The 57,173-nt window shown below is 68.8% G+C and carries 49 protein-coding genes and 1 tRNA gene (1 of these 50 running past the window's edge); 14 read left to right on the top strand and 36 right to left on the bottom strand.

The window, feature by feature from the left end; translation table 11 throughout:
• From N4R40_RS02960 to N4R40_RS02900, 13 genes are all read right to left on the bottom strand, one after another.
• Positions 1 to 1,451, bottom strand: the 5' portion of a protein-coding gene (locus N4R40_RS02960; RefSeq protein WP_261606202.1) for an NAD(P)/FAD-dependent oxidoreductase. It extends 73 nt beyond the left edge of the window; the window shows 1,451 of its 1,524 coding nt (coding positions 1-1,451); the start codon lies at positions 1,449 to 1,451; the stop codon falls past the left edge of the window.
• 44 nt (positions 1,452 to 1,495) lie between these two features.
• Positions 1,496 to 2,824, bottom strand: coding sequence for a S8 family serine peptidase (locus tag N4R40_RS02955; RefSeq protein WP_407665821.1), 1,329 nt, complete (start codon positions 2,822 to 2,824; stop codon positions 1,496 to 1,498).
• Positions 2,821 to 3,300, bottom strand: coding sequence for a DUF501 domain-containing protein (locus N4R40_RS02950; RefSeq protein ID WP_261606200.1), 480 nt, complete (start codon positions 3,298 to 3,300; stop codon positions 2,821 to 2,823). Before N4R40_RS02950 ends, N4R40_RS02955 begins: the two co-directional genes overlap by 4 nt.
• A 95-nt stretch (positions 3,301 to 3,395) precedes the next feature.
• Positions 3,396 to 3,881, bottom strand: coding sequence for an FtsB family cell division protein (locus N4R40_RS02945; protein WP_261605879.1), 486 nt, complete (start codon positions 3,879 to 3,881; stop codon positions 3,396 to 3,398).
• A 33-nt stretch (positions 3,882 to 3,914) separates the two neighbouring features.
• The gene (gene eno, locus N4R40_RS02940; protein WP_261605878.1) at positions 3,915 to 5,195 is read right to left on the bottom strand and encodes a phosphopyruvate hydratase; all 1,281 of its coding nucleotides are present in this window, start codon (positions 5,193 to 5,195) and stop codon (positions 3,915 to 3,917) included.
• Between the two features lie 98 nt (positions 5,196 to 5,293).
• A complete protein-coding gene (locus N4R40_RS02935; protein WP_261605877.1) occupies positions 5,294 to 5,467 on the bottom strand; it encodes an O-methyltransferase in 174 nt (57 codons plus the stop codon).
• A 167-nt stretch (positions 5,468 to 5,634) separates the two neighbouring features.
• A complete protein-coding gene (locus N4R40_RS02930; RefSeq protein ID WP_261605876.1) occupies positions 5,635 to 6,627 on the bottom strand; it encodes a DUF1648 domain-containing protein in 993 nt (330 codons plus the stop codon).
• Positions 6,617 to 6,985 carry a GntR family transcriptional regulator gene (locus tag N4R40_RS02925; protein WP_261605875.1) on the bottom strand — a complete coding sequence of 123 codons (369 nt, stop codon included), beginning with the start codon at positions 6,983 to 6,985 and terminating at the stop codon, positions 6,617 to 6,619. Before N4R40_RS02925 ends, N4R40_RS02930 begins: the two co-directional genes overlap by 11 nt.
• Before the next feature lie 42 nt (positions 6,986 to 7,027).
• Complete coding sequence (locus N4R40_RS02920; RefSeq protein WP_261605874.1) at positions 7,028 to 7,579, bottom strand: hypothetical protein; 552 nt, start codon at positions 7,577 to 7,579, stop codon at positions 7,028 to 7,030.
• Positions 7,576 to 7,833, bottom strand: a complete 258-nt coding sequence (locus N4R40_RS02915) for a hypothetical protein (RefSeq protein WP_261605873.1) — start codon at positions 7,831 to 7,833, stop codon at positions 7,576 to 7,578. The genes N4R40_RS02920 and N4R40_RS02915 overlap by 4 nt, the downstream gene beginning before the upstream one ends.
• A gap of 48 nt (positions 7,834 to 7,881) precedes the next feature.
• Positions 7,882 to 9,150, bottom strand: coding sequence for a histidine--tRNA ligase (locus tag N4R40_RS02910; RefSeq protein WP_261606199.1), 1,269 nt, complete (start codon positions 9,148 to 9,150; stop codon positions 7,882 to 7,884).
• 193 nt (positions 9,151 to 9,343) lie between these two features.
• Entirely contained in the window at positions 9,344 to 10,105 is a 762-nt protein-coding gene (locus N4R40_RS02905) for a MazG nucleotide pyrophosphohydrolase domain-containing protein (RefSeq protein ID WP_261605872.1), read from the bottom strand.
• The gene (locus N4R40_RS02900) at positions 10,072 to 11,220 is read right to left on the bottom strand and encodes a Na+/H+ antiporter NhaA (RefSeq protein WP_261605871.1); all 1,149 of its coding nucleotides are present in this window, start codon (positions 11,218 to 11,220) and stop codon (positions 10,072 to 10,074) included. Before N4R40_RS02900 ends, N4R40_RS02905 begins: the two co-directional genes overlap by 34 nt.
• Positions 11,221 to 11,327: 107 nt before the next feature.
• On the opposite strand from N4R40_RS02900, the gene N4R40_RS02895 reads away from it, so the two are divergent.
• Positions 11,328 to 14,000, top strand: coding sequence for a phosphoenolpyruvate carboxylase (locus N4R40_RS02895; protein WP_261605870.1), 2,673 nt, complete (start codon positions 11,328 to 11,330; stop codon positions 13,998 to 14,000).
• A 43-nt stretch (positions 14,001 to 14,043) separates the two neighbouring features.
• Here the strand turns inward: N4R40_RS02895 and N4R40_RS02890 are convergent, their stop codons facing one another.
• Positions 14,044 to 14,643, bottom strand: a complete 600-nt coding sequence (locus tag N4R40_RS02890) for a gamma carbonic anhydrase family protein (RefSeq protein WP_261605869.1) — start codon at positions 14,641 to 14,643, stop codon at positions 14,044 to 14,046.
• Between the two features lie 125 nt (positions 14,644 to 14,768).
• Between N4R40_RS02890 and gdhA the strand changes: the two genes are divergently transcribed.
• Both gdhA and N4R40_RS02880 read left to right on the top strand, forming a co-directional pair.
• Complete coding sequence (gdhA, locus tag N4R40_RS02885) at positions 14,769 to 16,127, top strand: NADP-specific glutamate dehydrogenase (RefSeq protein WP_261605868.1); 1,359 nt, start codon at positions 14,769 to 14,771, stop codon at positions 16,125 to 16,127.
• A 24-nt stretch (positions 16,128 to 16,151) separates the two neighbouring features.
• A complete protein-coding gene (locus N4R40_RS02880; protein ID WP_261605867.1) occupies positions 16,152 to 17,579 on the top strand; it encodes a basic amino acid/polyamine antiporter in 1,428 nt (475 codons plus the stop codon).
• On the opposite strand, the gene mfd is transcribed toward N4R40_RS02880, so the two are convergent.
• On the bottom strand, positions 17,580 to 21,170 hold the full coding sequence (gene mfd / locus N4R40_RS02875; protein ID WP_261605866.1) for a transcription-repair coupling factor: 3,591 nt from the start codon (positions 21,168 to 21,170) through the stop codon (positions 17,580 to 17,582).
• A 68-nt stretch (positions 21,171 to 21,238) separates the two neighbouring features.
• Between mfd and N4R40_RS02870 the strand changes: the two genes are divergently transcribed.
• The gene (locus N4R40_RS02870) at positions 21,239 to 21,721 is read left to right on the top strand and encodes a hypothetical protein (RefSeq protein ID WP_261605865.1); all 483 of its coding nucleotides are present in this window, start codon (positions 21,239 to 21,241) and stop codon (positions 21,719 to 21,721) included.
• 4 nt (positions 21,722 to 21,725) lie between these two features.
• Here N4R40_RS02870 and pth read toward each other — a convergent pair whose 3' ends face one another.
• On the bottom strand, positions 21,726 to 22,310 hold the full coding sequence (gene pth, locus N4R40_RS02865) for an aminoacyl-tRNA hydrolase (protein WP_261605864.1): 585 nt from the start codon (positions 22,308 to 22,310) through the stop codon (positions 21,726 to 21,728).
• A gap of 70 nt (positions 22,311 to 22,380) precedes the next feature.
• Entirely contained in the window at positions 22,381 to 23,010 is a 630-nt protein-coding gene (locus tag N4R40_RS02860; protein ID WP_261605863.1) for a 50S ribosomal protein L25/general stress protein Ctc, read from the bottom strand.
• Positions 23,011 to 23,229: 219 nt separating this feature from the next.
• Between N4R40_RS02860 and N4R40_RS02855 the strand changes: the two genes are divergently transcribed.
• The gene (locus tag N4R40_RS02855) at positions 23,230 to 23,352 is read left to right on the top strand and encodes a hypothetical protein (RefSeq protein ID WP_261605862.1); all 123 of its coding nucleotides are present in this window, start codon (positions 23,230 to 23,232) and stop codon (positions 23,350 to 23,352) included.
• A gap of 11 nt (positions 23,353 to 23,363) precedes the next feature.
• Here the strand turns inward: N4R40_RS02855 and N4R40_RS02850 are convergent, their stop codons facing one another.
• Entirely contained in the window at positions 23,364 to 23,879 is a 516-nt protein-coding gene (locus tag N4R40_RS02850; RefSeq protein ID WP_261605861.1) for a gluconokinase, read from the bottom strand.
• Between the two features lie 184 nt (positions 23,880 to 24,063).
• Here N4R40_RS02850 and gndA point away from each other — a divergent pair, with 184 nt between their 5' ends.
• A complete protein-coding gene (gene gndA / locus N4R40_RS02845; protein ID WP_261605860.1) occupies positions 24,064 to 25,536 on the top strand; it encodes an NADP-dependent phosphogluconate dehydrogenase in 1,473 nt (490 codons plus the stop codon).
• 36 nt (positions 25,537 to 25,572) lie between these two features.
• Here the strand turns inward: gndA and N4R40_RS02840 are convergent, their stop codons facing one another.
• From N4R40_RS02840 to N4R40_RS02830, 3 genes are read right to left on the bottom strand one after another with little or no spacing between them, the layout of a single operon-like run.
• The gene (locus tag N4R40_RS02840) at positions 25,573 to 26,586 is read right to left on the bottom strand and encodes a magnesium and cobalt transport protein CorA (protein ID WP_261605859.1); all 1,014 of its coding nucleotides are present in this window, start codon (positions 26,584 to 26,586) and stop codon (positions 25,573 to 25,575) included.
• A 33-nt stretch (positions 26,587 to 26,619) separates the two neighbouring features.
• Entirely contained in the window at positions 26,620 to 27,345 is a 726-nt protein-coding gene (locus tag N4R40_RS02835) for an ABC transporter ATP-binding protein (RefSeq protein WP_261605858.1), read from the bottom strand.
• 24 nt (positions 27,346 to 27,369) lie between these two features.
• Positions 27,370 to 28,824: an ABC transporter permease gene (locus N4R40_RS02830; protein ID WP_261605857.1), complete on the bottom strand. Its 1,455-nt coding sequence runs from the start codon at positions 28,822 to 28,824 to the stop codon at positions 27,370 to 27,372.
• Positions 28,825 to 29,019: 195 nt separating this feature from the next.
• Between N4R40_RS02830 and N4R40_RS02825 the strand changes: the two genes are divergently transcribed.
• From N4R40_RS02825 to N4R40_RS02815, 3 genes are all read left to right on the top strand, one after another.
• Positions 29,020 to 29,754 (top strand): response regulator transcription factor, encoded by a 735-nt coding sequence (locus N4R40_RS02825; RefSeq protein WP_315902484.1) that lies wholly within the window; start codon positions 29,020 to 29,022, stop codon positions 29,752 to 29,754.
• Positions 29,755 to 29,876: 122 nt separating this feature from the next.
• Positions 29,877 to 31,238, top strand: coding sequence for a sensor histidine kinase (locus N4R40_RS02820; RefSeq protein ID WP_261606197.1), 1,362 nt, complete (start codon positions 29,877 to 29,879; stop codon positions 31,236 to 31,238).
• Positions 31,239 to 31,423: 185 nt separating this feature from the next.
• A complete protein-coding gene (locus N4R40_RS02815) occupies positions 31,424 to 32,401 on the top strand; it encodes an endonuclease domain-containing protein (RefSeq protein WP_261605856.1) in 978 nt (325 codons plus the stop codon).
• Positions 32,402 to 32,564: 163 nt separating this feature from the next.
• Here the strand turns inward: N4R40_RS02815 and N4R40_RS02810 are convergent, their stop codons facing one another.
• From N4R40_RS02810 to N4R40_RS02780, 7 genes are all read right to left on the bottom strand, one after another.
• Positions 32,565 to 34,127 (bottom strand): flavodoxin reductase, encoded by a 1,563-nt coding sequence (locus N4R40_RS02810; RefSeq protein WP_261605855.1) that lies wholly within the window; start codon positions 34,125 to 34,127, stop codon positions 32,565 to 32,567.
• 11 nt (positions 34,128 to 34,138) lie between these two features.
• Positions 34,139 to 34,996, bottom strand: a complete 858-nt coding sequence (locus N4R40_RS02805) for an FAD:protein FMN transferase (RefSeq protein ID WP_261605854.1) — start codon at positions 34,994 to 34,996, stop codon at positions 34,139 to 34,141.
• Entirely contained in the window at positions 34,993 to 35,472 is a 480-nt protein-coding gene (locus N4R40_RS02800; protein ID WP_261605853.1) for a hypothetical protein, read from the bottom strand. The genes N4R40_RS02805 and N4R40_RS02800 overlap by 4 nt, the downstream gene beginning before the upstream one ends.
• Positions 35,473 to 35,592: 120 nt before the next feature.
• Positions 35,593 to 38,292, bottom strand: coding sequence for an HAD-IC family P-type ATPase (locus N4R40_RS02795; protein WP_261605852.1), 2,700 nt, complete (start codon positions 38,290 to 38,292; stop codon positions 35,593 to 35,595).
• 43 nt (positions 38,293 to 38,335) lie between these two features.
• Positions 38,336 to 39,370: a ribose-phosphate diphosphokinase gene (locus tag N4R40_RS02790; protein ID WP_261605851.1), complete on the bottom strand. Its 1,035-nt coding sequence runs from the start codon at positions 39,368 to 39,370 to the stop codon at positions 38,336 to 38,338.
• Positions 39,345 to 40,817: a bifunctional UDP-N-acetylglucosamine diphosphorylase/glucosamine-1-phosphate N-acetyltransferase GlmU gene (gene glmU, locus N4R40_RS02785; protein ID WP_261605850.1), complete on the bottom strand. Its 1,473-nt coding sequence runs from the start codon at positions 40,815 to 40,817 to the stop codon at positions 39,345 to 39,347. The genes N4R40_RS02790 and glmU overlap by 26 nt, the downstream gene beginning before the upstream one ends.
• Position 40,818: 1 nt before the next feature.
• Positions 40,819 to 40,890, bottom strand: a tRNA-Gln gene (locus tag N4R40_RS02780).
• Between the two features lie 94 nt (positions 40,891 to 40,984).
• Between N4R40_RS02780 and N4R40_RS02775 the strand changes: the two genes are divergently transcribed.
• Positions 40,985 to 41,482, top strand: a complete 498-nt coding sequence (locus N4R40_RS02775; RefSeq protein ID WP_261605849.1) for a MarR family winged helix-turn-helix transcriptional regulator — start codon at positions 40,985 to 40,987, stop codon at positions 41,480 to 41,482.
• Positions 41,483 to 41,497: 15 nt separating this feature from the next.
• On the opposite strand, the gene N4R40_RS02770 is transcribed toward N4R40_RS02775, so the two are convergent.
• The 6 genes from N4R40_RS02770 to N4R40_RS02745 all read right to left on the bottom strand — a co-directional run bounded on the left by N4R40_RS02770 (position 41,498) and on the right by N4R40_RS02745 (position 49,089).
• Positions 41,498 to 41,776 (bottom strand): metal-sensitive transcriptional regulator, encoded by a 279-nt coding sequence (locus tag N4R40_RS02770; RefSeq protein WP_261605848.1) that lies wholly within the window; start codon positions 41,774 to 41,776, stop codon positions 41,498 to 41,500.
• A gap of 202 nt (positions 41,777 to 41,978) precedes the next feature.
• Positions 41,979 to 43,652: an FAD-dependent oxidoreductase gene (locus N4R40_RS02765; RefSeq protein ID WP_261605847.1), complete on the bottom strand. Its 1,674-nt coding sequence runs from the start codon at positions 43,650 to 43,652 to the stop codon at positions 41,979 to 41,981.
• A 98-nt stretch (positions 43,653 to 43,750) separates the two neighbouring features.
• Positions 43,751 to 45,541, bottom strand: a complete 1,791-nt coding sequence (locus N4R40_RS02760; protein ID WP_261605846.1) for an ABC-F family ATP-binding cassette domain-containing protein — start codon at positions 45,539 to 45,541, stop codon at positions 43,751 to 43,753.
• A 201-nt stretch (positions 45,542 to 45,742) separates the two neighbouring features.
• The gene (locus N4R40_RS02755) at positions 45,743 to 47,056 is read right to left on the bottom strand and encodes a GNAT family N-acetyltransferase (RefSeq protein ID WP_261605845.1); all 1,314 of its coding nucleotides are present in this window, start codon (positions 47,054 to 47,056) and stop codon (positions 45,743 to 45,745) included.
• Between the two features lie 36 nt (positions 47,057 to 47,092).
• Positions 47,093 to 48,019 carry a 4-(cytidine 5'-diphospho)-2-C-methyl-D-erythritol kinase gene (locus tag N4R40_RS02750; RefSeq protein ID WP_261605844.1) on the bottom strand — a complete coding sequence of 309 codons (927 nt, stop codon included), beginning with the start codon at positions 48,017 to 48,019 and terminating at the stop codon, positions 47,093 to 47,095.
• Positions 48,016 to 49,089, bottom strand: a complete 1,074-nt coding sequence (locus N4R40_RS02745; RefSeq protein WP_315902482.1) for an aldo/keto reductase — start codon at positions 49,087 to 49,089, stop codon at positions 48,016 to 48,018. The genes N4R40_RS02750 and N4R40_RS02745 overlap by 4 nt, the downstream gene beginning before the upstream one ends.
• A 105-nt stretch (positions 49,090 to 49,194) precedes the next feature.
• Here N4R40_RS02745 and N4R40_RS02740 point away from each other — a divergent pair, with 105 nt between their 5' ends.
• Positions 49,195 to 50,787, top strand: a complete 1,593-nt coding sequence (locus tag N4R40_RS02740; RefSeq protein WP_261605843.1) for a stealth family protein — start codon at positions 49,195 to 49,197, stop codon at positions 50,785 to 50,787.
• Here the strand turns inward: N4R40_RS02740 and N4R40_RS02735 are convergent.
• Positions 50,732 to 51,655 carry a phosphodiesterase gene (locus tag N4R40_RS02735; RefSeq protein WP_261605842.1) on the bottom strand — a complete coding sequence of 308 codons (924 nt, stop codon included), beginning with the start codon at positions 51,653 to 51,655 and terminating at the stop codon, positions 50,732 to 50,734. The two genes, N4R40_RS02740 and N4R40_RS02735, sit on opposite strands and share 56 nt — an antisense overlap.
• Positions 51,656 to 51,732: 77 nt before the next feature.
• Positions 51,733 to 52,578, bottom strand: a complete 846-nt coding sequence (gene rsmA / locus N4R40_RS02730; protein ID WP_261605841.1) for a 16S rRNA (adenine(1518)-N(6)/adenine(1519)-N(6))-dimethyltransferase RsmA — start codon at positions 52,576 to 52,578, stop codon at positions 51,733 to 51,735.
• Positions 52,579 to 52,725: 147 nt separating this feature from the next.
• Here rsmA and N4R40_RS02725 point away from each other — a divergent pair, with 147 nt between their 5' ends.
• Genes N4R40_RS02725 through N4R40_RS02715 form a run of 3 tightly spaced genes read left to right on the top strand, consistent with a single transcriptional unit; the run spans position 52,726 to position 57,127 of the window.
• A complete protein-coding gene (locus tag N4R40_RS02725; protein ID WP_261605840.1) occupies positions 52,726 to 54,417 on the top strand; it encodes a glycosyltransferase in 1,692 nt (563 codons plus the stop codon).
• On the top strand, positions 54,414 to 55,145 hold the full coding sequence (locus N4R40_RS02720) for an HlyD family efflux transporter periplasmic adaptor subunit (RefSeq protein ID WP_261605839.1): 732 nt from the start codon (positions 54,414 to 54,416) through the stop codon (positions 55,143 to 55,145). The genes N4R40_RS02725 and N4R40_RS02720 overlap by 4 nt, the downstream gene beginning before the upstream one ends.
• On the top strand, positions 55,142 to 57,127 hold the full coding sequence (locus tag N4R40_RS02715) for a glycosyl hydrolase (protein ID WP_261605838.1): 1,986 nt from the start codon (positions 55,142 to 55,144) through the stop codon (positions 57,125 to 57,127). The genes N4R40_RS02720 and N4R40_RS02715 overlap by 4 nt, the downstream gene beginning before the upstream one ends.
• The last annotated feature ends 46 nt before the right edge of the window (positions 57,128 to 57,173 follow it).

Genomic DNA, 57,173 nt, shown 5'->3' with positions numbered 1-57,173 from the left:
TCCGCGACGGGCGTCTCCGCGACAGGCGCGGCCTCGGCCGGCTTCTCGGTGGACGGCGTCGTGCCCGACTTCTCCGCAGCGACCGACTTCGGGTCGATTGCGGGGGCCGCGGGCTCGGCGGCGGGAGCAGCCGGACGCGGGCGTGCGGCGAACTCCTCGAAGACGTAGCGCGGGTTCTGCACGGTCTGCAGCGACACGTTGTCGCGCGTCAACCAGAAGTTGTGCCACCAGTCGCCGATGACGCGCCACTTGCGCTCCCACGACGGCATCGCCAGGCCGTGGTAGCCGCGGTGCGCGACCCAGGCGACGAAGCCCTTCAGCGCGATCTTGTTGGACTGGAAGACACCGTTGTAGAGACCGAGACCGGCAACGGCACCCAGGTTGTGGTGGATGTACTCGCGCGGAACCTCATCGCGGAGAACCGCGACCAGGTTCTTCGCGAGCAGCTTCGCCTGGCGCACGGCGTGCTGTGCGTTCGGCACGCAGTAGCCGCCGACGCCCTTGCCGGTGAGGTCGGGCACGGCCGAGACATCGCCGGCCGCCCAGGCGCCCTCGATGATCTCGTCCTCGCTGCCGACGCGCAGATCTGCGCGGGTGCGGATGCGGCCACGTTCTTCAACGGGCAGGTCGCTGCCACGGACGACGGTCGGGTTCGCCATGACACCGGCGGTCCAGATGATGAGGTCCGTGGGGATCGTCTCACCGGTGGACAACTCGACGTTCCCGTCGACCGCGCTCTGCAACTGTGTGTCAAGGTGCACGTTCGCGCCGCGCTGGGCGAGGCTCTTCAGCACCCATTCGCTCGTCTTCAGCGACACCTCGGGCATGATGCGCCCCATCGCCTCAATCAGGTGGAAGTGAGTGTCTTCGAAGGTCAGCTGCGGGTAGTCCTTCAGCAGCGACGAAGCGAATGCGCGCGTCTCGGCGAACACTTCGATGCCCGCAAAGCCACCGCCGACGACGACGACGGTCAGCAGGCGATCACGCTCGGGACCGGCGGGCAGGTTGGCCGCCCGGTCGAAGTTCGTGAGGATGCGGTCACGAATCGCCACCGCCTCTTCGATCGTCTTGAGACCGATCGCGTTGTCGGCGATACCGGGGATCGGGAAGGTGCGCGAGACGGCGCCCGCCGTGACGACGATCTGGTCGTACGACTCCTGCCACGGCTCGCCCTGGGCGGGCGTGATCGTTGCGGTGCGCGTCGCGTGGTCGATGCCCGTGACCTTCGCCGTGATGACCTTGGTCTTCTTCAGGTGACGACGCAGACCCACGATGACGTGGCGCGCTTCGATCTCACCGGCAGCGACCTCAGGAAGGAACGGCTGGTAGGTCATGTAGGGAAGCGGGTCGACGATCGTGACCTCGGCCTCGCCCTTGCGCAGGTGCTTCTCGAGCTTCCACGCCGTGTAGAAGCCGGCGTAACCGCCTCCGACGACGAGGATCTTGGGCACAGTGCGGGTGGCGGTGCTGTTCACAGGTGGAAGGACTCCTTGAATCAACGGCTCGGACTACGCGGAGCGCGCGCCGATCGAATGCGCCGGGCAGCAGCGGTGACACCGAGCGCCACCAGTATAGCGGCCAGGGTACCGGCCACGAGCGGCACGGTGCCGTACCGCAGGGTCTCGGCGCTCGGAAGCAGGGGGGTGACACGCGTGGGCGGGTCGGCTTCCGGCAGCTGCGGAATGTCGACGGCGACGGTGGTCTCGTTCGGCGCGGGCGACACTTCCGCGCGTCGGTACAGCCGAATCCACTCGGCCAGATCGCCCATCGGGTTGACCGCAACGGACGGGAGGGATGCCGTGACCGCAGCCGCGGCATCCACCAACCCGTACCCGTACAGGGCGCGGTAGAGCGCGGTGGACAAACCTGCACCGCCCGCCGCCGGGCGCGCCGTCCGGATGATGTGGTTGATGACGTTGGCGGCATCCATCTCGGGGTGCGCGGCACGCACGAGCGCGGCGATGCCCGCGACGAGGGGCGCGGCGCCGCTCGTGCCGTTCCACTCGACGATCGTGCCGTCGGCGGAGACACCGAGCAGCTTCTCGCTCGGTGCGGAGATGCCGATCGTGATCCCCTGCGTCGACGCTTCCTTGCTGGCAACGCCCGCCCGGTCGACCCCACCCACCGTCAAGACACCCGGGATCGTCGCGGGCGCACCGACCTGGTCTGTTCCCGTGCCCTTGTTGCCCGCTGCGACGACGATGACGACGTCGTTCTGGAACGCGTAGAGGAACGCGTCATCCCACGCGCGATCCCAGGTCAGGGTGTTCGTCGTGAACGACAGGTTGATGACATCGGCGCCGTTGTCGACGGCCCAGCGTATGGCGCTCGCGACCTGCTCGACGAACGGCACGCTCGACGCGGACCCGAACCCGACCGAGATCGCCAGCAACTCGGCTTCCGGGGCGACACCGATCATTCCGGTGTCGGGTCCGGTTCCGCGGGCGGCGGCGAGGGACGCGACCCAGCTTCCGTGACTCGAATCGACGGCGCCCACCGGGGTGCGACCGTCGCTCGCCCCCACTCCGGAGAAGTCGGCGCCCCCCGCGACGGCTCCGGAGAACTCGACCGGACCGCGCCCGATGCCGGTGTCGATGATAGCGATCCGCGTGCCCTTGCCCTTCGTCGTCTTCCACGCCTCACGGATGCCGTACTCGTCCAGCCAGTACTGAGCGCTGCGCACGGGATCGACGGCCATCGTCGGGGCCACCTGTTCGGGCAGCAACTCCCCCGGGTCGACCTGCGGAGGGACGGCTGCGGCCCCGGTCGCGCAGACGACGATCAGGACGAACGCACCCCACGCCCGGATGACCCGGCCGATCATGCGACTCCGGGCAGGGCACCGGGGTTCACGCACGTGCAGCGCGTCGGCGACCAGTCACCCCGCGCGAGCGCGAGGTCGCCGATCGGATTGACACCGGGTCCCGCCGCCAGGGCATGCCCGGCGAGAGCGTGCAGGCATTTGACGCGTGTGGGCATGCCACCCGCGGAGATTCCCTCGATCTCGGACACCTCGCCGTACACCGCGCGGTCACCGAGGTACGCCGCGTGAGCGGCACTGTACGCCGCAGCGACGTCCTCATCGTCTGCGAGGAGGTCGGAGAACTCCTTCATGACCTGATCGGCTTCGAGCGCCGACATCGCGGCCGTCGCGCCCGGATGTGTCAGGTAGTAGAACGTCGGGAACGGGGTGCCGTCCGCAAGGCGGGGTTCGGTCGCGACGACGGTCGGGTTGCCGCACACGCATCGCGCCGCGATTCCGACGACGCCGCGCATCGGGCGCCCCAGCTGTTCACGCATGACCTCGAGGTCGGCATCGGTGGCAGGGCTGAGCGTCGGATGGGGCACAGGTCCAGGCTACCGGGAGGTCCTGAGGAGGCGCTGGAACGCGCGTGTCAGTCGGTGGGCCCGGTCACGGTCTCCGCCAGGCCGGCGCCGGTGACAGAGCGGACGAACTGAGCCATCCAGTCGTTCTTCGTCTCTTCGACCTCGTCGCTGACCGCCGCCTGCTCCTGCGGGATCGCGGTGTCGGGCAGGTCATTGTCGACGAGATAGACGACCTCGCCCGGCTTCTTGTAGTACAGGCGCGAGCGTGCCTGCGATGTCACGTACGCCGTGTCGGCCCAGCGCTCGCTCTCAGCCTCGAGCGCCGCGACCTCGTCAGTGCTGACCTCGACCGAGCGCTCGAGCGCCGCGATCTGTTGACGCTGGTCGATGTAGGTGCCGACGGTGGGAACGAGCGTGAACACGGCGAGGACGACGAGCCCCAGCATGATGCCGGTGAAAGCCGAGAACCGGATGCCGCCGACCCAGTCGCGCACGTCGACCGGCGCACGACGGTCGCCAGGGGAACGAGAAGGGGGAGCCGTCGTCTTCGCCACGGCTCCCCCTCTCGTCAGTGTCTCAGTCGTGCATCAGCCCTTGTAGCGGGGGAACGCGCGACGGCCGATGAATTCGGCGGCGTCACCCAGTTCTTCTTCGATGCGCAGAAGCTGATTGTACTTCGCGACGCGCTCGCTACGAGCGGGCGCGCCGCTCTTGATCTGACCCGAGTTGACCGCGACCACGAGGTCGGCGATCGTGGTGTCTTCGGTCTCACCGGAACGGTGCGAGAACATCGTCGTGTAGCCCGAGCGGTGCGCAAGGTCCACGGCATCCAACGTCTCGGAGAGCGTGCCGATCTGGTTCACCTTCACGAGCAGCGAGTTCGCGACACCGAGCTCGATGCCCTTGGCGAGGCGCTCCGGGTTGGTGACGAACAGGTCGTCGCCGACGAGCTGGATCTTCTTCCCCAGCTTCTCGGTCAGGGCGCCCCAGGCATCCCAGGAGTCCTCATCGAGAGCGTCCTCGATCGTGACGATCGGGTAGGCATCCGCGAGCTCGACGTAGTAGTCGGTGAGCTGCTCGGCCGACCAGTCCTTGCCCTCGAAGCGGTACACGCCGTCGTTGTAGAACTCGGTCGCCGCAACGTCCATACCGAGCGCGATGTCGGTGCCGACGGCGAAGCCGGCCTTCTCGATCGCCTTGACGAGGAAGTCGAGACCCTCGCGGTTGCTCTTCAGGTCCGGAGCGAACCCACCCTCGTCGCCGAGGCCCGTGGCGTAGCCGGCGGCCTTCAGCTCAGCGTGCAGCACGTGATAGGTCTGAGCGCCCCACTGCAGCGCCTCGGCGAAGCTCGATGCACCGATCGGCGCGAGGAAGAACTCCTGGCAATCGATGCCGTTGTCGGCGTGCGAACCACCATTGATCACGTTGAACAGCGGAACGGGCAGCACGTGCGCGTTCGGGCCACCGAGGTAACGGAACAGTGGGAGGTCAGCGCTGTCCGCGGCGGCCTTCGCGACCGCGAGCGAGACGCCGAGGATCGCGTTCGCGCCGGAGCGCGACTTGTTCTCGGTGCCGTCGGTCTCGATGAGGATCTCGTCGATGATGCGCTGCTCGCTGGCATCCACACCTTCGATCGCGGGGCCGAGCTCGTCGATGACGGCGGCGACGGCCTTGAGCACGCCCTTACCGCCGTAGCGGCTCTTGTCGCCGTCGCGCAGCTCGTACGCTTCGAACGCGCCGGTAGATGCGCCGGAAGGGACGGCAGCCCGCTGGACGATTCCGTCGTCGAGGAGCACCTCCACTTCGACGGTCGGGTTGCCACGCGAATCCAAAATCTCGCGTGCGCCTACAGCCTCGATCAGTGCCACAGGGGACTCCTTGCTTGTGGAGGATGAATCTCGGAGCGTCGTCGGTCCACTTGTGAGTCTAGTGAGGTGGATGCCGTCGCCACAGGCATTCGGCCGGATCAAACGACGATCGCCAGGGCGATGCCATCCCATCCCTTCGCATCGAGGGTCTGCACAGCGGTCCCGTCGAACCGTGGATCGTCGCGAAGCATCCGGAGCGCGGCACGCACCCAGGCAACCTGCTCGCTGTCGTCGCGGGGATCGGCGACGCGCCCGCCGCGCACGACGCACATCGGCGGCGATGCCGATGTGGATGTCGACCTCCTCCCCCACCCCGGCGCGATCGGTGCTCGTTCGGGCAAACGGTGGCGTGGCGCGCATCGGCCTCGATCGTGAGGACCGTGCCGCCTGCCGGCAGCGCGCGGCCCAGCCGACAGCCACCCCGTGACGTGTGTGCGCGTCAACCGACCCGCGTCGCGAGAGCGTTCAGGAGCGCCGCGCCCGTGGCCGCGTCATCCACCGTGACGGTGAGGGCCTTGCCACTGCGGCGACGCACCTCGATGCCCTCCCCTGCGCGCAGCACGACACCGAAGCCCGCCGGGCCCCACCGCATCCCCCATCCGCCGAACTGACCCATCGGGTTCACCTCGACAACCGCGGCGCGGTCGATGTCGTCCAGGGGCACGTGCACACGCGGCCAGCCCGCGACCGAGTTGATGGTGAGGCCCTCGTCGTCGACCCGCACATGGAAGGCGAGGGTCGTGAGGACCAGCGCCGCGATGAGCAGTGTTGCGCCGATCATCACCCATGTCGCGACCGGGTCCGGAGTGAGCACGAGGGTGATCGTTGTCAGCACGACCATCAGAACGAGTGCGGCCACCAGCACGGTCGCGCCGCTGCGGGCAATCGAGACGCGCTGCAACCACACGGCGCGCTCCCCCGGCGCCAGCGGAACGGCTTCGGTCGGAACGACGGCAACCGGCCGCCACGGCTCGTGCGGCTGGACGAGCCAGCCGAGGCTACCGGACAGGACAGCGACCGCGAAGGACACGGCCAGGGGCACGAGCACGGACGGACCATCCGCCGCATCTTCCAGACCCGACTGGAGCACGAGCGTCCAGGTTCCGAGGACCGTCATGAGCACGGCGACACCGAGCGCGACCGCACCGAGGAGGCGATACGCGAAACCGCGGTCACCGCGCCGCATGCTCGACAGCGCGCTCACCGCGATCAGCGCGGGGAACCCGAGCCCGACGACCACGGTCAGCAGCACGGTGATCCACGCGGGGCCGAAGCCGTTCGGCGCGCCCGAAGTGCCCCAGTGAATCGCCACCGGATCAGGCAGAGTCGGCAGCACGACCACCTGGATTGCGAGGCCACTCAGGACGATCGCCGCCGGCAGAATCAGCGCGACCAGGACGAACCTGCGGACGGATAGTCGGTCACTGGTCATGAGAGTTCCCTTCGTCGCCCTCGCGGAGGAGGGAGGCCAATGTGTCGGGCGAGAGACCGAGAGCGCGGGCACGCTCTCGGAGTGCGGCGATGTCACCCTGGAGTGCGGCGATGGCCGCGGCGGCGTCCGTGATCACCGCACCACGACCGCGCCGCATGTCGACGAGCCCCTCATCGCGGAGGACCTGATAGGCCCGCAGGACGGTGTGCAGATTGATGTCCGCAGCCTTCGCGACGTCGCGTGCCGCCGGCAGCCGCTCTCCGACGCGCAGGCGCCCCGCCGCGACATCGGCGCGCACGGCCGCCGCCACTTGGGCGAACAGCGGCTCGGCACTGTGGGGATCGATGCGCAGGAGCATGACTGTATTCTATAACAAATAGAACAGTTTGTGATCCTTCTGTCAGGACTCCGCCGGTACTCCGAGGTCGCGCACCAGGTAGATCCACGGGAATGCGCGGCAACCGACGATCCACCCTTCCGCCCGCTCAGTCGCAAGCGAGGCGCGCCACAGGATGCGGCGATGCGCCCACTGCGTGGGGGTGCGGATCATTCGATGCGTGAACATGCCCACCTCGACGGTGCGCCACCCCACACGTCCGGCGAGATCGAGCTCAGCCATCTCGTCGAAAGCCGTCACGGGGCCCAACCAGCGCTCCTCCGGCACGGAGGACGTCTCCTGGTCCGACACGTCGCTGTCGGCAGACGCCGCCGCCCCGCCGAAGCGCTGCTGCGCCGCCTGGCGGGACATGCGCAGTTCGCCGCCGATCACCGCCCAACTGGCACCACTGGCACGGGCCGCCGAGACAGCTCGCTGCAAGAGGGCGCGTGCGGCGTCTTCGGCCCGGGCGCTCGCGGAGACGAGCGCGAGGTGGTCGTCCATGCCGAGGGTGTCGCCGGAAACTCCTGCCGCGTCGACGACGGCGCGTCCGACGGCGTCGGCCAGCTCACTCATTCCGCCGGGCCGCGACTGGGCAACCACGAGGCCCCACTGCCCGGACCCCGCCGGAAGCCGTTGGCGAAGCCGGCGAAGTACGCGCCGACGAGGCAGAGGCCGCCGCCGGCGCCGATCGCCATGCCACCGCCGAATCCGCCCCAGTCCAGGCCGATCCCACACAGGACGATGATCGCGCCGAGGGCGAAGGTGACGATCGAGACGAGAGTGATGCGACGGAGGGTGCGCGAAGCACTGTCTGATGTCGTGGTCATAGTGTCAATCTATTCTTGACACTACTGGCTGTCAAGAGAAGATTGACGCTACGACAGTGGCTTGATATCGAGATCTGCTCGGGTCTGACCGGCGGACACGGTCACGAACGAGCGGTAGTCGTCGGCAGCGGCGTGCTCGAGCAGTGCCTTCACGTTCTTGGTACGTTGCTCGAGGCGCACGCGGTACCCCTCGGAGATGAAGGCCGCCTTCAGAGCGACGAGCTCGTCCACGGGAACGTCGCGGTCGTGGACGAGCACGACCGCGGATGCCGCGGCATCCTCTCCCCCACTCAGGAGGTCGACGATGCGCTCGAACCCGATCGAGAACCCGACCGCCGGCACGTCTTGGCCGAGGAAGCGTCCGATCATGCCGTCATAACGCCCACCGCCGCCGAGCGAATACGCCACACTCGGATGCGCGAGCTCGAAGATCGTGCCGGTGTAGTACCCCATGCCCCGCACGAGGAACGGGTCGAAGACGAGCGGAATCTCGCCGGGAAGATCCGCCGCGGGACGCGCGGCCGCGACGGCCTCGCCGATCGCGACCAGGTGGGCGACGATGTCGTCGGGCGCGCCGACAGGCAGCGCCTTGCGAATCTGGCCCTCGCCGTACGGGCGGTATTCCAGGGTCTGGGGCCGCATCATGAAGGAGCGGAACGTGTCGACAGCGGCCGGTGCCGCGCCACGCTCCGCAAGCTCGGCGACCACACCGTCGACGCCGATCTTGTCGAGCTTGTCGATCGTGATCAGCACTCCCGGACGCTCCTCTGCCGTGAAGCCGAAGCTGTCCAGCATCCAGTCGAGCGCGCGACGGTCGTTGATGCGGATCGAGCCACCCTCGAGGCCGAGCGCATCGAGGGTGTCGAGGCTCGCGACGAGGAGTTCGGCCTCGGCGCGCGCGGTGGCATCGCCGATGATGTCGATGTCGCACTGCACGAACTGGCGGTAGCGCCCCTTCTGCGGGCGCTCGGCGCGCCACACCGGGGCCATCTGGATGGAGCGGAACACACTCGGCAACTCCGCGCGGTGGCTGGCGTAGAAGCGCGCCAACGGGACGGTGAGGTCGTAGCGCAGCCCCAGGTCGCTCAGCGCCGCCGGGTCGTCGGCCGCGGCGCGGACGGCGTCGGCATCCAGCCCGCGCTTGAGCACGTTGAACGCGAGCTTTTCATTGTCGCCGCCGATGCCCGCGTGTAGGCGGGCGTACTCCTCGACCACGGGGGTCTCGATCTCATCGAACCCGTGCGCGCGGTAGCGCTCACGGATCACGGCGAGCACACGCTCGCGCCGGGCCTTGTCAGCGGGGAGGAAATCGCGCATGCCGCGCGGCGGGTTCACGGATGCCACGGGCCTATTCTTCCAGGTCGACCGCCGGTCGCTGCGCGGCGGTATCCCGGGCCTGCGGTTCACAACTCCGGAGATTCGGTCCACGGCGGGCGCCTGTCACCGGATTGGAGCTGCTGGGTGCACGATCTCCGGAGTTGTGAACGCCAGGGCTCGAGTACCCTCGCCGTCAGCCGGCTTCGGCCGCGCGGATCTCGCCCTCGAGGCGGCGGATCGCCCCCCGCAGGGCGCGCTCGGCATCCCAGCCCCGCTCGCGCGCTGCCCCGACGGCCTCGAGCAGCACCTCGCCGAGCTCCTCTTCGCTCTGCGCCCCGCTCCAGCCCCCGCTGCCGCGAGACACCACCGCTGCACCGAGACTCCGTTCCGCTGCCGGTGTCTCGGTGCGCAGAGGGTGTCTCGCCGACGGGGTGGGGGCCGAGGCAGACGGCGGGGTCACCAGCGTGGAGGCACGGCCGAGGAGCTTCTGGGCGAGGGAGAGGGACGGCATGTGCGGGGAAATGCCGTCGAGTACGGAGCGCCGGGTGTGCTTTTCGGCGGCCTTCGCGGCGTTCCAGTGGACGAGGACTTCTTCGGGCGTCGTGGCGACGGCATCCGCGAAGACGTGGGGATGCCGTCGGATCATCTTCTCGGACAGCGTCGCGGCGACGTCATCGATGTCGAACGGGTCGTCGGGATCCTCGGCGGCGATCGCCGCATGGAAGAGCACCTGCCACAGAAGATCACCGAGCTCCTCGCGGAGGTCGGCGCGCGTTCCGACCTCCACAGCATCGATCAGCTCGGCGCTCTCCTCTACGAGGTACGGGACGAGATCGGCGTGCGTGATCTGTTGCGACCACACACACCGCGCGCGCACCGCGGCCATCGTGTCGGCTGCGGCGCGGAGGGCATCCGCCTCGCTCAGCTCGCCTGCAGGACCCGTCGATGATGCCATGCCCGCCAGGATACGAGCCCGGCGGCCAGAATCAGCGAGATACCCGAACCGGCCAGCACGCCGAGTGTCGCCTGATCCCGGATGCCGGGGGCGTCCGCGAAGGCCAGCTCCGACAGCAGGAGCGAGACGGTGAAGCCGATGCCGCCCAAGGCCCCCGCCGCGAGCAGGTCGCCGAACGGCAATGCCTGTGCCGACGGAACCCGCAGCAGACGTTGCGCGATCCACCCCGCACCGGCGATGCCGATGAGCTTCCCGACCGGAAGCGCGAGCAGCACACCCCAGAACGCCGGGGACAACTCGCTGGCCGACACCTGCGGGATCACGACGAGCGCGGCCACCAATGCGAACAGGGGCAGCACGATCGCGTTGACCCACGGTTCGATCTCGTGGCGCACGCGAAGCGCGGGCTGCTGTGCCATGACGAGTCCGAGCACGACGCCCGCGATCGTCGCGTGCACGCCCGATTCGTGTACCGCGTACCAGGTACCGATTCCGGAGAGGACCATCCCGGCGACCGCCCACCGGCCTCCGCGCGTGTCGACGAGTCGACTGCAGACCGCGAAGATCACGACGAACACGAGTGCGAGCAGCATCATGCCGAAGTTCACGTCCGACGTGAACAGGACCGCAATGAAGACGATCCCGACGATGTCATCGAGGATCGCGAGAGCCAGGAGGAACACCCGGACCGTGGACGGCAACCCCCGACCGAACACCGCGAGCACTCCGAGCGCGAACGCGATGTCGGTCGCGGTCGGGATCGGCCAGCCCGACGCGGCATCCGATCCGCCCGCCACCAGGAGGTACACCGCGACGGGGATGATCACGCCGCCGGCGGCGGCGAGCGCGGGCAGCACAGCGCGTGTGGCGGAGTTCAGCTGACCCGTCGTGAGTTCGTACTGCAACTCGATCGCGGCCGCGAAGAAGAAGATCGCCAGCAGGCCGTCCGAAATCCAATGGCGGACCGACAGGTCGATGATGCCGGGCACCCCCACGTGCGCATCGGCGATCGCGAAGGCGGCCGGGGCCGCGGGAGAGTTCGCCAGCACGAGCCCCAGCGCCGCAGCGAGAAGGAGGAGGACGGCGGGGAATCGTGCGGAGCGCAGGAGTGCCATGGGCACCTTTCGGGGTCGGAGACACGAACGCCGACCAGACTTCCCGGCACACCCCGAGCGATTCTACCCGTGACATGCATGTAACACCGGCCCATTAGCGTGGGGGGATGCGCGAACTCACCCGCACCGAAGCCATCGACCTCGTCGGCCGCGGCGACGCCGAGCAGGAGCTGCCCGAGCAGATGCGCGCCGACGTGCGCATGCTCGGCTCGCTGCTCGGCCGCGTCCTGCGCGAAAGCGGCTCCCCCGGTCTGTACGACGACGTCGAACGTCTCCGCCAAGCGACCATCGCGGCCTACACCGACGACTCCCCCGAAGCATTCGAACGCGCCGCGGCGATCGCCGAGTCGTTCTCGGTCGAACGTGCCGACGAAGTCGCACGCGCCTTCACGGTGTACTTCCACCTCGTGAACCTCGCCGAGGAGCACCAGCGTGTGCGCGTGTTGCGCGAACGCGACGGCCGGCCCGAGAAGGAGGATGTCACCGACTCGGTCGCGGCCGCCTTCGTGCAGCTGTCCGCCGAGGTCGGCGATGACACGGCGCTCAAGCGCCTGCAGAGCATGCGCTTCCACCCCGTCTTCACGGCCCACCCCACCGAAGCGCGCCGGCGCGCGGTGTCCACCAGCATCCGACGGCTCGTCACCCTCCTCGGCGAGAACGACGCGTCTCTTCGCGGCGGCGCCGATGAGCGCCGTGCGCAGCGGCGCATGCTCGAGGAGATCGACACGCTGTGGCGCACGGCGCCACTGCGGGCGGAGAAGCCGACTCCGGTCGACGAAGTGCGCGCGATCATGGCCGTCTTCGACGAGACGCTCTACACCGCTGTCCCGCACGTCTACCGGCGCGTCGACGACGCGCTGCAGGGCCCAGCTGCGGGTGGTCGGGCACCCGTCGTCCGGCCGTTCGTGCGCCTCGGAACGTGGGTCGGCGGGGACCGCGACGGCAACCCGTTCGTGACGGCGACCGTGACGAAGAAGGCGGCATCCATCGCCGCAGAGCACATTCTGCTGGGCCTGGAAAGCTCGGGCGATCGCATCGCGAAGACCCTGACGCTGGACGCCGATACGACGCCCCCGAGCGAGGCCCTGACGGCGCTCGCGCAGCGTCTCGCCGCTGCGGATGAAGACGGTGCCGCCGATGTCGCGAAGCGCGCGAAGGGTGAGCCCCACAAGCGCGTCATGCTCCTGCTGACACGCCGCATCGGCGCGACCCGACGCCGCGACGCCGACCTCGCCTACCGCGACCCCGTGGACCTCCTGGCGGACCTGCGCACCGTGCAGGACTCCCTCGTGGCCGCCGGCGCGCCGCGCCAGGCATACGGGCACCTGCAGCAGCTGATGTGGCAGGTCGAGACGTTCGGGTTCCACCTGGCCGAGCTCGAAGTGCGTCAGCACTCCGCCGTGCACGCCAAGGTCCTCGAGGAGTGCCGCGCGGGTGGACCGCTCAGCACCCAGGCCGAAGAAGTCCTCGAGGTCTTCCGCACGATCGCGCAGATCCAGCGCCGGTACGGCCCGCGCGCCGCCGGTCGCTACATCGTGTCGTTCACGCAGTCCGCCGCGGACCTGGCGACCGTGCACGAGTTGGCCGGGTTCGCCGTCGGACCGGGCGGCACCGCGCCGGTGCTCGACGTCATCCCGCTGTTCGAGACGTTCGCCGATCTGCAGGCAGCCCCCGGCATCATGGCGGAGATCGTCAGCCATCCCGATTTCGCCGCCCGGCTCGACGCGACCGACCGTCGCCTCGAGGTCATGCTCGGCTATTCCGACTCCTCGAAGGACGTCGGCCCGGTCGCCGCCAACCTCGCCCTGTACGAAGCGCAGGCGTTGATCGCGGCATGGGCGCAGGATGCCGGCATCCACCTCACGCTCTTCCACGGCCGCGGCGGCGCGCTCGGTCGTGGCGGGGGCCCTGCCAACTCGGCGATCCTCGCGCAGCCGCCGCACTCGGTGGACGGCCGCTTCAAGCTGACCGAACAAGGCGAGGTCATCTTCGCGCGCTACGGCGATCCTGCGATCGCGATGCGCCACATCGACCAGGTCGCGGCCGCCGTGCTCCTGGCATCCGCCCCCTCGATCGAGCAGCGCAACCGTGCCGCCGCCGAACGCTTCGCCCCCGTCGCGGCGACGATGGATACGGCCTCGCGCGAGCGGTTCTTCTCGCTCGTGAAGAACGAGGGCTTCGCACAGTGGTTCGCCACCGTCACCCCGATGGAAGAGATCGGTCTGCTGGCCCTCGGGTCGCGCCCCGCCCGCCGGGGACTCTCGGTCGAGTCGCTCGAAGACCTCCGCGCGATCCCGTGGGTGTTCGCCTGGTCGCAAGCCCGCATCAACCTGGCCGGCTGGTTCGGGCTCGGTACGGCGCTCGACGCGGTCGGCGACGAAGACCTGCTGCGGAGCGCCTACGCCGAGTGGCCGCTCTTCCGGACGGTCATCGACAACGTCGGGATGAGCCTGGCAAAAGCCGACGCACGCATCGCCCAGCGTTACCTGGATCTCGGCGACCGCGATGACCTGGCGACACTCGTGATGGACGAGATGCTCCTCACGCAGGACTGGGTCATCAAGATCACCGGCGGCGAGGGCCTGCTCGCCAACAAGCCGGTGCTCCAGCGTGCGGTCAAGATGCGCAGTCCCTACGTCGATGCACTCTCGCTACTGCAGCTCCGTGCCCTCCGCGTGCTGCGCACCGGCGAGTCGGCCTCCGACGCCCCGCCCGAGTGGCAGCGCCTGCTGCTGCTCTCCGTCAGCGGCGTGGCCGCCGGCCTCCAGAACACCGGGTGACCCCGGCATCCACCCGTGAGACGGGAGTCTCGCGGCGCGACGGTCAGTCGGCGCGGCGGTCGTGCGCGTGGCGCGCGAGCGCGGCGCCGTAGCGATCGGTGAGTTGGACCATGAGGTCCGGGGTGTCGCGGTCGAGTCCGAAAACGTAACCGGGAAAGTCCAGCTCCTTCTGCAGCGCCCAGATCTCCTCGTGACGATCCGGCGACAGCACCTGGGCAGGATCGCCGACAGCGATCCAGCCGATCGGCACGACGGTGTCCGGCGGCAGGACCGTCCGCAGATGCACGACCGCGTTGATGCGGATCTCGCACCGCTCACCGATCCGCGCACCGTTGAAGACCCGCGTGCCGGTCGCGAGGAACACCTCGTCGGCGACGCTGGCCCCCGACACACTCGCCATCGGCCCGACCAGCACATGCGCGCCGAGATGGGCGGGATGCGTCGCGCTCGCGCGGATGAGCGCGTTCTCCATCACGATGGTGTTCTCGGCGAGGGTGACGGGGCCCCCTTCGGCCGTGATGACCGCGCCGTGCAGGATCTGACATCCCGCGCCGATCGTCACATCACCGGAGATCACGGCGGTGGGTGCGACGACGGCATCCGGATGGATACGGGGCTGGGCGCCCAGGTGCTCGAACTGCATGGTGGCCTCCTGCACGCCAGCGTAGGCCGCCTCTGCAACATGCGTCGAGTGCCCTCTCACCCGCGGGTAGGGTGAAACAGGCCGCGAGTCGGCCGTGCCCCACTCATCGGCCAGAAAGCTCCACCGTGTCCGAAACCCTCGCTCCGCTCCCCGACGCTGTCCGCTCCGTGTTCGACACGGTGCAGCTGCGCAACCCACGCGAGCCCGAGTTCCAGCAGGCCGTCCACGAGGTGCTGCACTCCATCGCCCCCGTCCTCGAATCGCACCCCGAGTTCGTCGCGGGTGGCATCGTCGAGCGCCTGGTCGAGCCCGAGCGGCAGATCATGTTCCGTGTGCCGTGGATCGATGACGCCGGTCAGGTGCGCGTGAACCGCGGCTACCGCATCCAGTTCTCCTCCGTCCTCGGCCCGTACAAGGGCGGTCTGCGCTTCCACCCCAGCGTGAACCTCTCGATCGTCAAGTTCCTCGGGTTCGAGCAGATCTTCAAGAACGCGCTGACCGGCCAGGGCATCGGCGGCGCGAAAGGCGGCAGCGACTTCGACCCGCACGGGCGGTCGAACGCCGAGATCATGCGCTTCTGCCAGTCGTTCATGAACGAGCTGTACCGGCACCTCGGGGAGCACACGGACGTGCCGGCTGGCGATATCGGCGTCGGCGCCCGGGAGATCGGCTTCTTGTTCGGCCAATACCGCAAGGTCACCAACCGCCACGAGTCGGGCATGTTCACCGGCAAGGGCGTGCAATGGGGCGGCGCGGAGGTGCGCACCGAGGCGACGGGCTACGGCGCGGTGTTCTTCGCCGAAGAGATGCTGGCCGTGCGCGGCGACTCGCTCGCCGGCAAGCGGGTCGCGATCTCCGGCTCGGGGAACGTCGCCACATACGCGATCGACAAGGCTCGGCAGCTCGGCGCCACGCCCGTGACGGCATCCGACTCATCGGGATACATCGTCGACGACGCCGGCATCGACCTCGCCCTGCTGCGGGAGCTCAAGGAAGTGCGGCGCGCACGCATCTCCGACTACGCACGCGAGCGGCCTTCCGCCCGCTTCGTCGAAGGCGGAACGCCGTGGGAGGTCGCGGTGGATGTCGCCATCCCGTCCGCGACGCAGAACGAGCTCGACGTCGACGATGCGCGAACGCTCATTGCGAACGGGGTCATCGCGGTCTCCGAGGGCGCCAACATGCCCTCGACCCCCGGTGCGGTGGCGGCGCTGCAGGAAGCCGGCGTGCTCTTCGGTCCGGGCAAGGCCGCCAATGCCGGCGGTGTCGCAACCTCGGCACTCGAGATGAGCCAGAATGCGGCGCGCCAGCGCTGGAGCTTCGACGACAGTGAAGCAAAGCTCCGTGCGATCATGGCGGACATCCACCGTTCCACGTTCGAGGCAGCGGAGCGCTACGGGCGCCCCGGCGACTATGTTGCGGGAGCGAACATCACGGGCTTCGAGCGCGTCGCGCACGCGATGCTCGCGCAAGGCGTGATCTAGACACCATCCCAGAAGGCTCCGCCGATGGCAGCACCGACCACCGCACCGGTGACGAAGGTCTCGACCCTCACGTTGTCGACGTTCGTCGTCGGCTCGATGATCGGTGCCGGCGTCTTCTCGCTCCCCGGTACATTCGCTGCGGAGACCGGCGTCGCCGGCTCGCTGATCGCGTGGACCCTCGCCGGTACCGGGATGTTCCTGCTGGCGCTCGTCTTCCAGCGCCTCGCGCTGCGGCGTCCCGACCTGGATGCCGGGGTCTACTCGTACGCACGCGCCGGCTTCGGTCGCTATCTGGGTTTCCTCTCCGCGTTCGGGTACTGGGCGAGCGCGTGCGCGGGCAACGTCTTCTACTGGGTCTTCATCATGTCGACGGTCGGGGCGATCGCCCCGACACTGGGCGAAGGCGACACCCCGCTCGCCGTGGCCGTGTCCTCCATGGGTCTCTGGGTCTTCTTCCTCCTGGTGCGCCGCGGCACACGCGAGGCCGCCGCCGTCAACCGGATCGTCAGCGTCGCGAAGGTGCTGCCGATCGTCGTCTTCATCTTCTTATGCGTGTTCGCCCTGGATCCCGCGGTCTTCGCGGACAACCTCACCGGTGACGCGACGATTCCGCTGTTCGACCAGGTACGCGGAACGCTCCTCGTCACGGTGTTCGCGTTCATCGGCATCGAGGGCGCCAGCGCCTACTCTCGGCACGCGCGCGGCCGCCGCGACATCGGCCGCGCGACGGTGCTCGGCTACCTCAGTGTGCTCGCGATCTTCGTATCCGTGACGATCGTGTCCTTCGGCATCCTGCCGCGCGAGGAGATCGCGGCTCTTCCGCAACCGTCGATCGCGGGCGTGCTCGCCGAGGTCGTCGGGCCGTGGGGCGCCGTGTTCGTCGGGGTCTCGCTCATCATCGCCGTGCTCGGGGCATACCTGTCCTGGACGCTCATGGCCGCCGAGGTGCTGCTCGTCGCGGCGCGCGACGGCGACCTGCCGGCGGTGTTCGCCCGCACGAACGCGAAGGACGTGCCGGTCGGGGCCCTCACGATGTCGACCGTGCTCGTCCAAGTCCTCATGGTGGTCGTGCTGTTCGCGAACAACGCATTCGACGTCGCCCTGAACCTCACGAGCGCGCTCGCGCTCATCCCCTACTTCCTCACGGCCGGCTTCGGGCTCCGCGTCGCGTTCCGCGATGCGCGCGCGGCCTCGGGTCGCCGGGCGATCGGCGCGGTGATCGTGGCCGCGCTCGCGACCCTCTACACCGCGTTCCTGCTCTATGCCGCGGGCGGCGAGTATGTGCTGCTGGCGATGCTGATCCTCGTCCCGGGAACCGCCCTGTTCGCGCTGGCTCGTCGCGCGGCCGCCGCCCGCGTCTTCACGGCCGGCGAATGGGTGATCTTCGCCGCCGCGCTGGCGGGGGCGATCGCCGCTGTCGTGATGCTCAGCAACGGCACGATCACGGTCTGATCAGCCGAGCTTGTCGGCGTCGGCGGCGACCGGCAGCGGGAAGAGCTGGTCGAGCAACTGCCGCACCCACGCGATGAGGTCGGCGTCGGCGAGACGTTCGCCACCCGCCGACGGCAGCGGCACGATCATGGCTTCGCCGCCCGCGAGCACCTTCGACTTCGGGTACAGCCGCTGGAGGCGCACGCGCAGCGAGTCGGCCGTCGGAGCCGGGACGACGCGCAGATTCGGCCCCATCGCGACGACATCCGAGAGGCCGGACAGTGCCGCGCGTCGGCGCAGACGCGCGATCGCGAACAGCCCCTCCACCTCCACCGGCGGTGTGCCGTAGCGGTCGGTGAGCTCTTCCGCGACGAGGTCGAGTGCGTCGTCCTTGGCGGTCGCGGATGCCGCGGCCGACAGCTTCTGGTAGGCCTCGAGCCGCAGGCGTTCGCTGTCGATGTAGGCGTCCGGAATGCGGGCATCCACCGGCAATTCGAGGCGGAGTTCGGCCGGGCCTTCGACGTCTTCGCCACGGAACGTCGCGACGGCCTCACCGATCATCCGCAGGTACAGGTCGAACCCGACGCCGGCGATGTGACCGGCCTGCTCGGCTCCGAGGAGGTTGCCGGCGCCGCGGATCTCGAGGTCCTTCAGCGCGACCTGCATGCCCGACCCCAGGTCGTTGTTGACCGCGATCGTCTCCAGACGATCGGCAGCCGTTTCCGACAGCGGCTTCATCTCGTCGTAGAGGAAGTAGGCGTACGCCCGCTCCCGACCTCGACCGACACGACCGCGCAGCTGGTGCAGCTGACTCAGTCCGTACTTGTCGGCGCGGTCGATGATGATCGTGTTGGCGTTGGAGATGTCCAGGCCCGTTTCGATGATCGTCGTCGAGACCAAGACATCGAACTTGCGCTCCCAGAAGCCGTCGACGACTTCTTCCAGGGCGTGCTCCCCCATCTGGCCGTGCGCGACAGCAACGCGGGCCTCAGGGACGAGCTCGGCCAGCTGCGCGGCCACGCGTTGAATGGATTGCACGCGGTTGTGGACGAAGAAGATCTGACCTTCACGCAGGAGTTCCCGACGAATCGCGGCGGCGATCTGCTTGTCGCTGCGAGGTCCGACATACGTGAGGATCGGATGCCGGTCCTCGGGCGGGGTCGCGAGGGTCGACATCTCGCGGATGCCGGTGACCGCCATCTCGAGCGTCCGCGGAATCGGTGTCGCACTCATCGCGAGGATGTCGACATTGGTCTTCATTTTCTTCAGCGCATCTTTGTGTTCGACACCGAAGCGCTGCTCCTCGTCGATGATCATCAGGCCGAGGTCCTTGAAGACGATGGTGTCGGTGAGGATGCGGTGCGTCCCGATCACCATGTCGACTTTGCCGTCGAGGAGCCCGGCGAGCGTGTCGCGCGCCTCTTTGTCGCTCTGGAAGCGGGAGAGCGCACGCACCTGAACCGGGAACCCGGCGAAGCGCTCTTGGAACGTCTCGAGGTGCTGTTTGACGAGCAGGGTCGTCGGGACGAGCATCGCGACCTGCTTTCCCTCCTGGATCGCTTTGAACGCCGCGCGCACAGCGACCTCGGTCTTACCGAACCCGACGTCGCCGGACAGCAAGCGGTCCATCGGGATCGGCTTCTCCATGTCGGCTTTGATCTCATCGATCGTCTGCAACTGGTCGAGCGTCTCGGCGAATGGGAACGCTTCTTCCAGCTCGCGCTGCCACGGGGTGTCGGGCCCGAAAGCGTAGCCCTTCGCCGACATGCGCGCGGAGTAGAGCTTGACGAGCTCGACTGCGATGTCGCGCACGGCCTTACGGGCCTTGCCCTTCGCGGCTGCCCAGTCGCTTCCGCCCATCTTGGAGAGCACGGGCGCCTCGCCCCCGACGTACTTGCTCAACAGGTCGAGCTGGTCGGTGGGCACGAAGAGCTTGTCGCCGGGATGTCCGCGCTTGGACGGCGCATACTCGAGCACGAGGTACTCGCGGGTGGTCTTGACCGCGTTGCGACCGCCGGTGGAGACTTCGCGCTGAACGAGCTCGACGAAGCGACCGATGCCGTGCGTCGCGTGGACGACGACGTCCCCGGTCTTCAGCTGCAGCGGGTCGACGACATTCCGACGACGGGACGCGAGCTTCTTGACGACCCGGCCGTCAGCGCCGATCGTCCGGCCGTAGAACTCGCTCTCCGTCAGCACCGCCAGACGCGCATCCAGGAGCTCGAAGCCGCTCTCCAGATTCGCCACGACGCAGACGGCGACGCCCGGCTCGGGGGCCGCGTCGAGGCGATCGGTCGCACGCGCGGTGATCCCGCGCTCGGCCAGGACATCCCGCGCACGGTCGACGAGGCCGACACCCGACGCCGCCACGATCACCCGCCATCCGTCGGCGATGAGTTCGCCGACGTGGGCGGTCGCGCCCTCGACATTGCCGTGGAACGACGGCACGGGTATCGCCGGGATACGCACGACCGAGCTTTCGATGAGGCCTTCGGCCGCGGCATCCGCCGCACCGGAATCGAACGTGCTGAGCGTCCACCACCGGCCGCCGCGCTCGCCCGTGGCCGCATGCAGCTCGGGCAACGTGAGGAAGTCACCCGACCCGAGGTCGACCGGCATGTCGGCACCGGCCGTCGCGGCGCTCCACGCCGCCTCGAGGAACTCACGATTCGTCTCACCGAGGGTGATCGCACGCGTGACCGACCGCTCGGGGTCGACGACCGCGGCCGCGGTCCCACGCGGGAAGTAGTCCACGAGCGGGACGACCGCATCGGCGACCGCCGGCAGGAGCGACTCCATCCCCTCCACCGGGATGCCGGCGCTCATCTTCTCGAGCATCGTGCGCAGCCCCGGGAACCGCGGCATCAGGTCGGCGGCGCGCGCGCGCACCTCCGGCGTGAGCAGGAGCTCGCGACTCGGGAGAAGTGTCACATGGTCGATTTCTCCCGGGAGGGAGCGTTGATCGGCGACCGAGAACGCGCGGATCTGCTCGACTTCGTCGCCGAAGAACTCGACACGATAAGGATGCTCGGCGGCGGGCGGGAAGACATCCATGATGCCGCCGCGGACGGCGAACTCTCCGCGGCGCGACACCATGTCCACGCGCAGATAGGCGAGCTCGACGAGGCGTCGCACGACCGTGTCGAGCTCGGTGCCCCGGCTCCCGGTCCGCAGCTCGAGCACGCCGGCGGCGGTCAGACCGGCCGCGACCGGCTGCAAGGCGCTGCGGATGGATGCCGTCACGATCAGGGGGGCATCGCCCGAGAACTCGGCGAGCAGGCGAAGCACTTCCAGTCGCCGCCCGACCGTTTCGGCACTGGGACTCAGCCGTTCGTGCGGGAGCGTTTCCCACGCGGGGAAGTGCACGACGGAGGCCGTCGGGACGAGAGCGGACAGCGCATCACCGAGGCTCTCCGCGCGCCGACCGGTCGGGGCGATCGCGAGGAGGACGGCCGGGTGTCCGGCCGCAACGCGGCGCTCGAGCAATGCGGCCAGAACGGGAGCGTCGAGCCCAGCAACGACCGAGAAGTCGGCGTCGGTGAGGGCCGCGGCATGCGCGTTCTGGAACGATTCTGCCTGCACGAGGGCGCGCACGATCCCGGAAACTGTCACCGGATGAGTCTACGCACGTCCCACCGACACGCTCCGGTGCCGCTCTCGGCCGTGCCTAGGATGGGGCCGTGAGCGAGAACCCCCCTGCGCAGCCGAACACACCGCGCGCGTACCCGGTCTTCCCGGCACCGATGGCCGCGCCCGACGTGAGGGAGCGCTCGTCGCGACTCGGGTCGATCGCGCTGGTCATCGCCGTCCTCGCCGTGGCGGGAGCCAGCATCCTGAGCGCCGTCACGGCCTTCCCGGCCGCCGTCGGCGCGATGACCGATGCACTCGCCCTCTCTCCCGAGGGTCTGGAGAATCTGTCCAACGCGCAGTTGCTCGGCGTGCTCAGCCCGGTGCGCGGGCTCGTGCTGTGGGCTGAAATCGGATTCTGGGCGGGCACGGCCCTCGGAATCTGGGCGCTCGTGCAGGGCATCGTCGCGATCGCCTCACGGCGCGGACGGGGTCCGGGCATCGCCGCGGTCATCCTCGCCGCCCTCGGCCCGGTGCTGTTCGCTGTCATCGTCGGCGTCGCCGTCATCACCGGCATCGGCACCGGCGCCGCCTGAACCCTTACGGCCGCGGCGCGTGAAAGCGCTGCTGCGCCGAGAGAAGGCCCTCGCCGACGACGAGTTCCACCGCATCCGCCGCCTCGGCGAGAAGAAGCGGCAGCTCCTTGCGCTCGGCGGTGCCGAACGGATCGAGGACCCAGTCGGCCGGATCCTGGCGTCCCGGCGGACGGCCCACGCCGACACGGACGCGGGCGAACTCCGGAGTACCCAGCGCCTTCGCGACGTCGCGAACGCCGTTGTGCCCGCCGTGCCCGCCGCCGACCTTCAGTTTGATCGCGTCGAACGGGATGTCGAGTTCATCGTGCACGACGATCACGCGCTCCGCCGGGACACTGTAGAACTGCGCGAGTGCGGACACCGGGCCGCCCGACACGTTCATGAACGAGTTGGGCTTGGCGAGCACGAGCTTGGCCCCGCCCGGACGCAACCACGTCTCGGCGACGTGGGCCTGGGCCTTGTGCGCGCGCAACGTCTCGCTGCGCCGGGCCGCCAGCTCATCAATCACCATCTGTCCGACGTTGTGACGGGTCGACTCGTATCGGGGGCCTGGATTTCCCAGCCCCACGACCAGCCACGTGTCTGCCATGTCTCCCTCTCGACGACGAAGCCCGCCCGCACCAGTGTCGGTGGGGACGGGCTTCGCGCGTGGATCGTCCTTACTCGGCGGCCTCGACGGCTGCTTCGCCCGACTGCTCCTCGGCGGCGGCCTCGTCGGCAGCCTCGATCTCGTCAGCGGCAGTGTTCGACGGCACGCCGACCGCGACGATGAGCGTCTCAGGGTCGGTGATGAGCGCGGCGCCCTTGGGGAGCGTGAGGTCGGCGGCGGTGATGCGTGCGCCGTCCTCGAGGCCCTCGACGTTGACCTCGACGCTCTGCGGGATGTGCGTGGCCTCGACCTCGAGGGACACCGTGGTGTTGTCGAGGTTGAGGACGGTACCGGCGGCCGGCTCACCGATGACGACGACGTGAATGTCGACCTGGACCTTCTCGCCCTTCTTCACGACGAGGAGGTCGATGTGCTCGATGATCTGGTGTACGGGGTCCTTCTGGACGTCCTTGACCAGGGTGAGCTGCTGCTTGCCCTCGACATCGAGCTCGAGCACGACGTTGGCACGGCGGATCAGCAGGGCGATCTGGTGGCCGGGCAGCGCGACGTGCACGGGGTCGGTGCCGTGGCCGTAGATGACGGCCGGGATCTTGCCGGCGGCGCGCAGGCGGCGGGCGAAGCCCTTGCCGAAGTTCTCGCGAACCTCGGCGACGACCTTGGTGTCGGTCTCAGTGGACATGATGTTCTCCTTGCGGGCGTAAAGCCCAGGTATGGGTCTGTGGTTTCGACTCGAACGCACACGCGTGAGGAAGGCCAGGGTTTCCCAAGAGCACATCACCGCGTCGATCACGGATGCGTGAAGCATCCCTCGCCGAAGTACAGATCCCACTCTACCAGCCCGCTACGATGGGCACGTCACGATCCGACGCACCGCTGATCTGCCCCGACGGAGGCTCCCATGGACTACGGCTGGCTCTCACACGCGCTGATGTGGATCATCGGCGCCATGTCGGTGTGCGCGGTCCTCGGCGCCGCGGGTGCGCTCTGGTCGATGGGACGATCGGGCTACCGCAAGGACTGACGGCGATCGCCTCAGGGCGCGCGGTTCAGGAGATCGACGATGCGGTCGACGACCGATTGCAAGTCGGCGTCGTTCGCGACACGAAACCCGGTCTCATCCTGTGCGAGGGGTTCCAGAGTGGCCAATTGCGAGTCCAGGAGCGCCGTCGGCATGAAGTGATCGCGGCGGGACATCCGCTGGCTCAATTCGGGTGCGTCGACGACGAGTTCGACGAAGACGGCATCCGCCGACGCGCGACGGATGCGATCGCGATACGCGCGACGAAGAGCGGAACAGGCCACGACGATCGACGTCGTCTCGCGCGCGAGCGCGAGGCCGACCGCGTCGAGCCAGGGTTCACGATCTCCGTCGGTGAGAGGCGTGCCACTGCGCATCTTGGCGATGCTGGTGGACGGATGCAGATCGTCTCCGTCCAGGAAGCGGGCGTGCACGCGCGCCGCGAGCGCCGCACCGACCAGCGACTTTCCCGAACCACTCGGACCCATGATCACGATGCGCACGACCGGTGCACTCCGCCGCCACCTCATCGCCGACCCTCCTCCACCGCGCGTGCGGTCGAGGGTGTCGGGCAGAGCGGAAGCCGGTTCGAGGAGGACATCGCCTCGAGGATAGCGCCGCTCCAGTGACGCACAGCGTCGCACCGCCGCACTCGGTCCTTCGCATCCGACTACGCTGAAGGGGAATCCCCGACTCACCCCTGAGGAGTTCGTCGTGCCCGACGCGTCCACCGCATCCGTTTCGCCCACCGCCAACATCGGAGTCGTAGGACTCGCGGTGATGGGATCGAATCTCGCTCGCAATCTCGCCAGCCGCGAAGGCAACACGGTCGCCGTGTTCAACCGCTCCTACGAGAAGACCGAGACGCTCGTCACCGAGCACCCTGAAGCCGGGTTTGTCCCGGCCTCGACGTACGAGGAATTCGCCGCCGCACTGCAGAAGCCGCGCACCGCGATCATCATGGTCAAGGCCGGTGGGCCGACCGACGCGGTGATCGACGAACTCATGCGCGTCTTCGAACCGGGCGACATCATCATCGACGGCGGTAACTCGCTGTTCACCGACACCATCCGTCGTGAGAAGGCGGTCCGCGAGGCCGGCTTCAATTTCGTCGGCATGGGCGTCTCGGGTGGCGAAGAGGGCGCACTGCTCGGCCCGTCGCTCATGCCCGGTGGCCCGGACGAGGCGTGGGTCACGCTCGGCCCGATCCTCCGCTCGATCGCGGCGGTCGCCGAGGGTGAGCCGTGTGTCACGCACGTCGGTCACGACGGCGCCGGACACTTCGTCAAGATGGTGCACAACGGCATCGAGTACGCCGACATGCAGCTGATCGCCGAGGCGTACGACCTGATCCGTCGCGGCACGGGCAAGACGCCCGCCGAAATCGCCGATGTGTTCGCCGAGTGGAACCGTGGTGAGCTCGAGAGCTACCTGATCGAGATCACCGCCGAGGTCCTGCGTCAGAACGACGCTGCGACCGGCCGGCCGCTCGTCGACGTCATCGTCGACGAGGCCGGCGCCAAGGGCACGGGTGCCTGGACTGTACAGACCGCGCTCGACCTGGGGGTACCGGTTTCCGGCATCGCCGAGGCCACTTTTGCGCGGTCGCTGTCGAGCCACCGCGAACAGCGTGATGTGTCCGGTGCCCTCCCGGGCCCGTCCGATGACGCCTTCACCGTTCCGGATGCCGATGCCTTCATCGAGCAGGTGCGCCTCGCGCTCTATGCGTCGAAGATCGTGGCCTACTCGCAGGGATTCGACGAGATCCGCGCCGGCGCCGCGCAGTACGGCTGGACCATCGACCTCGGCGCGATCAGCCGGATCTGGCGTGGCGGCTGCATCATCCGCGCGCAGTTCCTGAACCGCATCGCCGACGCCTACGCCGCCGAACCGGAACTGCCGGTCCTCCTGAGCGCGCCGTACTTCGTCGAGGCGCTGGGGCGGGCCCAGGCCGCCTGGCGCGACATCGTGCAGATCGCCGCGGGCGCCGGCATCCCGGCCCCCGCCTTCAGCTCGTCGCTGGCGTACTACGACGGTCTGCGCGCGGAGCGCCTGCCCGCTGCCCTGATCCAGGGACAGCGCGACTTCTTCGGTGCGCACACGTATCGCCGCACCGACAAGCCGGGCACGTTCCACACGCTGTGGTCGGGCGACCGCACCGAGATCGAAGCCGAAGACACGCACTGACCCCGATGGCCTCCGATACCCTCGGGGGCCATCTGGTCACAGCCAGTCGTTCTTCTTGAAGACGACGTACAGGCCGACGCTCACCGCGAGCATCAGACCGATCGCGAACGGATAGCCGAAGGCCCAATCGAGCTCGGGCATCGCTCGGAAGTTCATGCCGTAGATCCCGGCGATCAGCGTGGGCGCGAAGCCGATGGCTGCCCACGATGAGATCTTCTTGACCTGCTCGTTCTGCTGCAGGCTGGTCTCGGTCATGTCCTTCATCTGCTCGTTGCGGCGCTGCTCGACCATGGTCGCGTGGATGCTGAGCGCACTGTCGAGCGTCTGCCGAAACCCGGAAACGCGGCCATCCACGTACCGGGCGCGGTCGGTCACTTCCCGGAAAGCGGACTCCCCCAGGTGGCTGTTGCGCTGCACGGAGAGCTCCCGCAGGCGATCGAGGATGTCCGGCAGCGGCGCGGTGGCATGCTGCAGGTCGATCACTTCGCGCTGCAAGCCGAAGATGCGGTGGGAGACGTCCGGCCGCTCGCCGAACAGCTCTTCCTCGATCTCATCGATGTCGTTCTCCACGCCGTCGAGCACTGTGCGGTACCCCCGCGTGACGAATTCCGTGATCACCCACACGACGCCGAGTGAGCCGTTGGCGAAGATCTCCGGATGCTTCTCCAATCGCGCACGGGCCTGCTTCAGATCGACCTGCGCCGTCCGTGTGATCGCGACGACGAGTTGCTCGGACACGAACACGTCCACTTCGTCGCACTGGACCGTCTCGGACGCGTCGTCGTAGCGCGCGGGCTGGAGGACGAGGAACAAGTCATCGCCGTACTGCTCGAATTTCGACCGCTGGTGCCCGCGGAGCGCCTCCAGGACGCCGAGCCGGTTGAGCCCGAACTCGGATCCGAGCGCCCGCACCTCGTCATCGGTCGCGCCGGTCACCCCGATCCAGGCGAGCCCGTCCCGGGCCCGCGCCTCGGCGAGCGCCTCGGTGGGCGACGCGTCGGTGAGAGCGGGTTTCCCATCGACGTACACGACGGTGTGGAAGGCGACCATGCTGCAACACTATGCGGCAGCATGGTCGCACTGTCACCGCGTGATGTCCCGTACGCTGCCCTGGTCGAGCCGCAGGCGCCGCCGCGCACGGTTCGCGACGGCGGAGTCGTGGGTGACGACCACGAGTGTCAGCCCCTCCGCGTTCAGCGCTTCCAGAACCGCGAGGATCTCATCACGCATCGATTCGTCGAGGTTGCCGGTCGGCTCATCCGCCAACAGCACCCGCGGCCGCTTCGCGATCGCCCGCGCGATCGCGACCCGCTGCTGCTGACCGCCGGAGAGCTCTCCCGGACGGTGGTCGCCGCGATCGGCCAAATCGACGCGCTCGAGCGCCTCGGTCACCCGCGCGGCCCGCTCGTCTTTGGCGAGCCGGAGCGGCTCGAGGCCCATGTCGACGTTCTCCGCCGCGGTCAGCGTCGGGATGAGATTGAACGCCTGGAAGACGAAACCGATCTCGATCGCACGGACGCGCTCGAGGTCGCGAGCGGTCGCGGTGGCCAGATCCGTCTCGCCGATCAGGATATGCCCCACGGTCGGCTGATCGAGGGCACCCAGCAGTTGGAGCAGCGTCGATTTGCCACCGCCGGTCGGGCCCTGGATCGTGACGAAGTCGCCCTGGGCGATCTCGACGTCGACGCCGGCGAGCGCCCGGATCACCCGCTCCTTTTGTGTGTAGGTCTTCGTGACCCCCGCAAGGCGATAGGCCGCGGGAGTGGGGATAGCCGCGGCATCCGCCACGATCGGTTCGATGATGGTCATGGTGCTTCTCCTTTGAGAGTCGGGTCAGCCGATGGCGCGGAGCGCTTCGGCGGGGCTGAGTCGGGCGGCTCGCCAGCCGCCGAAAGCACCGGCGATCAGACCGCCGGCCACGGCGAGCAACAACGCGGCGACGACGATCCAGAGCGACAGTGGCGCGCTCAGCACGATGTCCGTGGCTGCCTCTGCGGCCTGGCCGAAGCGTCCGGCCGGCATGCCTGCGCCGCCCGGACCTCCCAGAGTCGTGGCGGGCGTCGACGAGATCGTGGGCGACAACAGCGTGATCGCCGTCGCGCCGGCGACCCCTAAGAGCACGCCGATCACGCCGCCGAGGAGAGCCTGGACGACGGATTCGCCGGCGACCTGTCCGACGACGCGGGAGTTGGACCAGCCGATCGCCTTGAGCGTGCCGAGCTCGCGCGTGCGGCGCGAAATACCCGAGATGGTGAAGAGGACCGCGAGGGCCACCGCGACGGCGAGCACGATGATCGAGAGCCAGGTGCCGAGACTCGTGATGAGCGCTCCCGCACTGGCCAGCGAGCCCGACACGGTCGCGGCGAGCTCGGACTGCGAGCTGACGGTCGCATCCGGGAGCGCGTCTTGGAGCGCGATCTGCACCGACGCGATCGCGTCGCTCGAGGAGGCCTGCACGTACACGGTGGAGATCACGTCGCCCGCTCCGGAGAGCTCCTGTGCGACATCGAGCGGGATGTACACGTTCGCGGCAGTATCGGCGGACGCCGACGACGAGGACACGATCCCGACCACCTCGAGGTCCTGTCCCCCGAGGTCGATCGTGTCGCCGACCGCGAGATCGGCGCCGGCAGCATACGTCGAATCGAGGACCGCGACGAAGGTCCCCGCATCCGCGGACGCGAGTGCACGCCCGTCTGCGACCGTTACCGACGACAGCGGTCCGACCGTGACATCGGTGGGGTCGATACCCAGCACCGACGTTGCGTCGACCCCGAAGGATCCGCCGCCGAATCCGCCTTCCGCGCCGTCCGCCGGGGGCATCTGCTGATCCGGAGTCGTACCCTCGGTCGTCGGCCGCTGCGGGAGTTCACCGGAGAACGTCGTGTTCTCCAGGCTCAACGCGCCCGTCGCCGAGGACACCCCGTCGACAGCGCTGACGGTCTCGAGCGTTGACGCATCCAGCGTGGTGCGCCCCCGCTCGGTCGTGAGCTGGGACTGGTCGAGTGTCGTCGTGCCGTCCTCCGCGGTCGTCCCCGCCTCGGCATCGAAGTCGAATTGGGGTCCGCCGCGCTCGCCTTCACCCGGTTGCGCCTGCGCGCCGGTCACGGTCAGGTCCGTACCGACGCCGTAGACGGATGCCAGGGCCTGCGTCTGGGCGGCACCCACACCGGCCGAGAGCGCGTTGACGATGATGACGAGAGCAACGGCGATCGCGAGGCCGGTGGCCACGATCGCGGTCTGTTTGGTGCGACCGGAGAGCTCTCGGCGCAAGTATGTCCAGTACATGGGTCTCCTTCATGCGTCGCGCGGTTTGCGGCGACATCGATGAAGCTAGAAGGCCGGATGATGCGAGAACCCAGGCGTGCTGAGCAGTTTGCTATGCGTGTACCGTCCGACCACGGCATCCCCTGTGATCTGATTCATAGGCTCTGCATAGGCACAGCCATAGGCGCTTCACAGATAGGCCGCGACAATAGGGGCATGACCGCTCTCCCCGCCGCTCCCGCCCTGCACCGTCCCGACGGATCACCCTTGCGCGTGCTGGTCGTGGACGATGAGCAGATGTTGACCGACCTGTTGTCGATGGCCCTGCGGATGGAAGGCTGGGAGGTCCGCACCGCCGGGTCGGGCTTCGACGCCTTGACCGTGGCACGCGAGTTCGATCCCGACGCGCTCGTCCTCGACATCATGATGCCGGACCTCGACGGTATGGCGGTGCTGCAGCGACTGCGGCACTCCGGCAACGACGTCCCCGTGCTGTTCCTGACCGCGAAGGATGCGGTCTCCGACCGCGTTGCCGGCCTCACGGCGGGCGGTGACGACTATGTCACGAAGCCGTTCAGCCTCGAAGAAGTGGTCGCACGCCTCCGCGGCCTCATGCGCCGCGCGGGCAACGCCACGGCGGGTGGGTCCGACCCGATTCTGCGGGTCGGCGCATTGACGCTCAACGAGGATTCCCACGAAGTCGAGCGCGACGGAGTCGAGATCGAACTGACCGCGACGGAGTTCGAACTCCTGCGCTTCCTCATGCGCAATCAGCGGCGCGTGGTCTCGAAGGCGCAGATCCTCGACCGCGTCTGGAACTACGACTTCGGTGGACGCTCGTCGGTCGTCGAGCTCTACATTTCGTACCTGCGCAAGAAGATCGACGCCGGCCGGGACCCGCTCATCCACACGGTGCGCGGCGTCGGCTACATGATCAAAGCACCGCAGTGATCGACCCCCGCCCGCGTCGACGGTGGAGCCTGCAGACCCGCCTGATCGTCACGGTCGTCTCCCTCGTCGCCCTGATCCTCATCGCCGTGGGGCTCGCGACCGGCACGATCCTCGGTCAGATCATGCGGACGAACCTCGATGCGCAAGTGACGTCGGCATCCAGTCGCATCCTCTTCCTGCCGAACAGCTCCCGCACGGCCGCCTCGGTGCTCGACAACGGCCGACAGGAGGTCGGCACTCTCCTCGTCATGCAGTCCTACGACGGCAGGAGCGGGGCCTACATCGACCAGTCCGGCGGTGTCGTCGCGCTGACCGACACGGAAACCTCCAGCCTCGTCGGCAGCGTCGACCCCGGCGGCTGGGGAACGGTCTCCGTCGCCGGCCTGGGCGAGTACCGCGTCAAGCTGCAGGGCGCGACCGGGTACCTCTACTACATCGTCGGGATGCCGACGTCCGAGCTCAGCTCCACGGTCGCGCAGATCCTCACGACGGTGACGCTCCTGACGCTGGGTGGCCTGCTGGTGCTCGCCGCCGTGATCGCGATCGTGATCCGTCGCTCACTGAAGCCCCTCCGCTCCGTCGCCGACACGGCGGCGCGGGTCGCAGCCCAGCCGCTCGATTCGGGAGATGTCACCATCAGCGAGCGCGTCCCGGCATCCGAAGCCGACGCCTCGGACGAGATCGGCCGAGTCGGCGCGGCGCTGAACACCCTGCTCGACCACGTCGACACCTCGTTGGCGGCGCGTCAGCGCAACGAGGAGCGGATGCGGGCGTTCGTCGCCGATGCGAGCCATGAGCTCCGCACGCCCCTGGCCGCGATCCGCGGCTACTCCGAGCTGTCGCTGAAGGCGCTGAGCCTCGGCGGCGGCGAAGGCGCGACGACGGCACAGATCGAAGCCGGCGCGCAACACTCCCAGCACGGGCTGGAGCGGATTCAGGCCGCATCGCTGCGGATGACGACTCTCGTCGAGGACCTCCTGCTGCTGGCGCGCCTCGACGAGGGCAAGGAGCTCGTCTACGGTGCCGTCGATCTCACGCGCGTCGCCGTCGACTCGGTCGCCGACGCACAGGCGGCGGGACCGGATCACGAGTGGATCATCGAGGTGGGCGAAGAACCCGTCATCGTGGCGGGAGATGGCGCGCGGCTCCACCAGGTCATGGCGAACCTCCTCGCCAACGCCCGCGTGCACACGCCTGAGGGCACCCGCGTGACCACGACCGTGCGGATCGAGGACGGCGACGCCGTGGTCCGTGTGGCCGACGACGGGCCCGGCATCGACCCCGCGGTTGCGGACGAACTCTTCGAGCGCTTCGCGCGCGCCGACTCGTCCCGCGCCCGCCAGACCGGCGGCACCGGGCTCGGTCTGTCGATCGCGAAGGCGATCGCGACGGCGCACGACGGCACGCTGTCGGTGGAAAGCGAACCCGGCGCCACGGTCTTCGAGATGCGGCTGCCCGCGCGGCCTGAGACCCCGGCGTGCTGACCGGCGCCCGGGGCCCGAGGGGGCGCGATCTGCCCACCCGCCGGAGCTGAACCCGCACATCGGGTCCCCCGCATCCTGGCTGCGCTGAGCGTCACTTCTCCTCCCCCGCACAGAGATCTGCGTGGTTGTCCACTGATCGCGAGGCAGGAGGGCCGGCGACGCAGCCCGGCGCGCACGATCGAGGGATGCCTCAACTCCCCGCTCCCCTGCACGTCGAACTCGCGCCGGTATTCCGGGTCGGCACAGCGTTGGCGCTCGGTCACTCCCCGGGACGGATGCGTGCCGCAGACCTCGACGCACCGTTCCATGGCATGCGCCGGCGGCGGACGCCGCCTGTCACCGTCGACCTCACGGAGCCGCTCGCTCGTGACCGCATTCAGCGCGAGCACGTTCTCGACCAAGCGCGGGCATATTTCGCGGTTGCGCCGGACCACACCTTCCTCGCGGGGCGGTCCGCCGCAGTGGTCTGGGGGCTGCCCTGCGTCCACGGCGAGCGGCTGGAGGCCGCGGTGCGCTCGCCGCACCGCGCTCCACGCAGGCCCGGCATCCGCGGCAGGAAGCTCGCCCCGCACCTGACGAGCGTGCGTGTCTGCGGCGGCATCCGGCTGACGAGCCCCGCAGCGACGTTTGCGATGCTCGGCGGTGAGCTGTCGCACCGCGACCTCGTCGCGCTCGGAGACGCCATCGTGCGCATCCCCCGCGATCACCGAGGTCGCCCGATTCCGGATCAGCAGCTCGCGTCGATCGAGCAGCTTGTTGGCGCGACGAACGCTCCCGGGCGGAAAAACCGCGCGCGGCTGGCCGCGGCGCTCGCCGATGTGCGCGTCGGCAGCATGTCCGTGCTCGAGACCGACTACCGACTGCTCGCGGCTGCCGCGGGCCTCCCCGAACCTGTGCTGGACGTGGAGATCCGACACCCGTCCGGCGCTCTGATCGGAATCGTCGATGCGGCGTATCCCGAGTTCCACACGATCGCCGAGGTCGAAGGCGATCACCATCGCACCAGTCGGATGCAGTGGGAGCGCGACATCGAGAAACACGCCGCGCTCACAGCGCTCGGCTGGGAGGTCATCCGCGTGACGGCTGCTCACATCCGCGGCGCCCACCCGCGCGCGGCGGAATCCGTCGCGTCTGCACTGCGCCGGCACGGCTGGACCGGCTAGCCTTCGCGGCACGCCGCGGCATCCAGGGGGCGCGATCTGCCCACCTGCACCCCCACACGGGGCACATCGGGTCCCCTCGACGGCGCGCGCCGCACGCAGGGGGCGCGATCTGCCCCGCCCGAGCGACGAGGCCCGCAGATTGCGACCCCTCGATCGGGAGCGCTCAGTAGCCGGAGAACGCGTCCGTCGTCAGCCCGTGGGCTTTCTCGAGCGCGGGAGCAAGGTCGGCGATGAGACCCGGAGGACCCGAGATAAAGGCGTGGCGCGATTCGAGGTCGGGGACCACGCGGTGCAGGCCCTCGGCATCCAAACGCACCCCCTCCGCCCAGCGCCAGTGCGCGGGCAGGTCGCTCGGCTCGTCGCGCGTGAAAATGATGACCGGGATGCCGGCGCGCTCCAGGTCGTCGCGGAATGCGAGCTCTTCGGCGCCCGAGGCGACGTAGACGAAGACGACGTCGCGCGCGCCGCCCGACATCCGCAGATGCCGTAGCTGAGAGACGAACGGGGTCACCCCGATGCCGGCAGCGACGAGCAGGACGGGCGTGTCGGTATGGCGCGGCAACACGAAATCACCCCAGATGCCGGAGACGGACAGCTCGCGGCCCGGCTCGATCTCGGCGAGTGCCTGCTTGTAGGTCGACTGCGATCCGCGCCGCATCGCGATCTTCACGACGGGCAGTTCTTCGGGTGCCGAGACGATGCTGAACTCCCGGCGCGTGCCGCGCGCATCGGCGTGCGCGTGGGGCACTTCGAGCTCCAGGTACTGGCCGGCCTCGAATCGCAGCATCCGGCTCGCGCGGAAGGAGAGCTCCTCGACGCTCGGGGTCAGCGACTCCCGCTGCAGGAACGTCAACCGCAGTCGCGCGCGGGTCGCGTAGGCGAATCCGAACGCGACCAGGTTGCCGATCACGACGGCTGCTTCGGGTCCGAGCGTGAGTGAACCGATCGTCAGTGGAGCGCCCGCGAGGACCCCCACGACGATCGCGACGATGTACTGCTGCCAGCGGCGCGGCGGCTGCGTGAGCGGCTCGGAGAACATGAACGCGGCGAGGAAGAAGAACGGCGACGACCAGAGCACGGTCGAGATGATCGTGCCGATATCGACGGCGACGCCCGCGCCGCTGTACGCGAGGGCGACGCGCACGAGGTTCACCGGCAGCGCGATCGCGAGGAACAGCAGCACCGGCCGCAGCTTGTCGGCACGCGCGACGACGAGGAAGCCGAGCACGATCACCGGCAGCGCGAGGGCGGGAGCGCCGACCCACCAGCCAGCCGCGCCGAGCCCGTAGGCCCCACTGGAGACCGTGATGACCGACAGCGCCATCGCACCGAAAGCTGCCGGGTTGAGGATGTGCCGGCCGCGCCAGGCGATCACGTATTTGGATGCCGACGCCAGCACGCCGGCAACCGCCACCCCCACGAGCCCCAGCGGTTCGACGGTCGGGTACAGGACGAACAGGAGGATCCCGGCCGTGATGAGGGACGACTCGATGCGCCAGATCCGCCCGGTGAGGCGCTGGCCGAGCGCGTCGACGGCGACGCACGCAACGTTGAGCACAACGAAGGTCGCCAGCAGCGCCGGAGCGGAGGGCGCGACCTGGTCGAACAGAGCGAGCACGAGCGAGACCGCCGTGAGGATGCCGAGCGAAACCAAGACGAGGCGGTACATCGACACGCGGCCGACCACGGCGAGCAGTCGATTCCAGAGGGCGGTCAGTCGAGTCATCACGATCCAAACTATCGCTGGAGGAAGAGATCTGCCGAGCACCCGGGTGACCACTCGACACGGCCGTCGCTGAGCATGCGCACCCATTCGACGCCCCGCTCGTGCGCGAGGGCCGTGCCCCCGTCGAAGAACAGCGCGGTCGCGACGGCGTCGGCGATCATCGCGGTCGGTGCTGCTGCCCAGGTGGCGGCGACCGTGCGGACGGGCTGCCCGGTGCGGGCGTCGAGCACATGATGGAGCCCGTCCCCCCAGGCGCGCCGGTTGGTGGCCGAGGCGCACAGCGCCCCGTCAGCGATCTCCCACACGCCGATCGCGGTCGCTGCGTCGTACGGATGCTCGAGCGCGATGCGCTCGATGCGCCCGCGCACGCGGATGTCTCCGCCGGCATCCACGACGGCGGGTCCGTCGCCGAGTGCCGCCGCGACGAGGTCGACGAGGCGCCCCTTGCCGAGCGCCCCGACATCGATCACGGCAGGTTCGGCCAGGCTGAGGATGCCGCCCTCCCACGCCAGGAGGTCCTGCCAGGCCGCCGGCGCCGGGGCCGCTCCCCCGTCGATGAGCGAGAAGGCGGCATCGTATCCGCGGCGCGCGAGGCTCCCGCCGACGAGCGGGTTGACCGCCCCGCCGGTCGCCCGGGACAGCGCGAGATACATGTCGAGCATCTCCGCGGCATCCGCAGGTGCCGTGACCCGGCCGCCGCCGCTCAGGGTCGCCACGAGCGAATCGGGGCGAAAACGCGACCACTCCCGATCGAACGTCTCGATGACGGCGCTCACCCGCTCGCGCACGGCGTCGCCCGCGGGGACGGGCGTCACGATCTGCCAGCGGGTACCGATCGCGTCGAGGGTCCACGCGCCCGCTGCGGTCATGCGGCGGCGTCGGCCTTGATCTTCTCGAGGGCGTCGTTGAACCCGCCGCTCGTGAGCGACGACCCGGCGACACGGCTCACCTCGAGCGCGTCGATCTCCTGACCGACGACGACCTCGCTGATACCTCCGATGAACTGCTCCTGGTACTGCCGCGACTGCGGGCTCGCCGCGTCGCCGGCGACCTCGACCGCCGTCACGATGTCGTCGGCGAGCGTGATCGTCACCGTGACGGTTTCGGCCACGCCGCCCCCATCGACGTAGGTGCCGTCTTCCGTGTAGGTGCCGTTGGTGTAGCCGCCGGTGGTGGCCGAGCCGGTCGATCCGGTTTCGGCGGGAGCGGTCGTCGGCGTGGCCACCGAATCTTCCGCCGTCGCCGTGGTGGCACAGCCGGCCAAGACGACGACTCCGAGGACGGATGCCGCTGCGGCGCCGGTACGAAGCGTGCGGTGCGAGGGTACGACAGTGGTGCGGATCATGATGGTCCTCCTTCTGGGGTGCCCGTGTGGCGTTGTCTCCACCAGGTGTTTTCACCCTAAGCGCGCGGCACGGGCATCCACCCGGCGAAACCTATGCGTCAGCATTGAATCCAGCCGCGTTCACTCGCCGCGACGGCGGGCAGCCTTGAGCACCTCGACGATCGCGAAGATGCCGAGGGAGAAGACGAGGGGCAGTGCCCAGCCGATCAGATCCAACGGCTCCGAGCCGAACAGCGCGTTCATGAACGGGACGTACGTGAAGATCAGTTGCAACACGAGCAGCGCGATCGCCGACCACCAGACCATCCGGTTGCCGCGGAACACGGCGGTCGTGAAGCTCGACCGGCTGAGGAAACGGCAGTTGAAGAGGTACGCCAGCTGGCCGAGGGCGAGCATCGTGACCGCCTCGGTCCGGGCGACGTCGAGGTCGCTCCCCCGCGCCACCGAGATCCCGAAGACCGCCAGCGTCGCCCCGCCGATGAGCAGCGACACGAGCAAGACGAAGCCGAGTTCCCGCCCCGCGATGATCGACCCGCCCGGCGCGCGCGGCTTGCGGTTCATGATGCCGCGCTCTGCCGGCTCGTAGGCGAGGGCGAGCGAAAGAGTGACGGCCGTCACCATGTTGACCCACAGCACCTGGACGGGCGTGAGCGGCAGGGTGAGCCCGAAGACGACCGCGACCAGGATCACGAGTGACTGTGCTCCGTTGGTCGGGAGGAGGAAGACGACCGACTTGCGCAGATTGTCGTAAATGCGCCGACCCTCGGCGATCGCGCTGCGGATCGTGGCGAAGTTGTCGTCGGCCAGCACGATTTCGGCGGCTTCTTTGGTCGCCTCGGTGCCCTTGATGCCCATCGCGATGCCCACATCGGCGCGTGTGAGCGCGGGGGCGTCGTTGACACCGTCGCCGGTCATCGCGACGACCTCGCCGTGCGACTGCAGGGCGCGGACGATCCGGATCTTGTGTTCGGGGCTCGTGCGGGCATAGACGTCGACGTCTCGCACGACCGCCTTCAACTGCTCCTGACTGAGCGCCTCCAGCTCGCCACCGGTGAGCACACGCACGTCGTCATCGCCGTGCGCCTTCGGGATCAGCCCCATCTCACGCCCGATCGCGACCGCCGTGCCGGCGTGGTCACCGGTGATCATCTTCACGCGGATGCCGGCGGCATGGCAGTCGGCGATCGCCTCGATCGCCTCCGGACGGGGCGGATCGACGATTCCCCACAGACCCAGGAACTCCAGATCCTCGAGATCGTCGATGCTGACGTCCTCGCCCCGCGTGGGCTTGCGTGCCGCGGCGAGCACGCGCAGGCCCTGCGCGCTCAGCTCGTCCACCGCGGCATCCCAGAACGAGCGGTCGAGCGGCGCCGCACCGTACGAACCGCGCTGGGTCAACGACCGATCGAGGAGACGGTCGGGAGCGCCCTTGACGAGGATCGCGCGCGACCCGTCGGCGGCCTCGTTGAGAGTCGCCATGAACTTGTTCTCCGAATCGAACGGGACCACGGCCACGCGCCGCGTACCGCTGCCGCCCGTACCCCCCTTCATCGCAACGACCTTGAGTGCCCCTTCCGTGGGCTCGCCGACGAGCGACCAGCGGCCCTCATCGCCGGGTGTGATGTGGGCATCGTTGCAGAGGTCCGCGACCGCGAGCACGGCGGCGAGGTCGCCGCCCCCGGCCGGCACGATGGTGCCCGTCGGGTCGTACCCGAGACCGGAAACCTCATAGCGGGCCAGCGGGGAGATGACCGTGCGGACCGTCATCTCGTTCTTCGTCAGCGTGCCGGTCTTGTCCGAGCACACGGTGGTGACCGAGCCGAGCGCCTCGACGGCGGGGAGCTTGCGGGTGATGGCGTTGCGACGCGCCATCTGCTGAACCCCGATCGCCAGCGTGATCGTCACGAGCGCCGGCAAACCCTCGGGAATCGCTGCGACGGCGAAGCCGATCGTCGCCGAGATGAGCTCGGCGAACGGCATCCCGTGCAGATAGCGACCGATGATCATCATCACCAGTGCCATGCCGAGGATGACGAGGGTCAGCACCTTCCCGAACGAATCGAGTTGCTTCGTCAGGGGTGTCGCGAGGCTTCCCGCCTCCCCCACGAGAGCTTGGATCTTGCCGATCTCGGTGCCCGCACCGGTGCCGGTGACGATCCCCCGGCCTTGACCGGCCGACACGATCGTCCCCGAGAAGGCCATCGACGTGCGGTCGCCGACCCCGGCGTCCTCCGGCACGGGGTCGGTCGACTTCGACGACGGTACGGATTCGCCGGTCAGTGCAGACTCATCGATCCGCAACTGCGTCGCCGCGGTGAGGCGCACATCGGCCGGCACTTTGTCGCCGGGCATGAGGCGCACAACGTCGCCCGGGACGAGGTCTGCGGCCGCGATCGTGGTCCAGGCGCCCTCCCGACGCACCGTCGCGTCGGATGACAACATGCCCCGGATGCCGGCCAGCGCCTTTTCGGCTCGACCTTCCTGCACGTATCCGATGACCGCGTTGATCACGGCGACGGTCACGATGACCCAGAAATCGAGCCAGTCGCCCATGACCGCTTTGATCGCGGCGGCCGCGAGGAGGATGAAGATCAACGTGTCGTTGAAGTGGCTGAGAAAACGCAACCACGCGGGAGTCCGCTTCGGTTCGCGCAAGAGGTTCGGCCCCGCCACCGCGAGTCGCTCCGCCGCATCGCCCCGAGCGAGGCCTCCGCCGCCGGTCCGCAACTCGCGTTGCACCTCGTCGACATCTCGGGCGAACGGTCGCGCCAGGGTCAGGTCGGCGTCGGTCAGAGCGGCGAGTGCGGGCGATGCGGCCATGCCGCGATCCTACGCGCGGCAGGGGTGCCGCCGAGGGCGAGAATCAGGCGTCGCCGCCGAACATGCTCGTGACCGAGCCGTCCTCGAAAACTTCCTTGATCGCGCGGGCGAGCAGCGGCGCGATCGGCAGGATCGTGAGACCGTCAAACCGCTTCTCCGACGGGATCGGGACGGTGTCGGTCACGACGACCTCATCGATTGCCGGGTCCTGCAGCCGCGTCGTCGCCGGGTCGCTGAAGATCGCGTGCGTCGCCGCCACGATGACGCGCTCGGCGCCATTCGCCTTGAGCGCCTGCGCGGCCTTGACGATCGTGCCACCGGTGTCGATCATGTCGTCCACGAGCAGGCAGACCCGCCCGGAGACATCACCGACGATCTCGTTGACCGTCACCTGGTTGGCGACATTCGGGTCACGGCGCTTGTGGATGATCGCCAGCGGCGCCCCCAGCGAATCAGACCACTGGTCGGCGACACGCACGCGCCCGGTGTCGGGCGAGACGACGGTGAGCTTGTCGCGGTCGGCCGGCGACAGCGTCTTCTGGAAGTACTCCAGCAGCACCGGCTTGGCGAACAGGTGGTCGACGGGTCCGTCGAAAAAGCCCTGGATTTGGGCAGCGTGCAGATCGACACTCATGATCCGGTCGGCGCCGGCAGTCTTGAAGAGGTCGGAAACCAGACGGGCGCTGATCGGCTCGCGGCCGCGGCCCTTCTTGTCCTGCCGCGAATACGGGTAGTACGGCGCAACGACCGTGATGCGCTTGGCGGACGCCCGCTTCGCGGCATCCAACATGATCAGCGTCTCCATGACCCATTCGTTGACCGGCGGGCCGAACGACTGGATGATGAACGCGTCGCAGCCGCGGATCGACACCTCGAAACGCGTGAGGATCTCACCCGATGCGAACGTGCGGTGCTCGGTCGGGACGAGCTCGGTGCCGAGATGCTCCGCGACCTGCGCCGAGAGCTCCGTGTGGGAGCTTCCGGACGCGACGACGAGCCGCTTCTTGGTCTTCGCGACGATGCCGGGCGCAATGCCGCGTTCGACGTCCAGGTCAACCGTTCGCTTCTTGCGCGCCATCGTCAGCTCCCTGTGCAGACCGGGTGCGAGCGGCGGCGTCCGCCGCGGCCGTGCCCGATCGATGATTCTCGACCCATCCCTCGATGTTGCGCTGAGGGGCGACGGTCAAAGCGAGTGCACCGGGAGGCACATCCTTGCGGATAACGGCACCGGCCCCGGTTTTCGCGCCGTCTCCGATCCTAACGGGCGCGACGAACACGTTGTGCGAGCCGGAGTGCACTTCGTCGCCGATCTCGGTGCGGTGCTTGGCGATGTCGTCGTAGTTCGCCGTGATCGCGCCGGCACCGAGGTTCACGCCGCGTCCGATGGTCGTGTCGCCGATGTACGACAGGTGCGGGACCTTGCTGCCCTCACCGATCGTGGAGTTCTTCGTCTCGACGAACGTGCCGATCTTGCCGTTCGCGCTGAGCACCGTCCCCGGCCGCAGATAGGCGAACGGGCCGACGGTCGCGCCGGCGCCGATCACGGCGAGCGTGGCATCGGTGCGCCGCACGGTCGCATTCTCGCCGACCTCGCAGTCTTCGAGCGTCGTGTCGGGGCCGATGACGGCGCCCGCGGCGACGGCGGTCGAGCGCAGGATGTGCGTGTTCGGCAGCACCGTCACATCGGGTGCGAGGGTCGCGGTGACATCGATCCACGTCGTCGCCGGGTCCTGGATCGACGCTCCCGCGAGCTGCCAGCGACGCACCGTGCGGGCGTTGAGCAGTCGCCCGGCTTCGGCGAGTTGCGCGCGGTCGTTGACGCCGAGCGTCAGCGAGACGTCCGTCGTGACGGATGCCGTGACCGCGAGACCCGCGCCGCGCACAAGACCGATGACGTCGGTCAGGTACTTCTCCCCCTGCGCGTTCTCGACGCCGACCCGAGCGAGTTCCGCGCGCAGCGTGGGGCCCTGGAAGACATACACCCCGGCGTTGATCTCGGTGACGGCGATCTCGGCGGCCGAGGCATCTTTCTGCTCCACGATGCGCTCGACGGCACCGTCGGTCGTGCGGATGACGCGGCCGTAGCCCGTGGCATCGGGAAGGACGGCGGACAAGAGCGTCACGGCGGCACCCGAAGACCGGTGGTCGCGGATGAGGCCGGTGAGGGTGTCGGCATCCAGCAACGGGACGTCACCGGAGAGCACCAGAACGTCGCCGGTGAACTCGGGAAGTGCGGCGAGGGCGACTTCGACGGCCCGGCCCGTTCCCGGGATCTCGTCCTGATCGACGACGACCACCTCGTCGGAGATGCCCTGCACTGCCTCGGCGACCTGATCGCGCTCGTGGCGGACCACGACGACGACGTGTCCGGGCGCGAGATCACGTGCGGTGTCCAGCACATGCCCGACGAGCGGACGACCGCCGATGCGGTGCAGGACCTTCGGCAACGTGGACCGCATGCGCGTACCTTGCCCGGCGGCGAGGATGACCACGGCGAGCGAGGAGTCCAAGGGGTTCTGCGTCATGCTCCGCCGCCAGGATTCGAACCTAGACCGAACAGCTCCAAAGGCTGTCGTGCTGCCATTACACTACGGCGGATCACGGTGACGCCCGGGAGCGCGAACCGCTCGACCAGTCTGCCACGATCGCGTCGCTCGCTCGGTGCGCAGACGGGAAAAGCGATAATGGTGCGATGAGCGCTCAGCACGATGAGGTGGACCGGATCGTCGGCGCGTGGCGCGCCCAACGACCCGATCTCGACTTCTCGCCGCTCGGGGTGCTCTCCCGGGTCGACCGCCTGTCGCGCCACCTCGACCGAGCCCGCCGTGAAGCTTTTCGCCGTAGCGACCTCGAACCGTGGGAGTGGGATGTGCTGTCGGCCCTCCGCCGCGCGGGAGAGCCGTTCCAGCTGAGCCCCAAGCAGCTGTTGCTGCAGACCCTCGTCTCCAGCGGCACGATGACCAACCGCATCGATCGGCTCGTCGGCCGCCGACTCGTGCGACGCGAAGCCGATCCGGCCGACGGACGCAGCGTCCTGGTCACGCTGACCGAAGACGGTCGCACACGCGTGGATGCCGCGATCACGCGCCTGGTCGATGCCGAAGCGGAGCTCCTGGCCGCGCTTCCTCGCGTCGACCGCGAACGCCTCGCGGGGCTGCTGCGCAAGCTCAGCCTGGAATTCGACTCCTGATTGCGACCGCCGCTCTCACGCGAGCATCATGAAGAGTTTCTCCAACTCCGCGGTGGTCACGCCGTCTTCGGCTTCGGCGGCTTCCGGGTCGGCGAGGCAATCCTTCATCGCGGTGGAGATGATGGCGAAACCCGCGCGATCGAGGGCACTCGAGACCGCGGAGAGCTGGGTCACGACATCTCGGCAAGGCTTCTCCTGCTCGACGGCCGCGATCACGGCTTCGAGCTGACCGCGGGCACGACGCAAGCGGTGCAGGATGCGGCGCTGCGCGTCGGGGTCGGTGGTGGTGGTCATGGTTTTTCCTCCCGTGTGCGGGTCACTGGCCGAACAACCGCGCGAAGAAGCCGTTGCCGGACTCTGTGACGTGGCCTTCGCACCGCTGCGAGCGGGGCACGCCCCGCATCACCTGGTCGACATGCTGTCCACATCCGGACCAGGTCGTCTTACCGCAGGTCTTGCATGTCACGGCGTAGCACATGAGTGATTCTCCTCTGTCTCAGTGGGTGATCAGGACGTCGTCGGCGCGGTCGCCCAGCACCTCGCGAAGAGTGAGCATGCCGCCCGACATCGAGGCCGAGTCCAAGCCGGCCTGCGCGAGCACGCGATGCGCGATCGCGGACCGGACGCCCGATTGGCACATGACGCGCACGGGGCGTCCGGCCGCGGCCGCGCGCACCTCGTCGAGGCGCGCGCGCAGCTCGGTGTGCGGAATGTTCGGGGCGCCCGGCACATGCCCCGACGCATATTCCACGGGCGTGCGGACGTCGAGAACGAGCGCGTCTTCCTGCACGACGTCGAGGTCGTGCGCGTACCAGAGACGCAGGGTGCCGTTCAGGACGTTCTCGCCGAGCATCCCGATCATGTTCACGGGATCTTTCGCCGACCCGTACGGCGGCGCGTAGGCCAGGTCCAGGTCGATGAGGTCGTCGACGGCCCAGCCCGCACGGATGGCGGTGGCCAGAACGTCGATCCGCTTGTCGACGCCGTCCAGCCCGACCGCTTGCGCGCCCAGCAGCAGCCCATCCGCCGCGCGCACGTGCACGACGAAGTGGATCTGCGACGCGCCCGGGAAGTAGCCCGCGTGCTGCCCGGGGTGCAGGTGCAGCGTCCGGAAGTCGATGTCGGCGGCCTGCAGCGAGGCCCGATTCGCGCCGGTGAGCGCGACAGTTTGGTCACCGACGCGCACGATAGCAGTGCCGATCGGCTGCGGGATCGGGCGCGCGGTCTCGGGTCGCAGGATGGCATCGGCGACGAGCCGCCCGGCACGGTTCGCGGGACCTGCGAGAGCGACGGGATGCCGCGTTCCGGTGACCGCATCGGTCGACACGGTGGCGTCACCCACGGCGTAGACGCCGAGGAGGGACGTGCGGCCGTGCTCGTCGACGATCATCGCACCGCGCTCACAGGCGACGCCGGCGGCCTCGAAGACCGCGGTGTCGGGGCGGACACCGACCGACAAAACGATGAGGTCTGCTGCGATGCGGGAGCCGTCGGCGAGCACGACGGCGTCTTCGTCTGCTCCGGACTCGATGGCCGTCGCCGCGACACCTGGCCGCACGTCGACGCCGATCCGGCGGAGTTCACCCGTGACGAGCGCGGCGAGTTCGTCTTCGAGCGGAGGCAGGACATGCGGGGCGAACTCGACGATGGTCGTGTGCAGGCCCTGGTGGACGAGCGCCTCCGCCGCTTCGATGCCGATGAATCCCGCCCCGAGGACGACGGCGCGTTCGGCGCCCGAGTCGACCTTGTCGCGCAGTGAGAGCGCGTCTTCGACGGTCCGCAGCGTCCGCAGCCGCGGAGAATCAAGGCCCGGAATGGGCGGCAGCGCGGCCTGCGCGCCGGGCGCGAGGACCAGAGCGTCGTACGAGATCTGTTCGATCCCGTCGGGGGTCGCAACGGTCACTGTGCGCGCGATGGCATCCATCGCGACGACGTCGTGTCCGGTGCGCACGTCGAGGTTGAGTGCTGCGTGGAGCGAGGCGGGGGTCTGCACCAGCAGGGCGGCACGATCGGTGATCTCGCCGCTGAGGTAGTAGGGCAGTCCGCAATTCGCGAACGAGACGTGCGGACCGCGCTCGAGAACGACGATCTCGGCGCTCTCATCCAGACGCCGTGCTCTCGCGGCGCAGCTCATTCCTCCGGCGACCCCGCCGACAACCACGATCTTCATCTTCCCTACTCCCCTTCGATGCGTCGTCCGCACCGTGCGAGCATACCCCCGGGGGTATGTGGAAGGCAAAGCGAAAGGAACGTCGGTCCTGGTTGAGGTCAGTCCAGGAGCGCGCTGAGTTCGAGCCAGCGTTCCTCGAGGGCCGCGATCTCGCTGTCCACGGCGCTGATCGCCTGCATCCGTTCGGCGAGCCCGGCGAAGTCGGACTGGTCGTGGTCGGCCAGCGCGGTGCGCGCGGCATCCACCTGCGCCGTGAGCTTCTGGATGCGGCGCTCGGCCGCCGCCAACTCCTTCTGCGCCGAGCGCAGTTCGGCGCCGGCGAGGGCGGGCGTCCGCGCCGCGGACCCGACCGATGCCTTCGCACCGCCAGAGCGCTCGATCTCACGGAGACGCAGGTACTCGTCGATCCCACCGGGGAGATGACGCAGGTGACCGCTCAGGACGGCATATTGCTGGTCGGTGACGCGCTCGAGGAAGTATCGGTCGTGGCTGACGACGAGGAGCGTGCCCGCCCACGTGTCGAGGAGATCCTCGATCGCGGCGAGCATGTCGGTGTCCAGGTCGTTCGTCGGCTCGTCGAGGATCAGCACGTTGGGCTGATCGAGCAGGATCAGCAGGAGCTGAAGTCGGCGCTGTTGCCCTCCGGAGAGATCCTTGACGGGCGTCGACAGCTGCGCGGACGAGAACCCCATGCGTTCGAGAAGCTGACCGGGCGTCAGCTCGGTCGCCTTCGATCCGGACCCGAGCGTGTAGCTCGTGCGGAGGCCCGAGATCACGGTCCGGACCGGGGACTTCAGGTGCTCGTCGAGCTCATCCATGCGCTGCGTGAGGGTCGCGACCTTGACGGTGGAGCCACGCTTGACCCGCCCGCTCGTGGGCGTGACCGTGCCGGCGATGAGGCCGAGCAGGGTCGACTTGCCCGCACCGTTGACACCCAGGATGCCGGTGCGCTCGCCGGGCGCGACCAACCAGGTCACATCCCGCAGCACCTCTCGACCGTCGTAGGAGACTCCGACGTCCAGCAGATCGACGACGTCCTTGCCGAGTCGCGTGACGGCGAGCGACTGCAGCTGCACAGGGTCGCGGATCTCGGGGACATCGGCGATGAGCGCGTTGGCCGCGTCGATGCGGAACTTGGGCTTCGCGGTCCGCGCGGGAGCACCTCGGCGGAGCCACGCGAGTTCCTTCGTCGCGAGGTTCTTGCGACGCTGCTCGATCACAGCGGACTGCCGGTCGCGCTCGACGCGCTGCAGGATATACGCCGCATATCCCCCGTCGAACGGCTCGACCATGCGGTCGTGCACCTCCCAGGTGCGCGTGCAGATCTCATCGAGGAACCACCGGTCGTGCGTGACGACGAGGAGTGCGCCCGAGCTTGCCACCCAGCGGCGCTTCAGGTGAGCGGCGAGCCAGGCGACGGCTTCGACGTCCAAGTGGTTCGTGGGCTCGTCGAGAGCCAGCACGTCCCAGTCGCCGACGAGCAGGCGCGCCAGCGCCACGCGGCGACGCTGACCACCGGAGAGCCCGAGGACCGGGCCGTCCCAGTCCAGGTCGCCGACAAGACCCGAAATGACGTCCCGGATGCCGGCATCCCCCGCCCATTCGTACTCGAGGCGGTCGCCGACGACGCTCTGCGCGATCGTGAGGGAATCGTCGAGCGTGTCGCCCTGGTCGAGGACCCCGACGCGCACCCCACCGCGCACGGTGACGCGTCCGGAATCGGGTTCGAGCCGCCCGGCGAGCATCGCCATGAGGCTCGACTTGCCGTCACCGTTGCGGCCGACGATGCCGATGCGGTCCCCCTCGTCGACGCCGAGCGAGACGCCGTCGAAGACGACCTTGGTGGGAAATTCGAGGTGGAGGCCTTCGGCCCCGAGAAGATGTGCCATGTCCTCTCCAGGGTAGGCGCTCCGCGCCGCGCGGACGCCAGGGCCCTGCGCTCATCCGCCCCACATCGTGCTTTCGCGGCGAAGGAGGCATCTTTCGCGCCGGATGAACCGGCGGCAGCCAGGGTCATCCGGCGCAGATGGTGGCTTCGCCGCGGGGAAAGCGGCATCCGCGCCGGACGAAGGGCGACGGATGCCGTCGCTTCAGTACCAGAAGCTCAGACGGGGCGCTTCGGTCGTGGCGAACACACGGGCGACCCGCGCCGGGTCGTCGGTCTGGATGCGACCGGCCTTCGCGAGCGTCACGGGCGACACCCCGCCGAGCAGGATCGCGGACAGCTCGGTGATCCCGGTCCGTACCGCAAGCTCGCCCAGCGGCGCATGATCGACGGGGTCGATCGATGCCGCTCCCGACTCGTCCACGCTCAGCACGAATGTGCCGCCGGCGATCCCGAGCGGGTCATCGACCTCGAGCACGACGGTGTCCGCGGCGTTGTAGCGGCGCGCGCCGAGCGCAGCCGGGACATCGAGGACCCGCAGGTAATGGTGGTCGCGGAGGGTGATCGTCGCAGCCCGCTGATCGGCGAGCATCCACCACAGCGGCTCGTCGATCGCGAGTTCGCCGACGCGGATCGTGGCGATCAGGTCCATCGACAGCAGGAACTGCCAGAGGCTCGCATACGCCGCGTCGGTGGCGGCCAGGAGCATGGTCACGTCGATCGCGGAGGACGCGAAGTCGGCCTCGTTCTCGGTCACCGCGTACAGCACCAGGCCGTCGACCTCTCCGCCGTCGCCGCGATACTGCAGCACGCGCAGCCGCTCAGCCTTCTCGGCATCGGGTCGGGTGCCGAACGCGTGGTCCCACTGACCCCCCGGCCGGCCGACTTCGCCCGTCATACCCGGCCGGATGCGGTCGTGCAGGGATTCGGCGAGCTCGCGCCCGCGTTCCCGAGAAACGAAATCGATGCGACCGGAGGCGGCCGGCCCCACCCAGCCGGCCCGGCGGACGTCGATCTCCCAGCCGGCGGCGGTGACGGCTGCGCCGAACCCGAACCGTCCGTAGATGCTCGACTCGCTCACCGTCAGCGCCGCGAGCGGGAAGCCGAGGGAGGCCGCCGTCCGCAGCTCGCCCGCCATCAGATGCCGGAGCAGCCCGCGGCGCCGATGCGTCGGCGCGACCGTGACCGAGCTGATCGCGCATGCCGGGACAATGGCGCCGGGAACGGAGAGCTCCGTCCCCCAGGAGGCGAACGTGGCGACCGGGATCTCCGGCTGCGGCGCACCGGCGTCGTAGACGGCCACCTTCCGGCGGTGGGCGGTGTGATCGAAGTAGGCCTGGCGTTGGACCTCGGTGCGCTCGGGGTCCAGGAATCCGCGCGACACGGCTTCCAGCCAGGCATCGGTCTGGGCGCGGTCCGCGTCGTCGACACGGCGGACCTCGAGCGCGGCCGCGGCGACACCGCTGCGGAGGGACTCATCGAGCGGAGCGTCGTGAAACACGTCAGCGAGATCGGACATGGGTTCTCCCATCGAAAGTGGCGGGGGGATCAAGAGTCAGGTGAGGACGCGCGCGCCCGCGACCGGGCCGTGCGTCGCGACGACGCGATGGCCGGCGCTGCTGAGTGCCCGGGCGAGGGCATCGGCACCGCCGGGAGCGGCGAGGAAAGCGATCGTCGGGCCCGAGCCCGACACGAAGCCCGCGAGGGCGCCCGCTTCGACGCCGCGCGCGATGACGTCGTTCAGTGCGGGAAGGAGACTGCACGCGGCCGGTTGCAGGTCGTTCGCGATGGCGACCGAGAGGGCGACCGCATCCCCCGCACGGAGCGCAGCAAGCACACGCGGATCGACGGTCGGCACCGCGATGTGCGGCCTGATGTCGGGCGTCGCACGCAGTCGGTCCAGCTCGGCGTAGACCCCGGGCGTCGACAATCCGTCGGTGCGCGTGACGAGCACCCACTCGAAGCGCCCGCGGACGAGGGCAGGCGCAAGCTCGTCGCCGCGACCGGTGCCCACCGCCGTCCCGCCGCGCAGAGCGAAAGGCACGTCGGCGCCGAGCTCGGCGCCCAACGCGTGCAACTCGGCGGCGCTGAGTTCTCCGCCGAGCAGCTCGTTGACGGCGACGAGGGTCGCGGCGGCATCCGCCGACCCCCCACCCATGCCACCGGCGACCGGCACGCCCTTGTGGATCTCGAGATGGATGCCGCCCTCCCATCCGGCGGCACGCGCGACCAGTCGAGCGGCACGCACGGCGAGGTTCCGGTCATCCAACGGCACGCCCGAGACGTCGACCGTGCCGGTCACCTCGACGGTGTAGCCCTCGCCGACCTGCGCCCACACGTCCTCGAAGAGCGCGACGGCCTGGTACACCGACGCGACCTCGTGATAGCCGTCGGGCTGCACGTCCCCCACGGCGAAGAACACATTGATCTTCCCGGGGGCGCGCACGTGTACCCGCCGGGTCTGCACGCGACTCAAGGTCACGCCGACGCCGAGCTCGCCCAGATGTCACCGATCCCGGCGGCGATGACGTCGATCTGCTCGAGCTCTTCCGTATCGAACGCGGGTCCCGCCGCCGCCGCGATGTTCTCGTCGATCTGCTCGGTGCGCGATGCGCCGATGAGCGCCGACGCAACGACCTCGTCACGCAGTACCCACTGCAGTGCGAGCTGGGCGAGACTCTGACCACGCTCCTTGGCAATGACATCGAGCGAGCGGAGACCCTGCAGGGCCGTGTCGCTGAGCGCTCCGCCCGGCAACGACGAGCGCTGCTGCGAACGCGCCGAGGTGCCGTCACCGAGGTACCGGCTGGTCAGCAGCCCCTGGGCGAGCGGCACGAAGGCGATCGCTCCCATCTGCTCCTGGCGGAGGGCACCGGTGAGGCCATCCTCGATCCATCGGTCGAGAATCGAATACGACGGCTGATGGATCAGCAGCGGAGTGCCCAGTGACCGGGCGATCGCTGCGGCTTCGACCGTCTGAGCCGCACTGTACGACGAAATGCCGACGTAGAGCGCCTTGCCCTGGCGGACGAGGGTGTCGAGGGCCCCGATCGTCTCCTCCAGCGGGGTCACCGGATCGAAGCGGTGCGAGTAGAAGATGTCGACGTAGTCGATGCTCATGCGCTGCAGCGACTGCTCAGCGCTCGCCAACAGATACTTCCGCGAGCCCCAGTGCCCGTAGGGGCCGTCCCACATGTCATAGCCCGCCTTGGAGGAGATGATCAGCTCGTCGCGGTACGGTGCAAAGTCCTCGCGCATCATCCGGCCGAAGTTCGTCTCGGCCGAGCCGTACGGCGGCCCGTAGTTGTTGGCGAGGTCGAAGTGGGTGATCCCACGATCGAAAGCGTGGCGCAACAGCGCGCGCTGGTTGTCGAAGGGGTAGTTGTCCCCGAAGTTCCACCAGAGTCCGAGCGAGATGGGTGGCAGATACAACCCGCTCTGTCCGACCCGGCGGAAGCCGGGGGAACTCGCATAACGGTCTGCGGCGGCTGCGTAGGGACGGTGGAGGTCGCCGCCACGACTGGGCGGGAAACGGTCTTCGTTGTCGGTCACTCCCTCAGGCTAGCGAGCACCGGCGGCACCTGGGGTACCGGCGAAACGTCGGAGAAACGAATCGCGCTTATCGTTGCAAGAACTACGGTTCGGAAAGAAGGACGCATGCCGCCACTGAAGGCGCTTCCCGCGCACCCCCACCCTTGGTCGGCTTTGCTGACGCGCGATGATCTGCGCTGGGTGGACGGTGTGCTGCACATCATCCACGACGACGTGACGCCGGAGGCGGCCCACACCGCCGACCTCCTGTTGATCGCGGACGCGCTGACGTCCGCAGGGATCGATCCGCTGCTCGTGCGACATGACCGGCGGACGCCGGTCATCGTGGTGGATGCCGGAGAGTCCGAAGCCGCGCACCGCGCCCTGGCGGACCTCGCGTCGGACGAACCGCTGTATGCCAAGCCGCGCGGCGGCCAGGCACGCCTTGCGGCGGACCTTCCGGCCTTCGATGCACGGACCCCCTGGTCGTTGCGCGTCTTCCGGCCTCGCGTGACATCCAATGGTGCACTCCAGTACGGCCTGGCCCAGTCCGTCCGGGTGGAAGCCTGGCGCACCGAGGACGGCACGGTGCACGCCCCGCGTCCGACCGCGTTGACACGTCGCGTGTTCGTGGCTGCCGACCTCGTGCCGGCGACGGTGGAGCGCTACGGACGTACCTGGCGCACGATCTCGGGCATGTTCGATCCGCAGCCGGGCGAAGTCACGGCCGAGATCGACATGGTCTTCTCATGGGTCGACGGATCGTCCAGCGCGTTCCAACGCCAGCGCGCCGCGCAACTCGAAGAGTATGTGGTCGGTGACGGCGACGACGGACCGGCCCGCTACCGACACGTCGATGAGCTGCGCTACGCGTTGCGATCGGTGCACATGCACGCGCCGTGGGTGCGACGGATCTTCATCGCGACCGATTCACCACGGCCGGCGTGGCTTGCCGAGCATCCGCAGGTCACGATCGTCCGCAGTGAAGAGTTCTTCGCCGACCCGGGGGTCCTGCCGACCCACAACTCGCACGCCGTCGAGGCGCAGCTGCACCGGATCGACGGCCTCGCGGAGCACTTCCTGTACTCGAACGACGACATGTTCTTCGGACGCGCCGTCTCACCGGAGATGTTCTTCACGGCCGGCGGTCTGTCGAAGTTCGTCGAGTGTGCCGTCCGCATCGGTTCCGGGCCGACCCGGGTCGAGCGTTCCGGCCACGACAATGCCCTGCGCGTGAACCGGGAACTGCTGCACGAACGGTTCGGCCGGACGATCCTCCGCGATCTGGAACACTGCGCGGCTCCCCTGCGCCGCAGCGTCGCCGCCGAGCTCGAGCGCGAGTTCGCGGATGACTTCGCGCGCACCGCGGCGTCACGGTTCCGGTCGGCGACCGACATCTCGGTGACCAACAGCCTGTACCACTACTACGCGCTCATGACCGGACGCGCCGTCTCCACTGTCGAACCGCGCGTGCGCTACGTGCAGACGACGCTGGCCTCGTCGCTTCGGGCGATGCAGCGGCTCGAACGTCGCCGCGATGCCGACATGTTCTGCCTCAACGACGGCGGGGAGACCGAGGTTCCCGAAGAGCTTCGAGTGACCCTCCTCCGCGACACGCTCGAGCGGATGTTCCCGGTGGCGGCTCCCTGGGAAGCGGATGCGATCAGCGCACGATCTGCAGAGGACGCGTCGGCGGCGCCGACGGCCGCTGAACGCTGACACCGGCGATGCCGGCGTCGGCAAGGCGCTGGCGGGCAGCCGCGGGATCGGTGTATTCCATGACGCGCGGGGCATCGACCGGCACGACCGAATGCACGACGGTCTCATCGAAGATGTGCACGAGGTTGTAGGACTGCGCACCGTCCTGCGGCCGCGTGCCACCGACCGGAACCGTCAGGTCCTGCGCGTAGCACGTCGATGACGCGACCGACACGGGAATGCCGGCGAACGTCGCGAAGGTCGAATAGTGCAGGTGGCCGGCGATGATCGCGCGCACATCGGTGCCGCGGAGGACTGCCGCCAGGCCACGCTGATCGCGCAGCTCGACCGTGGCGGCGAGGGCCAGCACACTCGGCACGGGCGGATGGTGCATCGCGAGGATCGTGCCGAGAGGGGCCGGTGTCGCCAGGACGCCGGCGAGCCAGGCGAGCTGATCCTCCGACAGTTCGCCGTGGTGATGGCCCGGAACGGACGTATCCAACGTGACGATGCGGAGGCCGTCGACCTCGTCGACACGGTCGATCGGCCGGAGGTCGGCCGAGTGATCGTCCCAGAGTTCCGCGCGGAACGCGGCACGATCATCGTGGTTGCCCATGACCCAGACGACAGGCGCATCCAAGCGGGCCGCAAACGGCTCGACCATCGCGCGAAGCTCGGCGTAGGCGGCGTGCTCACCGAGGTCGACGAGATCACCCGTCACGACGATCGCATCGGGCGCGACACCGGATGATTCGATGACACGGAGCGCCCGCGCGAGGTGCTCGGCGCCGGAGACGGCATCCCAGATGCGTGAGTCTCCCGCACGCAGATGGGTGTCACTGAGGTGGAGCAGGACCCGTTCGGGAGCCGGGTGCTCGGCCATACGCATAGCCATATGTTACAGACATGTTTCGTAACGCCGAGTGAACGTGACGCGACGTGTCGGTGTCGGTTTCGCGTCGGAAGTCAGCCGGCGGCGCGGGCGATCGCGACGAACTGCTCGATCGTGAGCTGCTCGCCCCGCGCCGTGGGGTCCACTCCGGCGGCGATCATGATCTCCGATGCGGTGGCAGCCGAGCCGCCGAGAACGGACGAAAGTGCCTGGCGGAGCATCTTGCGACGCTGTTGGAAGGCGGCATCCACGATCTGGAAAGTGCGGACGCGCTCCTCTTCCGTGCCGCGCGGCTCGGGATCACGCCGGAATCCGACCAGCACGCTGTCGACGCCCGGGACCGGCCAGAACACCTGGCGGGAAACGGTGCCGGCCAGGCGCCACGGGCCGTACCAGGCAGCCTTGACACTCGGCGCACCGTAGACCTTCGATCCGGGCGGGGCAGCGAGGCGTTCGCCGACTTCCGCCTGCACCATGACGACGCCGCGTTCGATGCGCGGGAAGTGTTCCAGGAAGTGCAGGAGGACCGGGACGCTGACGTTGTACGGCAGGTTGGCGACGAGGACATTCGGGTCGCCCGGGAGCTCGGTGATCCGCAGTGCGTCGGCATCGACGACCGTCAGGGCTTCGGCCGGGACGCCGTGCGCGAGCGCGGTCGCCGGCAAGCGTTCGGCGAGTCGATGGTCGATCTCGACGGCCGTGACGCGGGCGTCGGTCTCGAGGATCGCGAGCGTGAGCGACCCGAGACCCGGCCCCACTTCGACGACGCGATCGGATGCCACCACCTGCGCGACGTGCACGATCTTGCGGACGGTGTTGGCGTCGACGACGAAGTTCTGACCGAGCTTCTTCGTCGGTGTGACATCGAGTTCGGCGGCCAGCGCGCGGATCTCCGACGCACCGAGGAGGGTCACGGGCATGGGCTTCACCCTACCGGGACACCCGTCCAGCCAATCGTCACGCGACGTTCACACCCGCGGAACGTTGTCGAATCGGCGCGGCCGCACCATGGAGATAGCGCCAGCGCAGCCGCCGACAGTTCATCGATGCTTCCGGGGGGACGCAACATGACCAGTACGCTGCACAGCAATCTCACGCGGGTGGACGGACGCGGCAACACCATCCGCGCCAGCGAAACCTCGGCGCTCTTCATCCTGGTGTCGGTGATCGCGACGATCGGTGTCGTCGCCTACATGCTGTTCCTCCTCAACCCCGACGCGCGCGGTGATCTCCTGCCGTACAGCATGGTCCTCGTCGCCGAGACGATCCTCGTGGGGCAGGCGCTGCTGTCGATGTGGACGATCCTGGCCTCCGGTTATGAGCCGCGCGGCTTCGCGTACCACGAGGCCAAACGCACGCTGCTCCCGTCGACGCCGTCGCGGGGCGACGAGATGATGCTCGCCGGGCGCACGCTGCTCGTCGACGTGTTCGTGACCGTGTACGGCGAAGATATCGCCACCGTCGAGCGCACCGTGACGGCCGCCGTCGCCCTGCGCGGCGCGCACCGCACCTGGGTGCTCGATGACGGTCGCTCGGACGACGTGAAGGAGATCGCGGCGCGGCTCGGCGCCTGGTACGTCCGCAGGCTGAGCGGCAACGGTGCCAAGGCCGGCAACATCAATCACGCACTGTCGATCGCGAAGGGTGAGTTCTTCGCGGTGTTCGATGCGGACTTCGTCCCGGATCCGGACTTCCTCATCGAGACGATCCCGTTCTTCGTGGAGGAGAACGTCGCCTTCGTCCAGACACCCCAGGCCTACGGCAACCTCCACACCGTCATCTCCCGGGGCGCCGCCTACATGCAGTCGGTCTTCTACCGATTCGTCCAGCGCGGCCGCAATCGGTTCAACGCCGCCTTCTGCGTCGGAACGAACGTCGTCTTCCGACGGTCCGCGATCGATGAGATCGGCGGCATCCACACCGATTCGAAATCCGAAGACGTCTGGACCGCCCTCACCCTGCACGAGCGCGGGTGGACGTCGGTGTACATCGCCGACATCCTCGCGGTCGGCGACGCGCCCGAGACGATCGAGGCGTACAGCAAGCAGCAGTTGCGGTGGGCTACCGGTGGCTTCGAGATTCTGCTAACGCACAATCCGTTCAGCCCACGCCGAAAGCTCACCGGCGATCAGCGCATCCAGTACTTCGTGACGGCGACGTTCTACCTCACCGGGATCTGCCCGCTGTTGCTGCTGCTCGTGCCGCCGTTGGAGATCTACTTCGACCTGCGACCGATGAACCTCGGCGTGACGGTGTGGACGTGGGCGCTGTTCTACTGCGGCTTCTACCTGATGCAGATCGTGCTCGCGTGGTTCGTCGTCGGCTCCTTCCGCTGGGAGACCCTGACGCTGGCGACCGTGTCGTTCCCGATCTACGCGAAGGCGCTCTGGAATGTCCTGACCGGCAAAGACACCGGATGGCACGTGACCGGCGCAGCCAGCCGGCGCTCGCCGTTCGAATTCATCGTGCCGCAGGTGCTCTTCTTCGTCTTCCTCGCCCTGACCTCCGTCGTCGCGATCTACCGGGATGTCCACAACGGCACCCTGACGTTGGCGACCGCCTGGAACCTGACCAACACCGTCATCATGGGCGCCTTCGTCGTCACGGCGTTCCGCGAACAGCACCTCACCCGCTATCCCGACCGACGCACCCTTCCCGCGCAGGAGACAGAACCCATGACGAACCCCGTGACGATCGTCGCCCGCCCACTCCCTCGGCATCCTGAACCGGTGCTCCTCGCGCAGGGGGTGACGAAATGACCTGGGGGGCACGGTTGCGCCTCACCGGAGGGTTGCTCCTCGTCGTCGCGATCGTCGCCGCGTGCACCGTGGTCTTCGCGCAGCGCCAGACCCGCGCCGAGAGCACGAGCGCGGCCATGACCACACAGGAGTTCGACGTCGGCACGACGTATGCCGGCACGGTGACGGAGAGCCTCGTCGGGGTCGGAGACGACGTGACCGTGGGCGCAGAGCTCTTCTCCGTCCGCAGCCCGACGCTCGCGCGCGACCTCGCGACGGAAGCCGTCACGGCGGAGGACTTCGCTTTCCCCGTCGCCGCGGACGGTACGTACACCATCGTGTCGACGGTGGACGGAACGATCTCGGAGGTCAGCGCCCCGGTCGGCGACTTCGTGCAGGGTGGCCAGGTCATCGCGCGCATCGATCAGGCCGGCACCCTCGCTGTCTCAGCCGAGTTCACCCTGACCGCCCGGGATTACGGGCGGATCGCCGACGGCTCGGCCGTAGAACTGCGGCTGCCGAACGACAGCACGGTCGCCGGAGTGGTCGACGGGATCGACGTCGACACAGTCGCCGGTCGCGCGACGTCGAGGATCACCGTGACCAGCTCGAGCCTGGCCGGCGAAGACTTCGGAGGGCTGTATCAGGCCGGCACTCCGGTCGTGGCCACGGTGCACCTCCGCGACGACGGCCCATTGGCCGGCGTCACCGACGCGGTGGGCGACTTCCTCCGGAAGATCGGCCTATGAGGCGCGCCGGAGCGGTCGCGGTCGGCCTCGTGTTGACGCTTCTGGTCGCGACGGCGTGCGCGCCCGCCACGCCGGCTCCCGTGGCGACGAGTCGCCCGGAGAGTGCGGGCGTGCGTGAGCTGCCGATCGAGCAGATCTCCACGGCGCCGGTGGGGCGACTCGCAGACGGGCTCGCGCCACCGACGAGCCGCTGGTTCTCGAGCCTCGTCTTCTCGGCCGATCCGCAGCCGGTGTACCCGTATCCGCTCGCGTTCGGGCCGCGCGCCGACGGATTCACCTTGCAGCTGCCGCCGGTCGCGACGACGGCGACGACGATCGCGGCGCCCCTGACCGGTGGATTGCCCGTCGGCCTCGGCGCGACGCAGTTCTCGGTCACCGCGTACGACCCCGTGTCGGTGACGCTGCAGTATGCGGATGCCGGCGGCCCCCTCGCCGATGTCACGATCGCCGAGGGGGCGGCGGCCGTCGCGGTGCGGGCGGCCCGTGAGACGACTCTCGAGGTGGGAGCACCGTTCGATAGCGTGACGGAAAGTGTCTGGTCGGCGACCGTCGCCGGTCAGGAGTACGGCATCCGCTCCCCCGACTCGTCGGCGGAAGGCAGCACCATCACGGTGCCCGCCGGCGGCTGGGCCCAGCTCTACGCCGTGCCCGACGGCGGATCGGTGACAGCGTGGGCGACGGCTCTCGGCGATCCCGTCACGGGGGTCACCGTCGCACACTCCATCGAGGGCGATTCGGCTCGCACCCGTCTCGCGTATGACGGCGCGGGCGCCACCGTGCTCGTTCCGTTTGCGGGCCACGACGCCTGCGCACCGGACAACGAGCTCGGCACCTTCACCACGCCGTATGGCGACACGACACCGTGCGTGGCCGAGGCTCTCGAATGGACCGTGCCGGCGATCGAGGCGGCATCCGGGTACGATCTCGACGGGATCGACGACGCCCGACGGGCGGCGCTCGTCGACCAGCTCGACGTCGACATCCGCGCCGTCTCTCCCGCTCCCGCTGACACCTACTTCGGCGGGAAATCCCTGGCCCGGACGGCTGCGATGCTGTCGCTGGCGGCATCGCTCGGCGAGGACGAACTCGCCGATCTCGCCGCCGACACGCTCACGGACCAACTGGAGCCTTGGCTCGATCCGCAGGCGTGCAGGGCGCAGGCCGAGCGCTGTTTCGTCTATGACGACCGCCTCCACCTCGTGGTGGGAAAGCCGGCCGCGTTCGGCGCCGAGGACGGCAACGACCACCATTTCCATTACGGCTATTTCCTCACTGCGGCGGCCGCGCTCGCGTCACATCGACCCGATATGACGGAACAGTTGAGCCCGGTGATGGGTGCGCTGGTCGCCGACATCGCGGCCGGTACCGCCGACGGCGAGGTACCGCCCCTCCGCGTGTTCGACCCGTATCGCGGTCACTCCTGGGCCGCCGGGCTTGCGCCGTTCTCGGACGGCAACAACCAGGAGTCCTCCTCCGAAGCGGTCGCGGCCTGGAATGGTATGGCCCAGTGGGCTGAGGTCACCGGCGACGCGACGCTCGCGGACGACGCGACATGGCTGCTCTCCGCGGAGGCGGACGCGGCGACGCGCCTGTGGCTCGAACCCGACAACCTGCCCGCCGGATACGCGCAGTCGATCGTGTCGCTGTCGTGGAGCGACAAGCGCGATTATGCGACCTGGTTCAGCGCGGAGCCGTCGGCGATCCTCGGCATCCAACTGCTGCCTCTCGGGCCGGTGTCGCTCGCGTATCTCGCGGGCGATCCGGAGCGGATCGCCGTGAACGTGGCGGATGCCGGTGGCGCCACCGCGTTCGACGGCCCGCTCGGCGATTCGGTTGCGCAGTACGCCGCGCTGAGCGGCCCCGAGGGTCGCGCGGCGGCCGAGACCTGGGCGGCATCCGTGCCCGCGGACGATCTCGACGACGGGAGCTCACTCTCCGGCGTGCTGGCCTGGCTGGCTGCCGTGGATCTGCGTGAGAACTGAGGTCTGCCCCAGGCCCCACCATCATCATGTCATCTCGCAGGACATC

It is taken from the genome of Microbacterium memoriense, from assembly GCF_025398275.1.
Lineage (GTDB): Bacteria > Actinomycetota > Actinomycetes > Actinomycetales > Microbacteriaceae > Microbacterium > Microbacterium memoriense.
Note: the sequence above shows the minus strand (reverse complement) of the source record. Positions and strands in the feature narration are given on the sequence as shown.

Coding starts and splice junctions, on each gene's coding strand:
- N4R40_RS02955 (WP_407665821.1), bottom strand. CDS start 2,824: ATGATCGGCCGGGTCATCCGGGCGTGGGGTGCGTTCGTCCTGATCGTC.
- N4R40_RS02950 (WP_261606200.1), bottom strand. CDS start 3,300: ATGCGTGAACAGCTGGGGCGCCCGATGCGCGGCGTCGTCGGAATCGCG.
- N4R40_RS02935 (WP_261605877.1), bottom strand. CDS start 5,467: ATGTGCGTCGTGCGCGGCGGGCGCGTCGCCGATCCCCGCGACGACAGC.
- N4R40_RS02930 (WP_261605876.1), bottom strand. CDS start 6,627: ATGACCAGTGACCGACTATCCGTCCGCAGGTTCGTCCTGGTCGCGCTG.
- N4R40_RS02925 (WP_261605875.1), bottom strand. CDS start 6,985: ATGCTCCTGCGCATCGATCCCCACAGTGCCGAGCCGCTGTTCGCCCAA.
- N4R40_RS02920 (WP_261605874.1), bottom strand. CDS start 7,579: ATGAGTGAGCTGGCCGACGCCGTCGGACGCGCCGTCGTCGACGCGGCA.
- N4R40_RS02915 (WP_261605873.1), bottom strand. CDS start 7,833: ATGACCACGACATCAGACAGTGCTTCGCGCACCCTCCGTCGCATCACT.
- N4R40_RS02910 (WP_261606199.1), bottom strand. CDS start 9,150: ATGCGCGATTTCCTCCCCGCTGACAAGGCCCGGCGCGAGCGTGTGCTC.
- N4R40_RS02905 (WP_261605872.1), bottom strand. CDS start 10,105: ATGGCATCATCGACGGGTCCTGCAGGCGAGCTGAGCGAGGCGGATGCC.
- N4R40_RS02900 (WP_261605871.1), bottom strand. CDS start 11,220: ATGGCACTCCTGCGCTCCGCACGATTCCCCGCCGTCCTCCTCCTTCTC.
- N4R40_RS02895 (WP_261605870.1), top strand. CDS start 11,328: ATGCGCGAACTCACCCGCACCGAAGCCATCGACCTCGTCGGCCGCGGC.
- N4R40_RS02890 (WP_261605869.1), bottom strand. CDS start 14,643: ATGCAGTTCGAGCACCTGGGCGCCCAGCCCCGTATCCATCCGGATGCC.
- N4R40_RS02880 (WP_261605867.1), top strand. CDS start 16,152: ATGGCAGCACCGACCACCGCACCGGTGACGAAGGTCTCGACCCTCACG.
- pth (WP_261605864.1), bottom strand. CDS start 22,310: ATGGCAGACACGTGGCTGGTCGTGGGGCTGGGAAATCCAGGCCCCCGA.
- N4R40_RS02860 (WP_261605863.1), bottom strand. CDS start 23,010: ATGTCCACTGAGACCGACACCAAGGTCGTCGCCGAGGTTCGCGAGAAC.
- N4R40_RS02855 (WP_261605862.1), top strand. CDS start 23,230: ATGGACTACGGCTGGCTCTCACACGCGCTGATGTGGATCATCGGCGCC.
- N4R40_RS02850 (WP_261605861.1), bottom strand. CDS start 23,879: ATGAGGTGGCGGCGGAGTGCACCGGTCGTGCGCATCGTGATCATGGGT.
- N4R40_RS02840 (WP_261605859.1), bottom strand. CDS start 26,586: ATGGTCGCCTTCCACACCGTCGTGTACGTCGATGGGAAACCCGCTCTC.
- N4R40_RS02835 (WP_261605858.1), bottom strand. CDS start 27,345: ATGACCATCATCGAACCGATCGTGGCGGATGCCGCGGCTATCCCCACT.
- N4R40_RS02830 (WP_261605857.1), bottom strand. CDS start 28,824: ATGTACTGGACATACTTGCGCCGAGAGCTCTCCGGTCGCACCAAACAG.
- N4R40_RS02825 (WP_315902484.1), top strand. CDS start 29,020: ATGACCGCTCTCCCCGCCGCTCCCGCCCTGCACCGTCCCGACGGATCA.
- N4R40_RS02820 (WP_261606197.1), top strand. CDS start 29,877: ATGCGGACGAACCTCGATGCGCAAGTGACGTCGGCATCCAGTCGCATC.
- N4R40_RS02815 (WP_261605856.1), top strand. CDS start 31,424: ATGCCTCAACTCCCCGCTCCCCTGCACGTCGAACTCGCGCCGGTATTC.
- N4R40_RS02810 (WP_261605855.1), bottom strand. CDS start 34,127: ATGACTCGACTGACCGCCCTCTGGAATCGACTGCTCGCCGTGGTCGGC.
- N4R40_RS02805 (WP_261605854.1), bottom strand. CDS start 34,996: ATGACCGCAGCGGGCGCGTGGACCCTCGACGCGATCGGTACCCGCTGG.
- N4R40_RS02800 (WP_261605853.1), bottom strand. CDS start 35,472: ATGATCCGCACCACTGTCGTACCCTCGCACCGCACGCTTCGTACCGGC.
- N4R40_RS02795 (WP_261605852.1), bottom strand. CDS start 38,292: ATGGCCGCATCGCCCGCACTCGCCGCTCTGACCGACGCCGACCTGACC.
- N4R40_RS02790 (WP_261605851.1), bottom strand. CDS start 39,370: ATGGCGCGCAAGAAGCGAACGGTTGACCTGGACGTCGAACGCGGCATT.
- glmU (WP_261605850.1), bottom strand. CDS start 40,817: ATGACGCAGAACCCCTTGGACTCCTCGCTCGCCGTGGTCATCCTCGCC.
- N4R40_RS02775 (WP_261605849.1), top strand. CDS start 40,985: ATGAGCGCTCAGCACGATGAGGTGGACCGGATCGTCGGCGCGTGGCGC.
- N4R40_RS02770 (WP_261605848.1), bottom strand. CDS start 41,776: ATGACCACCACCACCGACCCCGACGCGCAGCGCCGCATCCTGCACCGC.
- N4R40_RS02765 (WP_261605847.1), bottom strand. CDS start 43,652: ATGAAGATCGTGGTTGTCGGCGGGGTCGCCGGAGGAATGAGCTGCGCC.
- N4R40_RS02760 (WP_261605846.1), bottom strand. CDS start 45,541: ATGGCACATCTTCTCGGGGCCGAAGGCCTCCACCTCGAATTTCCCACC.
- N4R40_RS02755 (WP_261605845.1), bottom strand. CDS start 47,056: ATGTCCGATCTCGCTGACGTGTTTCACGACGCTCCGCTCGATGAGTCC.
- N4R40_RS02740 (WP_261605843.1), top strand. CDS start 49,195: ATGCCGCCACTGAAGGCGCTTCCCGCGCACCCCCACCCTTGGTCGGCT.
- N4R40_RS02735 (WP_261605842.1), bottom strand. CDS start 51,655: ATGCGTATGGCCGAGCACCCGGCTCCCGAACGGGTCCTGCTCCACCTC.
- rsmA (WP_261605841.1), bottom strand. CDS start 52,578: ATGCCCGTGACCCTCCTCGGTGCGTCGGAGATCCGCGCGCTGGCCGCC.
- N4R40_RS02725 (WP_261605840.1), top strand. CDS start 52,726: ATGACCAGTACGCTGCACAGCAATCTCACGCGGGTGGACGGACGCGGC.
- N4R40_RS02720 (WP_261605839.1), top strand. CDS start 54,414: ATGACCTGGGGGGCACGGTTGCGCCTCACCGGAGGGTTGCTCCTCGTC.
- N4R40_RS02715 (WP_261605838.1), top strand. CDS start 55,142: ATGAGGCGCGCCGGAGCGGTCGCGGTCGGCCTCGTGTTGACGCTTCTG.